Source organism: Methanosarcina sp. DH1, from assembly GCF_020804205.1.
In the GTDB taxonomy this organism is placed as follows: domain Archaea; phylum Halobacteriota; class Methanosarcinia; order Methanosarcinales; family Methanosarcinaceae; genus Methanosarcina; species Methanosarcina vacuolata.
Genome location: NZ_WJBJ01000019.1, coordinates 115,343 through 173,013, shown reverse-complemented (window position 1 = coordinate 173,013; position 57,671 = coordinate 115,343). Strand labels below are relative to the sequence as shown.

At 41.5% G+C, this 57,671-nt stretch carries 46 protein-coding genes (2 of these 46 running past the window's edge); 32 read left to right on the top strand and 14 right to left on the bottom strand.

The window, feature by feature from the left end; genetic code table 11:
* The 3 genes from FXW07_RS09685 to FXW07_RS09675 all read left to right on the top strand — a co-directional run.
* Positions 1–782: the 3' portion of an ABC transporter permease gene (locus tag FXW07_RS09685; protein ID WP_229395250.1), read on the top strand. The gene continues 76 nt to the left of window position 1, outside the view; only the last 782 of its 858 coding nucleotides appear in the window; its start codon lies off the left edge, out of view; it ends in the stop codon at positions 780–782.
* A 181-nt stretch (positions 783–963) separates the two neighbouring features.
* Positions 964–2,001, top strand: a complete 1,038-nt coding sequence (locus tag FXW07_RS09680) for an ABC transporter ATP-binding protein (protein ID WP_229395249.1) — start codon at positions 964–966, stop codon at positions 1,999–2,001.
* The gene (locus FXW07_RS09675; RefSeq protein WP_229395248.1) at positions 1,991–2,602 is read left to right on the top strand and encodes an ATP-binding cassette domain-containing protein; all 612 of its coding nucleotides are present in this window, start codon (positions 1,991–1,993) and stop codon (positions 2,600–2,602) included. The genes FXW07_RS09680 and FXW07_RS09675 overlap by 11 nt, the downstream gene beginning before the upstream one ends.
* Positions 2,603–2,914: 312 nt before the next feature.
* Here the strand turns inward: FXW07_RS09675 and FXW07_RS09670 are convergent, their stop codons facing one another.
* From FXW07_RS09670 to FXW07_RS09650, 5 genes are all read right to left on the bottom strand, one after another.
* A complete protein-coding gene (locus tag FXW07_RS09670) occupies positions 2,915–3,076 on the bottom strand; it encodes a hypothetical protein (protein WP_229395247.1) in 162 nt (53 codons plus the stop codon).
* A gap of 232 nt (positions 3,077–3,308) precedes the next feature.
* On the bottom strand, positions 3,309–4,373 hold the full coding sequence (locus FXW07_RS09665) for a GNAT family N-acetyltransferase (protein WP_229395246.1): 1,065 nt from the start codon (positions 4,371–4,373) through the stop codon (positions 3,309–3,311).
* Between the two features lie 363 nt (positions 4,374–4,736).
* A complete protein-coding gene (locus FXW07_RS09660; protein WP_229395245.1) occupies positions 4,737–5,864 on the bottom strand; it encodes an isocitrate/isopropylmalate dehydrogenase family protein in 1,128 nt (375 codons plus the stop codon).
* A gap of 95 nt (positions 5,865–5,959) precedes the next feature.
* Positions 5,960–6,448 carry a 3-isopropylmalate dehydratase small subunit gene (locus tag FXW07_RS09655; RefSeq protein ID WP_048117079.1) on the bottom strand — a complete coding sequence of 163 codons (489 nt, stop codon included), beginning with the start codon at positions 6,446–6,448 and terminating at the stop codon, positions 5,960–5,962.
* A gap of 209 nt (positions 6,449–6,657) precedes the next feature.
* The gene (locus FXW07_RS09650) at positions 6,658–7,971 is read right to left on the bottom strand and encodes an ATP-binding protein (protein ID WP_229395244.1); all 1,314 of its coding nucleotides are present in this window, start codon (positions 7,969–7,971) and stop codon (positions 6,658–6,660) included.
* Positions 7,972–8,187: 216 nt separating this feature from the next.
* Between FXW07_RS09650 and FXW07_RS09645 the strand changes: the two genes are divergently transcribed.
* Positions 8,188–8,799, top strand: coding sequence for an NAD(P)H-dependent oxidoreductase (locus tag FXW07_RS09645; RefSeq protein ID WP_229395243.1), 612 nt, complete (start codon positions 8,188–8,190; stop codon positions 8,797–8,799).
* A gap of 117 nt (positions 8,800–8,916) precedes the next feature.
* On the opposite strand, the gene FXW07_RS09640 is transcribed toward FXW07_RS09645, so the two are convergent.
* Complete coding sequence (locus FXW07_RS09640) at positions 8,917–9,987, bottom strand: formate--phosphoribosylaminoimidazolecarboxamide ligase (protein ID WP_229395242.1); 1,071 nt, start codon at positions 9,985–9,987, stop codon at positions 8,917–8,919.
* A 189-nt stretch (positions 9,988–10,176) separates the two neighbouring features.
* On the opposite strand from FXW07_RS09640, the gene FXW07_RS09635 reads away from it, so the two are divergent.
* Positions 10,177–11,094 carry a winged helix-turn-helix domain-containing protein gene (locus FXW07_RS09635; protein WP_229395241.1) on the top strand — a complete coding sequence of 306 codons (918 nt, stop codon included), beginning with the start codon at positions 10,177–10,179 and terminating at the stop codon, positions 11,092–11,094.
* 8 nt (positions 11,095–11,102) lie between these two features.
* A complete protein-coding gene (gene truA, locus FXW07_RS09630; RefSeq protein WP_229395240.1) occupies positions 11,103–11,912 on the top strand; it encodes a tRNA pseudouridine(38-40) synthase TruA in 810 nt (269 codons plus the stop codon).
* A gap of 299 nt (positions 11,913–12,211) precedes the next feature.
* Here truA and FXW07_RS09625 read toward each other — a convergent pair whose 3' ends face one another.
* Both FXW07_RS09625 and FXW07_RS09620 read right to left on the bottom strand, forming a co-directional pair.
* On the bottom strand, positions 12,212–13,471 hold the full coding sequence (locus FXW07_RS09625; protein WP_229395239.1) for a hypothetical protein: 1,260 nt from the start codon (positions 13,469–13,471) through the stop codon (positions 12,212–12,214).
* Between the two features lie 363 nt (positions 13,472–13,834).
* Positions 13,835–14,902 (bottom strand): TRM11 family methyltransferase, encoded by a 1,068-nt coding sequence (locus tag FXW07_RS09620; protein WP_229395238.1) that lies wholly within the window; start codon positions 14,900–14,902, stop codon positions 13,835–13,837.
* Between the two features lie 118 nt (positions 14,903–15,020).
* On the opposite strand from FXW07_RS09620, the gene FXW07_RS09615 reads away from it, so the two are divergent.
* From FXW07_RS09615 to FXW07_RS09605, 3 genes are all read left to right on the top strand, one after another.
* Positions 15,021–15,197 carry a hypothetical protein gene (locus tag FXW07_RS09615; protein WP_229395237.1) on the top strand — a complete coding sequence of 59 codons (177 nt, stop codon included), beginning with the start codon at positions 15,021–15,023 and terminating at the stop codon, positions 15,195–15,197.
* Between the two features lie 180 nt (positions 15,198–15,377).
* A complete protein-coding gene (locus FXW07_RS09610; protein ID WP_346655644.1) occupies positions 15,378–16,997 on the top strand; it encodes a PAS domain-containing protein in 1,620 nt (539 codons plus the stop codon).
* An 84-nt stretch (positions 16,998–17,081) separates the two neighbouring features.
* A complete protein-coding gene (locus FXW07_RS09605) occupies positions 17,082–17,336 on the top strand; it encodes a hypothetical protein (protein WP_229395236.1) in 255 nt (84 codons plus the stop codon).
* Between the two features lie 468 nt (positions 17,337–17,804).
* Here the strand turns inward: FXW07_RS09605 and FXW07_RS09600 are convergent, their stop codons facing one another.
* Positions 17,805–19,076, bottom strand: coding sequence for an ABC transporter permease (locus tag FXW07_RS09600; RefSeq protein WP_229395235.1), 1,272 nt, complete (start codon positions 19,074–19,076; stop codon positions 17,805–17,807).
* Positions 19,069–19,980 (bottom strand): ATP-binding cassette domain-containing protein, encoded by a 912-nt coding sequence (locus tag FXW07_RS09595; protein ID WP_229395234.1) that lies wholly within the window; start codon positions 19,978–19,980, stop codon positions 19,069–19,071. The genes FXW07_RS09600 and FXW07_RS09595 overlap by 8 nt, the downstream gene beginning before the upstream one ends.
* Positions 19,981–20,136: 156 nt before the next feature.
* Between FXW07_RS09595 and FXW07_RS09590 the strand changes: the two genes are divergently transcribed.
* The 10 genes from FXW07_RS09590 to FXW07_RS09545 all read left to right on the top strand — a co-directional run bounded on the left by FXW07_RS09590 (position 20,137) and on the right by FXW07_RS09545 (position 30,642).
* On the top strand, positions 20,137–20,808 hold the full coding sequence (locus FXW07_RS09590) for a RibD family protein (protein ID WP_229395233.1): 672 nt from the start codon (positions 20,137–20,139) through the stop codon (positions 20,806–20,808).
* Positions 20,809–21,473: 665 nt separating this feature from the next.
* Positions 21,474–23,408, top strand: coding sequence for a proton-conducting transporter membrane subunit (locus FXW07_RS09585; RefSeq protein WP_229395232.1), 1,935 nt, complete (start codon positions 21,474–21,476; stop codon positions 23,406–23,408).
* Positions 23,405–24,346, top strand: coding sequence for an NADH-quinone oxidoreductase subunit H (locus FXW07_RS09580; RefSeq protein ID WP_229395231.1), 942 nt, complete (start codon positions 23,405–23,407; stop codon positions 24,344–24,346). Before FXW07_RS09585 ends, FXW07_RS09580 begins: the two co-directional genes overlap by 4 nt.
* The gene (locus tag FXW07_RS09575; RefSeq protein ID WP_229395230.1) at positions 24,343–25,041 is read left to right on the top strand and encodes a hydrogenase subunit; all 699 of its coding nucleotides are present in this window, start codon (positions 24,343–24,345) and stop codon (positions 25,039–25,041) included. Before FXW07_RS09580 ends, FXW07_RS09575 begins: the two co-directional genes overlap by 4 nt.
* Positions 25,041–26,519 carry a proton-conducting transporter membrane subunit gene (locus FXW07_RS09570; RefSeq protein ID WP_229395229.1) on the top strand — a complete coding sequence of 493 codons (1,479 nt, stop codon included), beginning with the start codon at positions 25,041–25,043 and terminating at the stop codon, positions 26,517–26,519. Before FXW07_RS09575 ends, FXW07_RS09570 begins: the two co-directional genes overlap by 1 nt.
* An 18-nt stretch (positions 26,520–26,537) precedes the next feature.
* Positions 26,538–28,229 (top strand): NADH-quinone oxidoreductase subunit C, encoded by a 1,692-nt coding sequence (locus FXW07_RS09565; RefSeq protein ID WP_229395228.1) that lies wholly within the window; start codon positions 26,538–26,540, stop codon positions 28,227–28,229.
* A gap of 10 nt (positions 28,230–28,239) precedes the next feature.
* Positions 28,240–28,758: an NADH-quinone oxidoreductase subunit B family protein gene (locus tag FXW07_RS09560; protein ID WP_048153306.1), complete on the top strand. Its 519-nt coding sequence runs from the start codon at positions 28,240–28,242 to the stop codon at positions 28,756–28,758.
* A 43-nt stretch (positions 28,759–28,801) separates the two neighbouring features.
* Complete coding sequence (locus tag FXW07_RS09555; RefSeq protein ID WP_229395227.1) at positions 28,802–29,674, top strand: class I SAM-dependent methyltransferase; 873 nt, start codon at positions 28,802–28,804, stop codon at positions 29,672–29,674.
* Positions 29,675–29,680: 6 nt separating this feature from the next.
* Positions 29,681–29,860: a hypothetical protein gene (locus FXW07_RS09550; protein ID WP_156150927.1), complete on the top strand. Its 180-nt coding sequence runs from the start codon at positions 29,681–29,683 to the stop codon at positions 29,858–29,860.
* The gene (locus tag FXW07_RS09545; RefSeq protein WP_048153305.1) at positions 29,857–30,642 is read left to right on the top strand and encodes a winged helix-turn-helix domain-containing protein; all 786 of its coding nucleotides are present in this window, start codon (positions 29,857–29,859) and stop codon (positions 30,640–30,642) included. Before FXW07_RS09550 ends, FXW07_RS09545 begins: the two co-directional genes overlap by 4 nt.
* A 36-nt stretch (positions 30,643–30,678) precedes the next feature.
* Here FXW07_RS09545 and FXW07_RS09540 read toward each other — a convergent pair whose 3' ends face one another.
* From FXW07_RS09540 to FXW07_RS09530, 3 genes are all read right to left on the bottom strand, one after another.
* A complete protein-coding gene (locus FXW07_RS09540; RefSeq protein WP_048117011.1) occupies positions 30,679–31,047 on the bottom strand; it encodes a response regulator in 369 nt (122 codons plus the stop codon).
* On the bottom strand, positions 31,019–34,300 hold the full coding sequence (locus tag FXW07_RS09535) for a response regulator (RefSeq protein WP_229395226.1): 3,282 nt from the start codon (positions 34,298–34,300) through the stop codon (positions 31,019–31,021). The genes FXW07_RS09540 and FXW07_RS09535 overlap by 29 nt, the downstream gene beginning before the upstream one ends.
* Before the next feature lie 461 nt (positions 34,301–34,761).
* Positions 34,762–37,611, bottom strand: a complete 2,850-nt coding sequence (locus FXW07_RS09530; protein ID WP_229395225.1) for a cation-transporting P-type ATPase — start codon at positions 37,609–37,611, stop codon at positions 34,762–34,764.
* A 594-nt stretch (positions 37,612–38,205) separates the two neighbouring features.
* On the opposite strand from FXW07_RS09530, the gene mtaA reads away from it, so the two are divergent.
* The 3 genes from mtaA to FXW07_RS09515 all read left to right on the top strand — a co-directional run bounded on the left by mtaA (position 38,206) and on the right by FXW07_RS09515 (position 42,486).
* Positions 38,206–39,225 carry a methylcobamide:CoM methyltransferase MtaA gene (gene mtaA, locus FXW07_RS09525; protein ID WP_229395224.1) on the top strand — a complete coding sequence of 340 codons (1,020 nt, stop codon included), beginning with the start codon at positions 38,206–38,208 and terminating at the stop codon, positions 39,223–39,225.
* 294 nt (positions 39,226–39,519) lie between these two features.
* Entirely contained in the window at positions 39,520–41,139 is a 1,620-nt protein-coding gene (locus tag FXW07_RS09520; protein ID WP_229395223.1) for a methylamine methyltransferase corrinoid protein reductive activase, read from the top strand.
* Between the two features lie 108 nt (positions 41,140–41,247).
* Entirely contained in the window at positions 41,248–42,486 is a 1,239-nt protein-coding gene (locus FXW07_RS09515) for a GTP-binding protein (RefSeq protein WP_229395222.1), read from the top strand.
* Positions 42,487–42,656: 170 nt separating this feature from the next.
* Here FXW07_RS09515 and FXW07_RS09510 read toward each other — a convergent pair whose 3' ends face one another.
* Positions 42,657–43,430, bottom strand: a complete 774-nt coding sequence (locus FXW07_RS09510; RefSeq protein WP_229395221.1) for a winged helix-turn-helix domain-containing protein — start codon at positions 43,428–43,430, stop codon at positions 42,657–42,659.
* Between the two features lie 1,024 nt (positions 43,431–44,454).
* On the opposite strand from FXW07_RS09510, the gene FXW07_RS09505 reads away from it, so the two are divergent.
* The 10 genes from FXW07_RS09505 to FXW07_RS09465 all read left to right on the top strand — a co-directional run.
* Positions 44,455–45,126 carry a GTP-binding protein gene (locus FXW07_RS09505; protein ID WP_229395220.1) on the top strand — a complete coding sequence of 224 codons (672 nt, stop codon included), beginning with the start codon at positions 44,455–44,457 and terminating at the stop codon, positions 45,124–45,126.
* A gap of 971 nt (positions 45,127–46,097) precedes the next feature.
* Positions 46,098–46,652: a TATA-box-binding protein gene (locus FXW07_RS09500; protein WP_048116969.1), complete on the top strand. Its 555-nt coding sequence runs from the start codon at positions 46,098–46,100 to the stop codon at positions 46,650–46,652.
* A 114-nt stretch (positions 46,653–46,766) separates the two neighbouring features.
* Positions 46,767–46,898, top strand: a complete 132-nt coding sequence (locus FXW07_RS19305) for a hypothetical protein (RefSeq protein WP_255679019.1) — start codon at positions 46,767–46,769, stop codon at positions 46,896–46,898.
* 1,011 nt (positions 46,899–47,909) lie between these two features.
* Complete coding sequence (gene mtaC, locus FXW07_RS09495) at positions 47,910–48,686, top strand: methanol--corrinoid protein MtaC (protein WP_229395219.1); 777 nt, start codon at positions 47,910–47,912, stop codon at positions 48,684–48,686.
* A gap of 13 nt (positions 48,687–48,699) precedes the next feature.
* Complete coding sequence (mtaB, locus tag FXW07_RS09490; RefSeq protein WP_229395218.1) at positions 48,700–50,085, top strand: methanol--corrinoid protein co-methyltransferase MtaB; 1,386 nt, start codon at positions 48,700–48,702, stop codon at positions 50,083–50,085.
* A 51-nt stretch (positions 50,086–50,136) separates the two neighbouring features.
* Positions 50,137–50,721 (top strand): GPR1/FUN34/YaaH family transporter, encoded by a 585-nt coding sequence (locus FXW07_RS09485; protein WP_048116955.1) that lies wholly within the window; start codon positions 50,137–50,139, stop codon positions 50,719–50,721.
* Positions 50,722–51,225: 504 nt separating this feature from the next.
* Positions 51,226–52,245, top strand: coding sequence for a cation diffusion facilitator family transporter (locus tag FXW07_RS09480; RefSeq protein ID WP_229395217.1), 1,020 nt, complete (start codon positions 51,226–51,228; stop codon positions 52,243–52,245).
* A 405-nt stretch (positions 52,246–52,650) separates the two neighbouring features.
* Positions 52,651–54,657, top strand: coding sequence for a hydantoinase/oxoprolinase family protein (locus FXW07_RS09475; protein ID WP_229395216.1), 2,007 nt, complete (start codon positions 52,651–52,653; stop codon positions 54,655–54,657).
* Positions 54,658–54,810: 153 nt separating this feature from the next.
* Entirely contained in the window at positions 54,811–56,739 is a 1,929-nt protein-coding gene (locus FXW07_RS09470; RefSeq protein WP_229395215.1) for a hydantoinase/oxoprolinase family protein, read from the top strand.
* Positions 56,740–56,894: 155 nt separating this feature from the next.
* Positions 56,895–57,671, top strand: partial view of a winged helix-turn-helix domain-containing protein gene (locus FXW07_RS09465; RefSeq protein ID WP_229395214.1) — the 5' portion only. Its footprint extends 9 nt past the window's final position; only the first 777 of its 786 coding nucleotides appear in the window; it begins with the start codon at positions 56,895–56,897; the stop codon falls past the right edge of the window.

The following is a 57,671-nucleotide window of genomic DNA, read 5'->3' as shown; positions in this document are numbered from 1 at the left end:
TAGGCTTCACTTCACTTTTATTACTTGTAATTGTGGCTTCCAGCGTTTTTTTAGGCGAGGAACCTCTACAGACCAATTTCGGCTCTAAAAACCTCGCTCCTTCTCTGGAACACCCATTCGGGACAGATTGGATGGGAAGAGACATGTTTATAAGAACTCTGGAAGGACTGGGTTTAAGCATACTGGTTGGAGGGCTTGCTTCCATAATCAGCACTCTATTGACCGTAATTTTAGGATTACTTTCAAGTGCAGGAAAAACTGCAGACACCTTTGTGTCCTGGCTGGTAGACCTCTTTCTTTCAATTCCGCACCTGCTTTTAATAGTTCTCATTTCCATAGGAATTGGAGGAGGGGCAACAGGAGTTATCACCGGAGTTGCATTAACACACTGGCCGAGCTTAACAAGGGTCGTAAGAGCAGAAATCAAGCAGCTGAAAACCCAGGAGTACATTCATATCTCCAGGAATCTTGGCAGGTCTAAATGGTGGATAGCTACAAAACACATTCTACCTCATCTGGCTCCCCAGATACTGTTAGGCACGATTTTAATGTTTCCACATGCGATTTTACACGAAGCTTCAGTCACATTCCTGGGGTTCGGGCTTTCACCGCATGAACCGGCAATCGGTATAATTCTTTCCGAATCTATGAGGTATCTTTCAGCAGGATACTGGTGGCTTGCATTTTTCCCGGGATTATCGCTGTTAATTGTAGTTCTGGCATTTGATATGATTGGAGAAGGTTTAGGAAAGCTGATGAATCCGAAAAATGCTCATGAATAAATTTCATCTGTTACTGAATTAGAGGTATGCTGAATTAGAAGTGTGCTGGATTAGAAGTGTGCCAGAGTAAAAAAGCTGGATTAGAAGAGTGCTGGATTAGAAGTGTGCCAGAGTAAAAATGCTGGATTAGAAGAGTGCTGAATAAAAAATATGATAGATTTACATCTGGAGAGTGTGAATTATGGGAAATAAAGCTGAAATAAACCCTGAAAAAGAGTTAGCCACTGGACTTGAAACAGTCGTTGGAAAAAGAGATAAAACAGTTGCTGGAGGACGGAAAAAAACTGAAGCTCTGTTGAACGTAGAAGATCTTTCATTGTCGTTTACTCAATATTCGTCGGGCCTTAGGCAGACTGAACTGAAAGTAATTTCTAATTTGAGTATCCAGGCGTATAAAGGTGAAATTTTAGCTATCGTAGGGTCAAGCGGGTCAGGTAAAAGTCTTCTGGCTCATGCTATTTTAGGAATTTTACCTTTAAACGCAAAACTTGATGGTAAGATAGAATACGATGGCAACGAACTTACTCAGGAAAGAAAAGAAGAAATGAGAGGCAAAGAAATAGCCCTGATTCCGCAAGCAATAACCTACCTTGATCCTTTAATGAAAGTCTCAAATCAAGTAATAGGATGCATTGAAAAGGAAAACGAAGGCTTAATGAGGAAACTTCAGAGAGAAATTTTTCAGAGATATAATTTAAAACCCGAGGTCGAAAGAATGCTCCCTCATGAGCTATCAGGAGGAATGGCCCGAAGAGTTCTGGTTTCGACTGCTGTAATAAGCTCTTCAAAACTCGTAATTGCGGATGAACCAACCCCTGGGTTAGACGAAAAAACTTTGAACGAGACCCTGAGTTACTTCAAAGACATGGCAGATAAGGGGTGTGCAGTGATACTTATAACTCATGATATTGAAGCTGCATTAAAAATCTCCCATAAAATCGCAGTATTTTATGCAGGTACGGTTCTGGAAGTAGCTAACGTTGAAGACTTTAAAAATAATGGTGAGAACCTGAGACACCCATATACCCGTGCACTCTGGAGTGCCCTTCCCCAGAATAAATTCCAGGCAATCAAAGGCCATCAACCAATGCAGGATGAAGTCGTCGACGGGTGTATCTTTTATGAAAGATGTTCAAAAAAGAAAGCTATCTGTTCTCAGGGAACTCCACAATTGAAACAGATTAACGGTGGGGTGGTGAGGTGCAATAATGCGTCTTAAAAGTGAGAACATAAGTTTCGGGTATAAAAGAAATAATTTGATTTTAAAGGATGTTAATATTTCTTTAGGTAGCGGGGAGGTACTGGGCCTCATTGGGGATAGCGGAAGCGGAAAATCTACTCTATGTAAGATCTTAGCAGGCTACGAAAATAAGTATCAGGGGAAAGTAAGTATAGATGGAAAAGATATCCCGTCAAAAGGCTATAACCCGGTCCAGCTTGTCTTTCAACACCCGGAAAAAGCTGTAAACCCTAAATGGAGAATGAAAGATATTCTAAACGAAGGACACCTTGTTTCACAGGATATTAGTGAAGCATTTGGAATTAAAAGTAACTGGCTTAACCGATGGCCTAATGAGCTTTCAGGAGGAGAACTGCAGAGGTTTGCCCTTGCAAGAGCTTTAAGCCCTAAAACCAGGTTTTTAATTGCTGATGAAATTACTACAATGGTAGACGCTATTACTCAAGCTCAAATCTGGAATATTGTTTTAAATATCGTCGAAGAACTTAATATTGGAGTACTGGTCGTAAGCCATGACATAAATTTAATTAATAGATTATGTCAAGATACCATTTATCTGAAAGATATAAATAATATTTAACAAAAGTAAAGATAATATTTTTAAAAAACCGAACTGGTCTTTGACTGAATGCCCAGAGTTTAATCCTGAAGCCTTTTGATAACGAAGCGTAAAACCACCTGACTCTGACCTGGAGGTTGTAACGCAAACCTAATTTTTTTAGGTAGTTTAACGACCTGTTTCAGTACAGAGCTCTCTAGTCTGATTTTAATTTACTCCAAAGTCTATGCACAGGTTTTACTACAAAACTATATTAATAAAACAAGAAAACAGAAGTTTTTCAGCTTAACTGGGAACTCTCAGTACCCGAAATATGATTCTGTGTTTAAAATTTCAGGCTTCTTGCAAGAAAAGTTTATAAATTCCACAGTAGCTTTTATCCAGAGCTTCTGTACATGTGTAGGAATCATCTTTATATGCAGTGCATTTCGATGTGTATTCACATTTCATATCAAACAAATTTCTTTTCCCGAAAACTATGTTAAAAATTTTCATATGCTAATATATGAGATCGACATATTTAAATTTATTTCATAGTTAAGGTTATGGTGTTCCGCATACAACGATTTTGACTGTTTATTGAAAAATTTTATGAGACTATCCCAAAATCTATTTTATATGAAGAAGCGTAAAACCCCTGTGTCGGTAACTCAGGAGGCATAAGCAACTCATTTCATATTCTTGTCAGTATTTTTAAAACCCATATAGGCCATCGGAATTTAATTCCTCAGGGAATCATGTCTTTTATATCTGTATAAAATGGACTGAAAGTTGGTAAGTCTCCTTCGAACGATTTTGCAAATATGTTCCAGGTTTCGATCTGAGGTTTCAGTTTTTTCATAATTGCAAGAAAATCGTCATCCGGATCTGTTGCAGTCATAAGGTAATCCTGTTTCATATCGATTGAAAGGTTACTTAGCCATTTAAGTAGCGCCAGCATAGCTTCAGGTTGTCGTTTATCAAATGCATAATCAGCAATATAAAACAATTTTAAATGTTCTTTTTCGGCTGTAATCTTCGGTACTTTTGTAATAAGGCTCAGGACTCCAAAAGCAGATCTCATCATCTTCATCACTACCGGTTCTCTGGCATAATATAAATTTCCCAGTTTGGAATTGTCCCATAATCCGGCACAGGCTACGATTTTATTATTCTTGTCTCTGACCACCCAGAAATTCTCCAGCCCATACCAGGGAATGGCTTTCAAACGCGCTTCAAAAGTTTGAGCCGTAAAAGGCAGGAAATGTATAAATCCTGAATTATACTCATTAATAAGGCTGACTGCATCACCAATCTCTTTTCTATCAACGGGTTTTATTGAATACTCTGGTGATATATCCGATTTTTTATAAGTTGGAAGTGCTGGCGTTTTAATATCTCTCACGCTGGAATATCCCATCTTGCCGAATAAGGATTTGGAAGCATTATTCGACTCGTACACATAAGCATAGGTATAACGTGATCCCATTTCCAGGGCTTTTTCTTCTGCCTTCTTCACAAGCTGTGTGGCAACTCCTGACTTCCTGAAGGCCGGATGAACCATCACTTCAGTAATATATGCATATTTCACATTCCTTTCAAAAGCCGGTTTCACAGTCAAACCGATCCAGCCAGCAATTTTTCCTTCTTCTTCTGCCACAAGCATATTCCAGTTATCATACATTTTATAACGGGCAATTATATCCGTCTTATCTACACCCAGAGCACAGTTTTCATCGCCCTGCGGGCACAGTCTTTCTATTTTAAGTAAGTTTTGATTATCATTATCACTGAAAGGTCTAATTGAGATCACAAACATGCCCCCTATTATTGGGTTTTTTCCTTTCAACTATACCTTCCTACGTAATTATCACACACTAAATATATATTCTTTGTATGACTCGACCGCATACAAATATTAGAACTGAAACATTGAGAAAATTTAGAGAAAATTAATAAAAAGAGAACGGTGAAAAGAGAATGGTGAAAAGAAAATGGTGAAAAGAGAATGGTGAAAAGAGAATGGTAAAAAACGGTGAAAAGGGAATGGTGAAAAGAGAATGGTAAAAAACGGTGAAAAGAGAATGGTGAAAAGAAAATAGTGAAAAGAGAATGGTGAAAAGAGAACAGGAAAAAAGAATGGTGAAAAAAGAAATATAGTGAAGGGAGAGTTGAATTATTCTCCCTTTATTATCCTTGTAATGTCGTCTCCGACATCTGAGGTTGTGCTCTTGCCGCCCATGTCGTAGGTTTTTACTTTACTGTCCAGGATGTTTTTCTGGATTGCATTGACTATGGCGTCTGCGGCTTCCTTTTCTCCGAGCTGTTCTATGAGCATTGCACCTGCCCAGATTGTGGCAATTGGGTTGACTTTGTTCTGTCCCTTGTACTTCGGGGCTGAACCGTGAATCGGCTCGAACATGCTTGTGCCTTTCGGGTTGATATTTCCGCCGGGAGCAAGGCCGAGGCCGCCCTGGATCATAGCTCCGAGATCAGTAATAATGTCTCCGAACATGTTCGGGGTTACAACCACATCAAACCATTCTGGGTTTTTCACAAACCACATAGTAATGGCATCAACGAAGTTAAAGTCTGTAGTAACGCCGGGATGTTTTGCAGAAATTGCATTGAACTCTTCTCTCCAGAAGCCGTAGATATCGGAAAGCACATTTGCCTTGTCAACGGACGAAACATGTTTTTTCCGGTTTTCGGCAAGGTCAAAGGCGTACTCGATAACCCTGTCTGTGCCTTCTTTGGAGATCAAGCCTATCTGGTATCCTATTTCTTCGCTATCAGTCTCGATATCAAGACCGAATTTTGCGGAGTAGAGCGTTCTTTTTACTTCAAGAAGGTCTTTGCTCGCTCCTTTTTTTGCCCTGCCACCGACACCTACGTAGAAGTCCTCGGTGTTTTCCCTGACAACCACAAAGTCGATGTCTTTTGAGGTTTTGTCTTTGAGTGGAGTCCACACTCCGTCAAGAAGTTTTATCGGGCGAAGGTTAACATACTCGTCAAAATAAAAGCGCGCAGTTAATAAGATTCCCTTCTCAAGGACGCCAGGGGCAATCCTTGGGTCTCCGATGGAACCAAGGTAAACGACAGGGTATCCGGACAACTCCTTTAATGTCTCTTCCGAAATCAGTTCTCCCGTCTCAAGATAATGATCTGCTCCTTGCGGGTATTCAATCCACTCTACATCAAAACCGAATCTTTCGCCAGCGGCATCTATTACCTTTCTGCCTTCGGCGATAATTTCTGGGCCTATCCCGTCGCCCGGGAGGACCGGAATCTTATACTGCGTCATATTTATACTCCTTTGGAATTTACAGGCAAAACTGCCTTTTTTATTGAGAGATCTCAAACGCGGACAGGACTGTCTCAGGACAGATTTCCTGTTTTTTAGCGTTCAGAGACCAGTTTCCTGGCATATTCTATAAGTCCTCCCTCATCCACGATTTCACGCACGAAATCAGGGAGAGGGGTTGCCTGGTATGTCTCATCTTTTGTCTTGTTTTCAATAGTTCCTGTAGCAAGGTCTACTTCAAGCTCGTCTCCATCATCAATCCTGTCAGTGTCAGGGCATTCCAGGACAGGAACTCCGATATTTATTGCGTTCCTGAAAAAGATCCTTGCAAAAGATTTTGCAATTACACAGGCTACCTTTGCTCCTTTCAGGGCAAGGGGCGCATGCTCACGCGAGGAGCCGCAACCAAAATTGTTTCCCGCGACCACTATATCATTTTCGTGAACGTTTTTTGCAAATTCGGGGCGCACGCCTTCAAACGTGTACTTTGCAAGCTCTTCAGGGGTATTGTAAATCAGGTACCTTCCGGGAATCACTGCATCCGTATCTACGTCGTCTCCGAACTTCCAGGCTCTTCCTTTCATAACATCACCGGTCTTTGTTGCAATTAAATGCTATTACATTAAAATTTTTACAGCCTGAGTTTAGCTGCATTCACAGGGTTGAAGTATCACAGGTAATATTTATATTATTTTCTAACAGGGACCAAAAATTAGTTAACAATTCTTACTCTTACTCCTGAGTTTCTCCAGAATATCTACAAAATGAGTTCCTTTTATAGTTGAAAGGTATTTTAGTTGCTTTTTTCCTTTGTATGAGGTTCAAAAGCACTTGGTTCTCCCCCTCCGTGCCAGCTTAGCCTCGGACGGATGCGCACAAGATGGACTGACTCGGAATGGTCGTCCACTATCAGGGCAGCCCCTCTTTCACTTCCCATCTTCTTAATATATGCCTGGAGATTTTCCTGCATATAAAGAGGCCTCGAAGTTTCCAGAGCAAGAATATCATCACTTGCCGTAAGGCGGTGGCAGATAAGAAGGTCACTCTGGGAAACCACATCGGGATGCAGGCTTGCAGGCCTCTGGGTTGCCAGGACCAGGGAAAGACCAGGCTGCCGACCCTGTCTGAGACAGCGGTTAATAAGTACTTTCGAGGCAAGGCCTTCAGTCTTTGCAGGTATGAAAATATGAGCCTCATCTATAAAGAGCCAGACCATGGGAAATACGTCTTCATCGAACTTTTCCCCCATAAGTTTCTTTTCATAAGTTCGTCTTGCCTCAAGTCTTGCTTCATAAAGCCTGCCTGCAATAATTGATACTGCTGCAGCGCAGACGTTTTCGTTTTCAAGCGTACTCACATCAAGGATAGTTGTTCTACCTCCCGATACGAGATCTGACAGTTTTGTCCCTTCTTTTGAGAAAAGCCCCCAGGACTTTACTGCTCTAAAATAATTCTCTGCAGCTCCTTTCGAAACCTCGTCCGAGCGAGGGTCTCCGGCAATTTCACTGAGAATTTCCTCAAAAGAATACGCCTCTCCTTTTTCCCTGAGGGACTCGATTGCCCTTACCAGGAGAATTCCAGGAGGAGAAACCTCCTCAATATTAAAAATCCTGCACCACTGGCTTCCTGAAAGTTCGCTTATCGGGATGGAAAATGGCTTCACATCAATATTCCGTTTTATGTAAGCCTCTACCTTGCCCACAGGCACGAAAATCTTAATATCGAGCCCGGCTGGAGCAAGTTCCCAGTTTTTAAGCCGCCGCGCTTCAAAAGCGTTTGGATACTTCATCGTCCAGAAAATCCCCATAGTATCAATAACAACGGATGCAAGCTTTTTCCTGATAGCCGGCTCAAGAAAGGCAAGTTCTTCAAGCAAACAGCCCATAGTATAGGATTTTCCGTATCCTCTTTTCCCGCAAATCAAAATAGCATGAGGCTTCAGGGCATCAAGATAAACGGCTGCTCCCCGTGAATGGTCAAGTGCCATGTAATTTCCAATCGATAAAAGGCCCTTCCCGGGATTCTCTTCACTTCCAAGTACACGCAGCGCCCCAGTATTTTTTCCCCGAAAAACAGGCTTGGACTCTTTACTTTCGATTTTTTGCATCAGATAGTATCGGAGTGAAAACTATTTAAAATAATTTAGTTTTAAGGAATTAAAATAAAAATCCACACTTTGATCTTTTCGAATTCTCTTTTTCTTCGATATGAGGATGATATCTGGAAAGTATCAGGCTCACGTAGATATGAAAGTATCAGGCTCGCATAGATATGTGACGTCGTCATTAAAGCATATATTCACAGAATAGGAAGGCAAAGTTCGATGAATATACTGGTAATTCTTGGACACCCAAATAAAGGTAGTTTTAATCATGCAATCGCAAATACCGTTATAGAAACCCTTTCAAATAATGGGCATGAAGTTTTTTTTCACGATCTTTATGAGGAAAAATTTGATCCGATTCTCCCAGGTCAGGAAATTCCTAAAGGCACCTCGTTAGAAAGAATAATTAAAGAACACTGCAATGAAATCAGCAATGCTGACGGGATCGTTATAGTTCATCCTAACTGGTGGGGGCAGCCACCTGCGATTTTAAAAGGATGGGTAGATAGAGTAATACGTGCTGGAGTAGCATATGAATTTAAAGAAGGAGATAATGGCGAAGGAATACCAATAGGACTATTAAAAGCAGAAACTGCTTTGGTATTCAACACATCAAACACGCCAAGAGAACGGGAATTGCAAGTATTTGGGGACCCGCTTGAGATATTATGGAAAAACTGCGTTTTCGATTTCTGCGGAGTAAAAAACTTTCATAGAAGAATGTTTGGGGTTATAGTTACCAGTAAGCTTGAAGAACGACAGGATTGGTTAAAAGAAGTGAGAGAAACAGTAGATATGTATTTCCCGATCAGTCCTGAAAAACTTGTTTGAAATCTCAAAAAATTAAAGGTTAAAAAGGAAGTCAACTTTGAAAATCTAATTTTTAGAGCTTGAAAACTTAATTATCAATATACTCTAAAAGTTCATTTTCTTGAAGTTATTACCTGCTCAAGATATTATCTTATCTAGCTGGCCTGTCTGAGCTGCTATTTTGATTTCCCGGGCTATTCTTCTTCCGGTTGAGAGGTTTTCTTCCATCAGGTCGGCATAAGGAGAACCTGAAATGTAAAGGTTTGTCCCTGCAACAATTCTGGCCGAGATCTCAAAGACTTTAATCTCAAGCGTATCCGTAAAGACAGTCTCAAGGCAGAAAGAACCTATCATCCCACCAAAGAGGCCAAGAGATTCTTCAACTACCCTTTCTCCAAGAGAGAAGATAAGGGGTAAGAGTGATTCTCTTGCTACCAGAGGAACATTTCCTGTGACCACATATGTCGGGCGGATTCCTGCTTCTACGAGTTCTCTGGGTGAACCGAGCCTGAAGATCTCATCCGCATTGGATTCTACCCTGCGGTCCATGCTCAGAAGTTCAAGGCTGCCATGGCTTAAAGTGTATCCTTCGTTTCGGATAGGGGAGTAAAAGTAATGAAGGTAATAACGGGTTCCGGTAATAAATTCCTGAATCGTGTACTTCTGGGTATGGTCTATGAGTTCATTGAATTCTTCGTAAGTTTTTGCGACGAAGAAACCTTTTCCTCCTTTTGCCCCGTCATACTTGACCATTACAGGCCCATTGATATCGTGGGGATCATCGATTTTCCCGGGCATATGAATGCCTGCCCCGAGAAGCCACTCACGCTCTTTATCTCTATCCGATTCCCATTCGAGCACAGCCCGGTTTCCAAAAGTGGGTACGGCCATCTCTGCAAAATTTTCCGTGCCAAGGTAAGCAACTACTGAGCCGTGAGGGATAATGATGGTGTTTTTATTTCTAAGTTCCTCAGCCTTGTTCATTATATCGGCATAGCTATCGACGACAAGGTACTCATCGGGTTTTGCTTTGGGAAAAGCCTCATAAAATTTTGGGGGCTTGCCGACGCAGATTCCCAGAGTTCTGAAGCCTTCTTTTCGAGCTCCATCAAAAATTTGAAGGCTTGAGTGGGAGCAAATTGTTGCAATAGTAATGTTTTCTAAATCGTAATTTTTCAGAAATTCAAGAACCTGCTGTTTTGTGATCATGATTGGTACCAGCGGAAAATTTAGATTAGTATATACAATGTTCTATTTAAGGTTAAGGTCTGGATTCTATATCTAGATGTGGTAGTGAACGAATATTCTGTCATAAAAATAAAACTTTATATTGATTCGCGCAAACTAAGATTATACTCTGAGTTAAAAATAGACAGGTTTTTAATCCAGGAAGTTATTATGGACGGGCTTAAAGATCAAGATGAGTTATCGGAAGTCGGCGACCCCCTGCCGGGGCCTGGGCAACTGGAGCAGGGCGGCAAGGTGCTTGTTCTTCCGGTAAATGGAGAATCCAGAAAGATCACTCAGATTCTTTCCAATGAAACATCAATAAAGATTCTTGAGTTGCTCGGGAAAAAAAGCATGTCTGCAACCAGTATTGCAGAGGAGCTGGAACTTCCCCTTACTACTGTTAAGTATAATCTTGACTCCCTTATAGAATCCGATCTTATAAAGGTCAAACAAATAAAGTGGAGCAAGAAAGGACGGCAGGTAAAGATCTACGAGTCAGCTGAAAAACTTATTGTCCTCGTTCCTTCAAAAAGTTCTATAGACAAACTCTCTCTCGTAAGCCTGCTGCAAAAGTACCTCGGAGTAATAGTAGCTGTCTTTTTTGCATCTGCGGGTATAGAGTATTTTTCAGCTTACATGAAGGCAAAAAGGGTTATTGATGCAACTGCTCCTTTGAGAATGAAGACTATGGAAACATTTGACAATTCTTCTCCGGAGCAAATGGTTCTGGGAATAAACGAGAGCAATAACGTAAGCCCAAAAATAGCTCTCGACCAGCAGGTGCCTGAAGGAGTTTCGAATGCAAGCTATGGAGTTCCTGAATCCGGAGCAGGAAATCTGTCCTATGGAGTGGAAACTGACCCGACCCAGGGAGTTGCTGAAGTCACAATGTCCACACCGGATGGTTTAAACTCTGCCCAGGGGTGTTCTTCTATCCCGCCTGAAGGGTTAGCTCATGCAAGCGGGATTCACGGGCTTTATGACATGCTTTCTCTTCACCCCGGGTTCTGGTTCCTGTTAGGGTGTCTTTTTATAGTAGTCGTACTGATTGTAAGAGAAGTCTATTATAAGAATAAAGCCAAGTAGAGATTCTTATGAGAGTCGCTTTAAAACTTGCATACATAGGCACCGAGTTTCACGGCTCCCAGATCCAGCCCAATGTCGAGACTGTGGAGGGAGAACTCTTCAAGGCTCTTCGGAATCTCGGGATTATAGAAAGCCCCAAGTCTGCGAATTATATCTGCGCTGGCAGAACCGATGCCGGGGTTCATGCCTTTGGACAGGTTTTCGCTTTTGACACGGATAAAATGAACCTGGCAATTCCAAGAGTAATAAATTCCGAACTTCCCTCGGGAATCTGGGTCTGGGCTCACGCGGAAGTGCCCCTAAGCTTTGATGCCAGAAGAGATGCGATTTCCAGACACTACCGCTATGTAATGAGCGGAAGAGAGTATGACATCTCCAAAATCCGGGAAGCTTCAAAATTTCTGCTTGGGACGCACGATTTTGAAAACTTTTCGCGAACCAATGGAGAAAAAAGTACGGTTCGAACCATAGAAAGGATCGATGCCCGAATAGATGGAGAGCTTATAAAAATCGATGTTGTTGGAAATAGTTTCCTCTGGAATATGGTCCGGAAAATCGTAACCGCCCTTTCCATGATAGGCAACGGGGTGCGTGATACCGATTGGCTGCTCCAGATGCTGAATCCGGATATTTATGAAGAAGGTATCGAGCCTGCTCCTGCATATGGATTGACCCTTCTGAAAGTTAATTATGACGAGAAAATAGAATGGATTGAAGACAGTTATTCTATCAGGAGAGCAAGCGAGCAGAACCAGAAACGTATCCTCAGGCACAGGGTTATGGCAGAAGTGCTGGAAGAACTGATCTCCCATGAGTAAAAAGTGCCTTTACAGGGATTCTTAATGTTTCGAATTTCATTTTGATTTTACTTTTTTTGAGTATACTTGCTTAGTATTTATCGTAGGTAAAACGATATAAATATCCTTCTTTAATTAAATTCAATAAGCATATCCCTCTAAATCAATTTTCCACAATTATTAGCTGTTGGTTCCCTTTTTCTATTTTCGATTGTTGGTGTTTGAATCATTCCTAAGTTGAAATCATTAGTGGGAAATTGACTGTAATATAAGCTGAATAATTGTTAAAATCAATAAACATCGATAGAGTAAAATGAAAATTAATAATGAACAAGCCCTATCTTTTCACCGTTTGGGAAATATATGGATCCGTTTACCTTCAGCTTTCTTAAAGCATTATCAAAAGTAAAATCAAACAGCTTTGTATAACTCTTAACAGTACTCAATAAAAGAGGCACTCCTGCATCGTCCAGTTCTGTTATTTCTTTAAGCAGGACTTCTGCTTCAGGAGACAATCTATACAGATAGTCTGTTGATATTTTATGAAGTTCACTTATGTTATGTCTTGACCCGTCCATTACATATGACCAGAGTCCTGTACTTGATTTCAAATCATTAAGTGTTACCCAGGATTTAAAATTAAGTCTGGCAAAGGAAGTGGCTAATTTCGGAATAACCGATCCTATGTCCTGATAATATGGCATATCTCCCCTTGAAGATATTTCATCCAGAATGAAATACATTGCATTTTCCATTCTTTTTTCTATTTTTTCAGGAACATATGGCTGAAATAGAAGAGAATTAATCATGTATGCCCTTGCTACAGGCAGGTATTCTTCAAAACTCTGTTTATATTCCCCGTGTGTTTTAAACGCCATGTTCAAAGGAATTGGAAGGTGAATAGGCACATCGGTCACATTAAAATAGGATAAATTAACTTCACGGCTGTTAAGAGGATAAATTTCCTCGCTGTTTTCAAGAAACTTATAAAAGTTCTTGGAGGAAGGCTGCCGAAATTCTTGAGGAACAATTCCTAATATCCGCTTAAACGCAGCCCATTTCTGCCTGTCCCGGTGTGTGTCCAGGGCTACGGTATTTACTCCGCCTTTCTCAAGGTCTGTTATTTGAGGGGCTGAGATTGCACACATACCCAAACAATATCGAAAATCCTCAATGTTGTAAAAATTGGGGTTTTTCACAGGAGTTGATAAAAACTCCAAAAACTCTTCAGTACTTGCTAAGTCTTTACCCCGAATTTTATTTGGATTTATGTATTTCCAGCCAATTATATATTTAACTAAAACTGGATCAAGTTCCTGCCCTTTAAGTTCATAAAATGTTTCAGTTTCCGTCACAGCAACTTCTATTAATCTGTCCTTTGGTGGAAATTCCCCGCTTTTTACTGCATAAATCTGGCTTTTAGGGTCATTATAATAAGGTGAGGGATCAAGATAGAAGATTCCTTTTTCCTGATCTTTGTACCTGACATAACCCGTATTTTCTATTCTAAAAATAAGATTATATTCGCTTGCCGCAAATTCATAACCACAGCTTCGGTCTTTTAACGGGGGCAATGCCATAGGATCACTCTTTGCAGATTAATTACTTCCTCGTAATCTTTATACAACTTGCAGGTAGAAAAGATTACCAGTTTTTGTAATTCGTTCCAGTTTTGCAACATTATATAGTTTTTTGCAATTTTGCCCCATTAATAAACAAAGATGCCACTTGCAATAATATTTCGCGTAATGGATAATGTGTTTTCCAACAAAAACGAGATCAATAAAACTATCGCGAAAAACAGGTTACAGATTACCTACTGAATGCAGGTTTGATTCTTCATTCCCGTTTGACATTCTCATTCTTCATTCCCGTTTGACATTCTCATTCTTCATTCCAGTTTACTATTCTCATTCTTCATTCCAGTTTACTATTCTCATTCTTCATTCCCGTTTGCCAGTCTCATTCTTCAATTCTTTCTGAAAAACAGTTATTGTCCGGGTAAGGCTTCGATGTACTCTCTGGGAGTAAATCTTAAGAACCTTAAGCCCTGCCTTTTCTCCGTATTCCGCTGCAGCTTTATCCGAAACTACAACTGCGATGCCTCCAGGCTTAAGGACACGCTCAATCTCACTAAGAGCGCAGGAATAAAGTTCTTCCAGGGACCCGCCGAGAATTGCTGCCGATCTGCCGTAGGGTGGGTCAGTGACAACTGCATTTATTGTTTCTTCCTTTAACGGAACCCTGCAGGCATCTCCTTCCATCAGGGCATAATCCAGTTTAAAGGCTTCAAGGTTCATATGGGCACCTGTAACAAGTTTTTCCTGGGCATCAATTCCTATAACCCTTGCTCCCATAAGCCCGGCTTCAACAAGAATTCCTGCAGTGCCGCAAAAGAGGTCCAGAAAGAGTTCTCCTGGCTTTATTCCAGAGAGATTTGCAAGGGCACGTGCAACTCTCGGCATAAGGACACCGGGATGGAAAAAAGGTTTATTCTGAGGAGTTCTGGCTTCATATGCACTTCTGTCAATAGAGGACAGGAGAGTTCCTAACACAGCTTTTTCACTCAGGATCACTCTGAATTCCACGTCAGGGGTTTTCAGGTTTGCCCTAAAGCCTTTCCTGTAAATACATCCTCCGACTTTCTGTTCCAGAAACTCGCCCGGAAAATCCACATGATGTTTAATTCGCTTTGCTCTGACCACAAAACTTTGCCCTTCCTTTATGTAGCCTGATAAATCAAAGGCTTCTGCAAGTTTCAGGATTGCATCCGGAGTATTTTCGGTAATCCCAACGACCTTCAGGATATGGTGGGTCATTGCCAGCCTGTCAGTTATCGTGCCTCGAAGGATTTTTTCCACATCCTCCTCTTTGCCAGTGATTTCCACTACCAGGCACTGGTCAATAATAGTATGGGCCCGAAAATCAAGTCCTTCAATTTTGAGACAGGCAAATACTTCGGCAACGGGCAGTTCTTCATGTTCTCCAGAAAGTTCAAAAGCGTATAACATTGGTGATCGGGAATAGGTTGATGATTATAAATTGGAAATAACATCCGCACCATTACGGTGTGGAAGTAAATACAAAACTCCGTGCGTGAAACGTGAAAGTAGTTATTAAAAGTAACTGATGATTTGTATCCTCTTCACGCATATAAAAATTCCTGTAACTGTTACGTTTCCGCGCAGGCTGGAAAAATACCTGCCAAGAAATCGTGATCAAAAACCGGATGGAAACCAGAAAAGAACAGTCTCAAAGGAGCTTGGAATCTGGAAATTTGAGAAAAATCAAAATTATATAAATTAAGACTAATATATAACCACTAAAAATGTTTACCACTAAAAATGTATTACCACTAAAAATGGTTACTACTAAAAATGCATTACCACTAAAAATGTATTACCACTAAAAATGTCTTAAAATAAGGAAAAAAGACATATAAAGGGTTAAGATCTTAGTTCTTCTTGCTGAAAATTCTTAGATCTTATTACGTTTAAGAATTTCAGGATATCTGGGGGTGAAAGAATTACTTATTTAATATCTGAAGATGCGGGATCTGATGAACTTGAGCCTATAGCGGTCGCAGTACACTCTCTTGTTGGGCTTCCAACTACTATCCGGAGCCTCAATCGAAAGGGACTTCGCCTAGAGAAAGGTCAAATCCTTGACAGAGAATATACAGGCCCTGTACTCGAAGAGGTGCTCAGGACCGGCAAGACCATACGGGGAGTGCCAAAGGAAGGCACGTACCTTGGCAGAAACGTGGTTGTTTCTCCAATTTTCTCAGAGGACGGGAAGGTTATTGCAGCAATAGGAATTGTGGATTTACTTTCTGTCCTTGAGATGCAGGAAATAATCAGAACAGTTGTAAATAACAGTCCTGCAGTGGTATTTCTCTGGAAAAATGAAGAAAAATGGCCTTCTGAGTTTGTATCTGAAAATGTGGTCCAGTTTGGGTACACAGTGGAGGACTTTATTTCAGGCAGGGTCCTGTATGGAGATATTATCCACCCTGATGACCTGAAGAGAGTGGAGGATTCGCTTAAAGAGCGTATCCGGAGAGGGGAAGTTGACTTCAATATAGAGTACAGAATCTTTACAAAAGTTGGCGATCTCCACTGGGTAAATGAACGGGCATTTATTCAGCGAAGTCCTGACGGAAAAGTGACTCACTTTCAAGGGCTTGTGCTGGACGTAACTGAGAGAAAAGAGAGCGAAGAAGCTCTCCGAAAGTCTTTAGAGACTCAGAAACTCTTGAGAACTATAATAAATAACAGCCAGGCAGTGGCTTTTTTGTGGGAAAACAAAGAAAACCTGCCAACGGTGTACGTTTCAGAAAACATAACTAAGTTCGGGTATAGAGTAGAAGATTTTACTTCAGGAAAAATCCCTTACAATAGCATTATTCACAAAGATGATATAGGCCCAGTTATTGAAACCCTCAAACGCAACATTGCAGAGAAACAGGATTACTTCGACGTTGAATATAGAATTTTTACGGGGGATGGAAAAATGCTCTGGGTAGAAGAGAAAACCTTTATCCAGAGAGATGAGGAAGGAAAAGTAACTCATTTCCAGGGCCTTGTAGTTGATATTACAGAAAGGAAAGAAGCCCATAAAATGCTTGAGATCCAGCGAGAACTCGGGAAAGAACTGAGTACTACCTGGAACCTCCAGACAATACTCAACCTGGTTCTTGATTCCTGCCTTCAAATAAATGGACTCGATGTAGGGGTTATATACCTCAAGGACGAACTCCTGGACCAGCTAAACCTGGTTTCATATAGGGGAATTTCCCTCGAGTTTAGGGAAACAGTTTCCAGATATAAGGCAGATTCCCTGGAAGCAAGGCAAATCTTGATTGGAAAGCCCATATACTCACTGGAGTTCTACTCCGATACAATGGTTGACGCAGTAAAGAGGGAAGGAATAAAATCTGTTGCCATAATTCCTCTTAACTATAGAGGAGAGATTGTGGGCAGCCTGAACTTCGCCTCCCATACCCTTGATAAGATTCCCTGGAGTATCCGGAACTTCATTGAGAGCATTGCTCTCCAGGTGGTAAACTATATCGCTCCAGTCTGTATTCAAGCAGAACTTTCATAAGTCTCGAAATTTTCGGAGACCTCATAAATTGCGATTCATTGTGAGGGTGATAGAATAGATGAACATAGATACAAAATGTTTATTTTGATAAACATTATTCGATATACCATTGGTGCTTATTTTTTACTTGTCGGAATGGCATTGATCTTTCAAGGTGAGATTCTCCCTGGAATATTTTCTATCCTGATAAGTAGTATATCAATTCCTGCAATTGCGGATCCTATTGAAAGTAAATTGAAAGTATCACACCCTACTTATTTCAGATTCATAGTTATGCTTTTTCTGTTGATGGCAATCGGTGCTACAGTTTCTCATGCAAAACCATGTTTTCTCATATAAAGCCACTTTTTCCCATGTAAAGCTATATGCTCCCATGTAAAATACAGCACCTGCATTATTACGGAGAATATTCACGATTATCCAGGGCAAAGAACAAATCTAGGACAAAGAACAAAATTGCTGTAGAAATCGAGAAACGGCGGCACTCACCGCAGAAGTAAAAAATGGTGGATAAAACAGCAGAGGATAGAAAAAGAAGGCTGAAAAAAGATCTATTCGTAGATTCAGGATTCGCCAAATTTAGGCACTGAAAAAAAGTTGAATTAAAAGCAGTTAGGTGGTTCACAAGGTTTATTCTATGTCAATGAAGTTTATTACTGGATCAGTTTTGAAGCTGTCCGGTATTTCCCTCCATTTCACAGCTACTCCCCTATGAACCAATTTATACTATGCACTCAATATTATAAAATCGTATCGATAAAACTATAGTTTATTTGACCAGTTATTATTTGACCAGTTTGTGTGGGATTAGGTCCCTTTGTTCATCGATCTGGATTCCGTCAATATATTCTTCCATATTTCCTTTACTTTCGGTCTTTTCCCGTACATGAGCAGATAAGTCCTGAAAAGCCGGCTGGAAAGCAGGATCACAACATAAACCGAAATCAACATAATGAAGATGCTGGCAAGGATCTGGTAAAGAGGCACAGATGTAGTTCCCATCCTGGCAAGCATGGCTACAGGCGCACTAATGGGAAAGAGAGAAAGAAAGACTGAAAATAAGCTGTTCGGGCTTGTAACGATCATTTGCATGAATATGAGGGGAAATGCAGCTACAAACGTAAAAATTCCTGCAATTTGCTGGCTCTCCTGAAGGGAACTGGTGATAGCCCCAATTCCTGCCATCACACTGGCAAAAAATAGGAAACCAAATATGAAATAAATGACAGCAAGGAAGAGAGTAACAGGCTCGATTTTTACAGTAAGGGCATACCCGCTACTGAGCGATATTACCGCAAGCCAGATTACAACCTGCAGAAGGCCGACTGCGCCAAGGCCAAAGATCTTGCCTGTAAGGATTTCAAAAGGAGTTGCCGAGGACAACAAAATTTCTATAATCCTGTTTTCTTTTTCTTCGGCAACTCCGCGAAGCAGAAAGCCGGATGAGGAAAAAATGCTGAAGAAGAGGAAAAAAGCTGTAAGAAAAGGAAGACCAAAGCTAGCAAAGATATCATTAATACCCTGCTCAGAAGACTCTCCGGTCTCTCCCACATTATAAAACTTGATGTTAACCGGATCCTGGACCCTTTTGAGAGTTAGCTCGTCCACTTTGTCCTTAAGGAGGGAAGTAATAACGATATTAGAGAGTCCGGAGGACAGCCCCAAATTTTGCATAGATGATTCTTTTTCAAGGCTATACAGTTCTATTGTTCCGGTTTTAAGAAAGTCTTCAGGAATAACGAGGTAGGAAGAAATCTGTCCTGCCTGTAAGGCCTGCCCTGCATCGGAAATGTCCCTGTACATTACAAATTCTACAACTGAGGTTTTTGTCTCTGAGGGCTCTAGAGAAAAGCCTTCGCTCTGTATTGATTCTGGAAATTCGAAAGAGCCAGTCATATCAATATAACCTACTCTCTGGTCTTCAGTTTGGCTCATGCCTGAAATCATTGCAGGAACAACACTGATTCCTGCAAACAGGATGGGAAAGAAGAGGGTCATAAAAAGAAATTCTTTACGCTTTATTGTTTTCAGGAACTCGTGCCTTGCAACAATAAAGGTTTTTTTGGAAAAACTATTCATTGGAAGCACTCTCCAGAGTTTGAATAAAGATCTCATTAAGAGAAGGAAGCTTTTTTTCAAAACGTATGAGGTTTGCTTTCTGGACAAGCTCCTCAAGAAGGACCTGGACGCTTATTTCTTCTTCAGGGAAAATTTCAACCGATTTTCCATGTTCTATTACTTTCTTTATGCCAGAAATTTCCCGAATTGCGTTCAAATCTCCTTTTTCTGCAAATTCTACAATCAGAGAGTTTTTTCCATGCTCTCTCCGGATATCATCTACAGAGCCGTAAAGTACTCTCCTGCCTTTATTAAGCATAAGGATCCTGTCACAAAGTGCCTGAGCCTGTTCCATCATATGTGTGGAAAGGATTATTGTTTTTCCTGCTGTCCTGAGTCCCAGGATTCTGTCCATAACTGTCTTCGTATTTACAGGGTCAAGCCCGGAAAAGGGTTCATCAAGGATTAAGAGTTCAGGTTCATGGATAATTGCGGAAAGGAACTGGATTTTCTGCTGCATCCCCTTGGAAAGTTCTTCAACTTTTTTGTTTTTATGTTGATCTAATTCCAGGGATTTGAGAAGGGATTCGGCTTTTAAATGTGCCTGTTTTTCTGGTACGCCTTTAAGCTGTGCAAGATAAACCAGCATATCAAGAAGTCTCGTTTTCTTATACAATCCACGTTCTTCGGGAAGGTATCCGATTCTGTTTTTTGCATCCGGGCTCAGAAAATCCCCAAAGACGCGTATTTCCCCGGAGTCCGGCCTGAGAATATCAAGAAGAAGCCTTATAAGCGTGGTTTTTCCCGCTCCGTTTGGCCCGAGAAGCCCGAAGATCTCGCCCTGATTCACTGAAAACGATATATCCTCGAGAATAGTCTTTTCTGAAAAAGACTTTGATACGCTTTCAAATTCTATAGTATGCATTAAAATTAAATACATTCCAATACAGATAACTTCTTCGATATATTATAGAAACTTTAAAGGAATTAAAAGCTGATTTGACTTTTAAAAGTAATTTTTCAGTATTAAAAGGGTTAATGGGAGTTCAATCGGATAAGTAAGGAAAATTCAGGGGATAGTATGATACCAAAAGTAATAATTCACAACAGTATAAGTCTAGATGGCTCTACTACGGGCTTCGAAGCAAATATTGGAGTTCACTACAAAATCCTGAGCAGTTATCTGCCCGATGCCATGATAGTAGGCTCGAACACTGCGAAAACCGGAACCCAGTTCTTCTGCGAAAAAATTCCGCCTGAAGAGGAAGCGGATTTCAAGAAACCTGAAATTCATCCTGACGACCCCAGGGCATACTGGCTGATTGCGGACTCAAAGGGAATCCTTGAAGGGTTAATGCATGTGTTCAGGCGTTCCGAGTTCAGCAAAGACGCAATCGTTCTGGTCTCGCAAAAGACTCCTGAAGCTTACATCAATTACCTCAAAGAAAGAAATTATGATTTCATCCGGACAGGCTCAGACCGTGTAAACATAAGACAGGCACTGGAAATTGCAAACGAAAGATATGGTTTTGAACTTGTAGTTTCAGACAGTGGGGGAGTTCTGAACAGCATATTACTCGAACATGGACTTGTCGACGAAATAAGCCTCATTCTCACTCCCGAAATTGTAGGGAAGAATGGAACAAATCTTTTCAGGACACTGGAAAAAAGCGGTATTCGGCTTGAACTTTTAAGAAATGAAATCGTGGAAAAGCAATATGTACATCTGGTATATCGTGTTTTGAAAGAATAAAAAGGTTGAAAACATATTTTTTAACACAAAATTTTCTCTTTAATAGATTTTCTCTTTTAATACAAAATTTTTTCTTTTAATACGAACTATTTTCTTTTAATACAGAATATTTTCTTTTGATACAAAATTTTCTCTTATAACACGAACTTTTCTATTTTCATACAGAATTTTCTCGTATGATACAAAATTTTCTCGTTAAATAGCTTTTCTCGTTTAATGGCTTTTTCTCTCTGATCAATGCCATTCTAAGGCAATGGTCACTTAAAGAGCATATACATTTTTAATATATATAGAAAGATATGGTGTAAAAAATGAAGATTTTTCATCTTAAAGCAGAAAAAAAATCTTTTTTATTAAATGTTGAGAAGCTCTATACACCCTATTTTTAGAAAGCAAGTGTCAAAAATGAAAAAGTAGCATTATTTACAAAAAAGTTTATAATGTAAATCTGTGTAATGTTAGGAAGATTTAAGCGAAAAATATTCGAGATAAAATTTTTGAAATCGAAATTTTGGGTGGAGTGTAAATACGAACCACGATATTGTTTTCATAATTTATAATAGGGGAAACAGTTCCAAAAATCTTGCTTTAAGTAATCTTGCCTTAAGTAAACACAGGCTGAAAAGGCTGAACACTTGGTTAGCCAGCTTAAGGAGTGAAAGAGTTTGCTAGAAGCTTTTGTTTACAGCGCTATTATAGCCCTTATAGCTGGAGTTGTCTTGCCTCTCCTGTGCCGCAGTAAAAACGCAAGAAAAACTTCTTTTGGCCTATCATTTCTTTCTTCGATCTTGCTTCTGGCTTTTGCAGGCATCATCCTTTACACCGGAAAAGAGCCTGCTTTTCCAGCCATCGGATTTCTTCCCGGGCTTGACTTCACCCTGACCGCAGACAAGCTTTCAGCAGGTTTTATTCTGCTGATTGCAGCCGTTACGTCAGGGGTTTCAATCTATTCCGTTGAATATGTGGAGCACGCTAAAAGTGAAGCAAGAAAAGATCTTCAGGCAGCCCTCACAAACCTCTTTATCCTTGCCATGTTGATGGTCGTACTTGCAGGAAATATGATAGGTTTCCTGGTTTTCTGGGAAATAATGTCTCTATCTTCCTTAATGCTGGTACTCCACGATTATACCTCGGAAGAAAACAAAAAAGCAGGGCTTTTCTACTTTATAATGACAAGTCTGAGTACAGCTTTTCTTTTTATGGGTTTTATAAGTCTGTTCAGGTTGACTGGCTCTGCCGAGTTCGGACCACTGGATTACCCGGCAAGCGACCTTACTTTGCCTTTCCTCTGCCTCTTTACAGGTTTCGGAATCAAAGCAGGGCTTGTTCCTTTCCACAAATGGCTGCCCTATGCTCATCCTGCAGCCCCGTCCAGCATTTCGGCTCTGATGTCAGGCGTTATGCTGAAGGTTGCAATCTACGGTTTCCTGCGGTTTTTGCTCTCGGTCTCCACCCCAGAACTCTGGTGGGGTACATTGATCCTTATAGCAGGGACTCTCTCAGCCGTACTGGGAGTTATTTACGCCGTTAAAGAAAGCGATATAAAAAGGCTGCTTGCTTACAGCAGCATAGAAAATATCGGGATCATTTTCACAGGAATTGGCCTGTATCTGATATTTAAACTGGAAGGAGTTGAAAGCCTTGCGCTCTTAAGCCTTGCAGGAGCCTGCTTCCACGCTTTCAACCACGCCCTTTTCAAAAGTTTGCTCTTTCTCGGTGCAGGCTCAGTGGTCCATGCTACTGGCACAAGGAACATCGAAGCCTTCGGAGGCCTTGTAAAACGAATGCCCCAAACCGCCGCTCTTTTTCTGATAGGTTCGGTCTCAATTGCTGGCCTTCCTCCAACAAGCGGCTTTGTAAGTGAGATGATGCTTTTTCAGGCTTACTTTTATTCATCTGAGCTTCCAGACCCTCTACTAAAGGTGCTTTTAATTATTACCCTCTCGGTATTTGCCCTCACCAGTGCGCTTGCAGCAGCTCTTTTTGTAAAGCTTTTCGGAATTACCTTCCTTGCTCTTCCGAGGACAAAATGTGCACAGGAAGCCATCGAAGTCCCGAAACCCATGCTTTTTGGAGAAGCTGTGCCTGCAGCTTTCTGTATCCTTTCAGGGCTGTTTTCATCCAGGATTCTGGCTCTGCTCGGCTTTGATCTCGGGGTCCCGGACATGCTGCTTATCGGGTTGATCCTTGTCGGAGCATGCGGGCTTGTATGGATTATGGTCCGCAATTCCGGCCCTTCAAAAACAAGGATAAGCAAAGAAACCTGGGGATGCGGAATCCTGGCCCAGCACCCGACAATGGAATACACCTCTACAGGCTTTTCGGAGCCTCTTGTAGTCATTTTCAAAAAGATTTACAGGACTGAAATATCCAGTACAAGAACATATTCAGATACTAAAGGAAGTATTTTTAAGAATGGAACTGCGAGAATTCACCTGATTAAATTCTTTGAAGAACGCCTGTATATTCCTGTAGCCTATGCAGTCAGCCTTGTCTCTTCCCAGGTTTCCAGAATGCAGAATGGGAAACTGGATACCTATGTACTCTACGTTTTCATTGCGGTACTAACACTGATGACATTTACGAGGTATTTCGCATGAATGCTTCATTCCTTTTATTCGCCCTGCTAAATACGGGCTTTATCCTTCTGGTTTCCCCACTTTTTATGAGCCTGATTAAAAAAGTCAAGGCATCCGCCCAGGGAAGAAAAGGTCCAGGTCTCCTGCAGAACTATTTAGATTTACGCAAGCTTATGCAAAAAGAAGTTGTGTACTCACCTAACTCTTCAGGAATCATGAGAATTACCCCCTACCTCAACCTGGCAGTTCTCCTTCTGGCCTCACTCTTTGTCCCCATAGTCTTTATCCCTGATACCCCTGCAGGAATCGGAAACATAATAGTTTTCCTCTACCTGCTCGCAATAGAACGTTTTTTTACGGCACTCTGCGGGCTTGATGCTGGAAGCACTTTTGGAGGCATGGGAAGCTCCCGCTTAATGAGCCTCTCGGCAGTCATTGAACCTACGATGGTCATAGCCTTTGCTGCACTTGCATATGTCTTAAGAACCGTAAATCTTCATGAGATGTTTGCAATAACTGCCGGGTCAACGATTCCGGAAAGCCCGACCCTTACCCTTATTTCGATTTCCCTTTTTATTATTATCATAGTGGAGACAGGAAGGATCCCTGTGGACAACCCTGCAACGCATCTTGAACTTACCATGATGAACGAAGCCATGATTCTGGAACAGTCAGGGAAAAACCTGGCTTTAATAGAGCTTGCCCATGCCGTTAAACAGACAATCCTGATGGCAGTCCTGATAAATATCCTGGCTCCCTGGGGGCTTGCAACCGAGATCACCTTTGCAAGCCTTTCAGTCTCATGCCTCTATTTCCTTGTAAAAGCCAGCTTGCTTGCAGGATTAATAGGACTTTTTGAGTCTTCCATTGCAAAAATGAGGCTTTTCAGGTTGCCCAGCTTCTATATGATGGCGTTTTTCTTTTCCGCACTTACCATCCTGCTGGAGGTATTTGCATGATCTCTCCTTTACTGGCAGATCCAGCATTTCTAGAAGACATAATCAGGATTTTCTTTGTCTTTGTATTGATCACTGCAGCTTTTACCCTTTCCACAAGGAACATTGCCTCTCTGTTGAACGTATACGCTTCCCAGTCCTTACTACTGGTCCTGATCGCTTTATTCCTCTACCTGATCGAGGGCAGCCAAACACTGCTTTCGATAGCAGTTCTTACACTTGTAACCAAGGTACTGCTAATTCCTCTTTTTATAAACCATATCGGGGAAAAAATCAAGATTAGCAGAGACCTGAAGTTTAATTACCTGGAACCAACAGCGTCCCTCATTGTTAGCATGGGCCTGATCCTGCTCGTCTATGTATTTCTCTCGGGCTTTTTCAGTGAATTTATTCTGGGAAAGTTGTTTTTCATGGGGGCTGTTATAGGCTTATCGCTGACTCTCATGGGTATGCTTGTGATATTCAGCCGGAGGAAAGTGATTACAAAAGCCATCGGTTATCTGACAATGGAAAACGGAGTTCTTCTTTTCGGGATTTTTGTTGCGGATCTCCCTTTCATTATAGAAATCCTGATCGTAATAGACCTGATGATCCTTGTACTGTTAACAACTATCCTGGCAATTGGTATAGATTCTACAATTGAAGAATATCACCAGCGCCTCCAGACACTTAGAATCTGGTCAGTGAGGGAAGATTAATGATAATACTCAGTTATCTGGCTGTGGGAGCCATAGCTTTTGCCCTTATCACGCTTTCAAAATTTCACAGGGCAATGAATGCCTTTTTCATTCTACACACCCTTGCGTCTCTTGCAATTGGGATTTATGTGTTGCTCAATACCCCATTCCCGATTTTTGAAACCGGAAGTGAATACTTTTATGTGGACCATCTCAGCCTCTATGAAGTTCTGATTGCGGCTTTGCTGTTTTTCCTGGCTTCGGTCTATGCAAATGGTTACGTGGAGAGCCTGATGCAGGCCCAGGAACTGCACAGGAATAACCTGAAAATCTTCTATATGGTTTTCAGCCTCCTGCTTACGACAGTGACCCTGGCTTTCTTTTCGGACAACCTTGCTCTGTTCTGGATCTTTGCCGAGCTGACAACAGTTTTTTCAGCCGCACTTGTAGCAATCCTGTCTGCCAAAGAAAACATCGACGCAGCCATCAAATACATCTTCATAGCCTCGGGAGCCATGCTCTTTTCGTTCATAGGACTGATCTTTTTATACACACTTTCCGGGGAAGTACTGGGCAGCGGGACTCTGAACTGGACAATACTGGCTAAAAATGCAGCCCTCCTGTCCCCTAAAATGTTGACTGCAAGTTTTGTGTTTCTTTTTATCGGGTTTGCAGCAAAATCTGGAATTTTTCCCTTCCATACGTGGCTTCCAGATGCCCACTCAAAAGCCCCTTCAGCAGTAAGCGCCATCTTATCCGGAGTCCTGTTAAATATAGGCATGTACGGAATTCTGCGGATGTACGCAATTGTCAGGCAGACTCAGGCAGAGACTATGATATCTCAGTTCCTTCTGGGTTTTGGTCTGCTTACCATCGCAGTTGCGGTCCTGAATATGCTTTTGCAGAAAAACCTGAAGATGCTGATTGCATTTTCAAGTGTGGAACACATGGGCATTCTCCTCCTTGGAATAGGGATTGGAACGCCTCTTGCTCTCTTCTGGACACTTTTTTACATCCTTGCCCACTCACTGACCAAAGCCTCACTCTTTTTTTCGGCAGGCATTCTACACAGGCAATACGAAAGTAACCTGATTAAGGACATAAAAGATGTTTTTTCACTTCAGCCCATTGCAGGCTGGGGCTTTGTTATTGGTAGCTTTGCAATCATAGGCATGCCCCCTTTCCCGATTTTTTCGGCCAAATTTTTTATCCTGCTGGAAGCTTTCGGATTTTCGAAACCGCTTGTTTTTGCAGTTCTCCTCCTCCTAGTCATAGCATCGGCTGCATTTGCAAGATTTTTAATCGAAGCCTTTACCCAGAGCTCGAAAGATGCTGGAACCGAAGGCACGGAAACTCCGCTTATCCCCTATACAGTCCGAGGAGGCATGAAATTTCCAATACTGTCCATTCTTTTTATGATTCTGGCCCTTGGAGTTGTCTTTCCGGAACCTCTGGAAAACCTGTTGAACATAATCGTGTACGAACTTGGATACCTGTGAATGGGAGGCAAAAAGAAGATGAGTTCAAACAAAGACACAGTAAGTTCCCTGATGCCGGCAGGCCCGAAATTAAGAGGTAATTACCAGATTTCAGGTAATTCTGCAGTTTTGGAGACTCCTTCGGTTCTGGCGACCCGGCAAGCTACGGATTTAATGATTGACATTGCAGGTAAAGAGCCGCAGATCGAAAGGGGAAAAAATAATGAATTCTATATTCCCCTGACAGAAGAGGAGTTTTTAAAAACCGTACCTGCGCTTTCCGAGAAGGGTTTTATCCTGATAAGTCTGTTCTGCGTTCAGGATTTTGAAGGAAAACCTGGTTTTACTCTCTTTTATATTTTCAGAATGAACAGTTCTACTGACGTATTTGCGTTTATGCGGCATGTCAGAAAGGAAACTACATCTATTGCCACGGTTTTTCCTTCGGCATGCTGGTATGAACGGGAAATCCGGGACGGATTTGGGATAGAATTTACAGATGCTTTTGACAAAAGAAGACTCTTTTTACATGAGGCCTATCCTGAAGGCTTTCATCCTCTCCTTAAATCTTTTAAAAACGGGAAAATTCAGACTGTTGAAAGCCCGGAGGAAGCATATCCTTTTAAACAGCTAGAGGGGGAAGGCGTTTACCAGATCCCTGTCGGGCCTGTACATGCAGGAATTATTGAGCCTGGGCATTTCAGGTTCAGTGTCATCGGAGAACCAATCTTCAATCTCGAAATCCGGCTCTTTTATAAACACCGGGGAATCGAAAAGCTTGCCGAGGGAAAAAGCCCCTCTGCCTGTATTCCTATTGCGGAGGCAATAAGTGGGGATGAAACCGTTGCCAATGCTGTTGCCTTCTGTACGGCCGTAGAAAAAATTGCGGGAATTGAAATTCCGGAAAGAGCGAACTACTTAAGGGCTATTTTCCTGGAACTCGAGCGCATTTACTCGCATATGGGAGATCTCTCGGGCATGATTACCGATATAGGATTTCCTAGAATGACAACACCTTTCCTGATCCTCCGTGAGAATATTTTCAGGCAAAACGAGTTTCTCACAGGCTCCCGATTTATGAGAGGCACTATAGATATAGGAGGAGTAAAAAAGGAGATTTCAGGCGAATCTCTTTCAAAACTAGACCTTTATTTGAAAACATTTGTACCACAATTTGAATCCGCGATTACCGCTGTTTATACGTCCTCATCACTTATTGACAGATTTTCAACAACCGGGGTTTTAAAGAAGAAATTGATCGCTCCGCTTAATCTTACAGGCCCTATTGCTCGGGCTGCCGGAGCTACATATGATGTCAGACTTGACCATCCCTACGGAATATACAAAGATATGCCTCCGGGAAGAGCAATTAAAATGGCAGGCGATGTCCTTTCTCGGTTTGAGGTTAAAGCTGCCGAAGTTCTTAATTCAGCTTTCCTGATAACGAAACTTATAGCGTCAATCCCGGAAGGCGCAATCATTGCCGAGACAACCGAATTTTCAATTTCAAATATTCCAGATGGATATGCCCTTTCAATGGTTGAAGCTGCACGGGGACAGAACCTTCACTGGGTTTATGTCAGAAGCGGGCTAATCGACCGCTATAAGGTTAGAACAGCCTCCTTCTGCAACTGGCAGGCCATAGAACATGCAGTGCTAGGGAATATCGTTCCTGATTTTCCTCTGATAAATAAGAGCTTTAATCTTTCCTATGCTGGAACTGATCTCTGAGGTGAAATGGATGGTAAACCCGCTTACATACGTCTTCCGTCCGAAAGTAACGGAAAAATTTGAATTTTCCGATAGTGAACTTGAAACTCTAGGCTCCAAACTGAGAACTAAAGTTAACAGGGTTTTCGGGCACAGCCTTGCAATCCGCGAACTGGATTCAGGAAGCGACAATTCAACGGAAATTGAGGTTTCAAACCTCGGAACCCCGCATTATGATGTTGAGAGATTTGGGATCTCTTTTGTGGCATCCCCAAGGCATGCTGATGTCCTGCTGGTTACAGGCGCAGTCACTCTGAATATGGCCGAAGCCGTTCTAAAAACCTATGAAGCCATGCCCTTTCCCAAATTCGTGGTCGCAGTCGGAGATGACGCTTGTGATGGAGGGATTTATAAGGGCTCTTATGCCGTACTTGGCGGAGTCGACAAAATCCTGCCTGTGGATATAAAAATTCCTGGAAACCCTCCCTCTCCGAAAGAAATCCTGCGCGGGATCTTTGCCCTGGTAAAAAATAAGGAAAATGAGAACTGATCATTTGGAATGTTAAATTATTTCAGAAACTGGCAGATTTGAAATGAAGGCAGAGAGAGACATCCCACACAGAGAACAAAAACTTTCAGTTAAACAAGCCGAAGCTCTGGGCTATTATGACTTTATGAGTTATCTGGGAGTACCTTATTATCATGTCGGCGGCCTTACCTCTACCAGAAAACTTGCCGAATTATGCAGGATTGACTCTACGAAAAAAGTCCTGATGGTTGGATGTGGAAGCGGTTTTTCTGCCTGCTACCTTGCCAGAGAAATCGGCTGTGAGGTAGTAGGAATTGATATTGCAAAACTTTCGATTGAGGAAGCAAAAGAAAGGGCAAAAAAACAGGGAGTTTCGGACAAAGCAAAATTCATATTAGGGGATGCTCACGCCCTGCCCTTTGAAGCAGGAGCTTTCGATGCCGTGATAACAGAGTTTGTGTCCCAGTTTTTAGATAGGGAAACAGCTTTCACAGAATTCGCAAGGGTTCTGAGGTTTGGGGCTTATGTGGGGATTAACGAAATGTATAGAGAAAAGGAAATTCCTGCTAAAGCCGCCAAAGAAATCGCTCAAGCCGAAAAAATAATTGGAGAAATAACAGGACTTCCATTTTCCCTGCTGTCGCCTGAAGAATGGAAAGAAGAACTTGAAAGAGCAGATCTGAAAGATGTTAATGTAAGAATGTGCAAACCTATTCGGTACCTTCAGGAAACAAAATACATGGCAGAAGCGATGGGAGGGACCTGGAGCTTTATAAAGTACCTTATAGACACGATCTCGAAAATGGCTAAGTACTACTTATTAAGCAAAAAGGTCCGATACAGGTTCAAAAGACTGGAAAAAAGTAAAAAAATTTTATTCCGAAAGAAATTAACCTCAAAATATGTGGGTTATGTATTGGCTACGGGAAAAAAATAAGGTTTTTTGGAAAAAAATATAAAGGATCAATTGAAAAGTAGCGCAATAATGTTGCAAGAAGTTCCTTCAAAGTTCTTCTGGAGGAAGAAAGAATTTTTTACTAACTCAGACTGCTTTCTGAAAAGAAATAAAGGGGAAATATCTCTTCTAAATATAAAACTTTCCCGGGGAGATGGAACAAAATGAAAACATCACTTATTGATCTGGCGTTTCTTTCAGAAAAAAGGAAAGATGTATTACTCCTGCTAGAAGAAGGGCCAAAGACCGGAGACGAAATAAAAACAGCCCTCAACGTCAACTCGACATCGATAATGCCCCAGATCAAAAAACTAAAAGAAGGACGCCTGATAATACAGGACGATAGAAACACCTACAAACTCTCGGAGATAGGAGAGATAGTAGTTGAAAAGATGGAACCTTTGCTAAATACCGTAAGGGTTTTTGAAGAAAATTACGATTACTGGACAAACCATGACTTTACCGCAATTCCCGAGGCTCTCCTTAACAGGATTGATGAATTAGGGAACTATTTCATGCTTGAACCAGACCTTAACCGGCTTTTTGAAATTCCTGAAGATTTCAGAAGCAACCTTCTGGAATCAAAACACGTCAAGATGTTTCTCTCATATTTCAACCCTCTTCACGTTGAAATGTACCTGGAACTTGTAAGAAAAGAGGCTGAAATAGATCTTATTCTGACAGAACCCGTTTTTGACAGGATGAAAAAAGATTATTATACGGATCTGAAATTTCTTCTGGAATCAAAAAATGTTGAAATTTACATCTGTGAAAAAAGCGTAACCCTGAAAGACGTAGTAACAGAGCGTTTCTGCTCGCTTGTGCTTTTCGACAAGAAGGGAAAGTTTGACCATCAACGCCTGATGAGTTTTGACGAGAGTGCACTGAAATGGTGCGAAGAACTCTTTTTATACTATAAGGACAGGTCCACACAACTGGAGAAACTATAACTGCTCTTCTGAAGTACTGCCCTTCTGAAGTTAAGATTAGTTCTCTCCCAGATACTTATCTATCAGAGCTCTGAATTTGTGAATGTCTATAGGTTTGGAGACATAGTCCACGCAGCCCATTTCTATGAAATGTTCTTCACTGCCTTTCATAGCATGGGCAGTAACCGCTATCACAGGGATATCTGCAGTAGCAGGATTTTTCTTAATTCTGTCGAGAACCTCAAGTCCGTCCATCTTCGGAAGTTGCATATCCAGCAGGATAATATCGAATTTTGTTTCAGCAAGGCGTTCAAGGGCCTTTACTCCATCCTCGGCTTTAGTTATGTTATGTCCGTAGAATTCCAGAAGGTCCAGGATCAGTTCCATGTTCATGGGATTATCTTCGACAATCAGGATTTTTTTCATCATTACGCCTCTTCAGCATAGCTAATTGTTTTATGATATTAATTAACTCTTTTCTTCCAAAAGTGCCTTTCTTCAGAATAGAAATAAGATGTCCTTTTAGCTCACTGTTCAGTTCTTCGAGATTCTTCTCAGTAAGCTCGCCAGAAGTGCATACAATAAGAGGTATATCTTTCGTGCGTACATCGGCCCTCATGCTGGATATAACATCAAATCCGCTAATTTCCGGCATCATGAGGTCAAGAATCAGAATATCGGGACGCTGCTCTGAGAAAAGCTTCTGTAGACCTTCTCTCCCGCTGTAAGCTTTTATAGCCTCAAAGCCCTCGGGCTCAATCATTGAACTCAACAGTTCTACAGTATTTTCATCGTCATCTACTATAAGAACTTTAGGATATTCAAACCGGAACTTTCCGGTAATTTCCTGGAGAGAATTTACCAGTTCAACTCTTTTTACCGGCTTTGCAAAAGAGTAGGTTGCTCCAAGGGTAATTCCAAGCTCATTATTATTGGTCATGGAGATAATAAGTACAGGTATAGAAGCCGTACAGGGGTCATTCTTTAGCTGCCTCAGGACAAGCCAGCCATTAGTATCTGGCAGGAAAACATCCAGAGTGATAATATCGGGTTTCAGGATCTTTGCAACCTTTAAAACTCTTTTTCCATTATAAAGGAGAGCCACACTATATCCTGCGTCCTTAAGGATAATGGAGAGAAGTTCACTGGAACTTTTGTCATCATCAACTACCAGAATAAGTTCCTGCTTAACATCTCCCTTTTCAGAGAAACAGATTTCGGGCAGTTCTACTTCTTCCTGCAAATCCTCAACGTTTTCTTTTACTGAAAGGGCTTCTGCTTTATTCATTTCGAATTCTATGATTACATCTTCAATCCCAGCTTTTCTGAGCTCCAGCGGTTTCCTGAGAGGAAGTGAAAAGGTAAAGTTACTGCCTTTCCCAGGATCGCTCTCAACCCAGATATCTCCCTGGTGCAAGTTCACGATTTTCTTCACAAGAGCAAGCCCAAGTCCTGTGCCGCAATACTGCCTTGTTGTTGATGCATCGAGCTGGGTAAAGGGCTTGAAAAGCTTTACCTGGTCTTCAGCAGAAATGCCTATACCGGTATCTATGACTGAAATAAGCGCCCGGTTTCCACTCTCTTTGCAATATACTGAGACTTTTCCACCATTCGGGGTAAATTTTATTGCATTACTTACGAGGTTGTAAAGAATCTGAATTATGCGGCCTCTGTCGGCTTCAAGCGTTGTACAGTCGGATTCTACATTAAAAGTTGCTTCAAGAGATTTTACCTGTATAAGAGGGGAGAGAACGGCTTTAACTTCTTCAAAAACGGAATCAATCGAAAATTCACTATAGTGAAGTTCCATTTTCCCGGCTTCTACTTTTGAGAGATCGAGGATATCATTTATAAGTACCAGCAAATGTTTCCCACTGGTTGAGATATTGTTCACGTATCGGAACTGCTTTTCGTTAAGTTCTCCAAAAACTTTGTCAATAAGAATATCTGAAAAACCTATAATGGAATTCAAAGGTGTCCGCAACTCATGGCTAACATTTGCAAGAAATTCGCTCTTGAAATTGTTTGCTTCTTCAGCTTCCAGTTTTGCCTGAATTAGTTTTTCTTCCGAACGCCTGTGTGCAGTAATATCAAGCCCTGTTTTCAGGACCCCGGTAATCCTGCCATCTTCGTTTTTTATGGGAATCGCAGTGACTGTCCAGACTTTTCCATCCTGCGTAACTACTTCCCCAAACTCTTCGTTCCCGGATTCCAGTACTTTCAGTACCGGCGACTTACTCGGGTTTTCTTTATATAAAATATACATATCTTGATAACGACGCCCGATAACGTCACCCATTTTCATGCCCATGTGATCAAGAGCTGCTTTATTTAGCCAGATTATCCTCAAGTCGGAGTCCATAAAGACTACCAGTTCACTGAGAGAATCAAGAATTAGCTTTTTTTCGTGTTCCTGGGCTTTAAATTCATCAGAAGTAGTTCTCAGGCGGTCAAGGGTCTGGTTTATTCCCTCGGACAGCCTTGAGAGCTCATCATTCCCATACGTAGAAAATCGCTCGGAGAAATTTTCATTCAGTCTTACTTTCTCCACAAAATTATCAATTGCAACTATTCGGGATACCACCTCCCTATCGAGAAGAATCTTGCAACTTGCCCCAATCATGAGGCCTGCGAACAGAAGGAAAAACACTATGTATCTGAGAGCCTTCTGACCCCTGGCATAGATACTGCTGTCTGCGCCAGCCTGGATTACAATAGCTGGGCTTCCAGAAAAATCCTCAAGCACAGAATAACAGGTAACGTTTTCTCCAGTTACCGCATATGTGAAGTTCGGACCAGGGTTTGCAAAAAAAGCCTGCATAAGATCCGAAGACGCATTGTTGAAACTGGAAATTGTAAATTTACTTCCTGTACTTTCCTGAACGGATTCGATAAAGCTCGAATCAAGATATTTTCCAAGAATGATTGTCCCTGAGACTTCGTTATTTTCTGGCGAAGTGAGCACAGGCTGGCCGGAGATTACTGCAAGACCATTTTCAAACAGTAGTATACCTTTTAAAGAAGTTTCAGCACCCTTACAGAGTAAACTGCCATCATTAATTCTTTGACGGACTTTGAGAAGAGCGGAAGCATCAAGAGTAGAAGCATTAAGAGTAGAAGTACTAAGAGAAGAAGCATCAAGAGTAGAAGCATTAAGAGAAGAAGCATTAAGAGAAGAAGCATTAAGAGAAGAAGCACTAAGAGAAGAAGCACTAAGAGAAGAAGCATCAAGAGTAGAAGAATTAAGAGAGGAAGCATTAAGAGTAGAAGAATTAAGAGAGGAAGCACTAAGAGTAGAAGCATTAAGAGTAGAGAGTTCAGGACCCGAAATTTCAGAATACACAATATACCCTGAGTTATTTACCAGAAAAATAAAATCACATCCACTGACGGAAAAGATGTCACCGAGTGAAGTCCCACTGCTGAGATTTTGAGGGTCCTGATTAAGTATTAAATTCCTGACATCGTCTCTTGAAGAGAGAGCAGAATTAATCTTCTCAAGCTGTAGGACCTGAAGATTAATCATATTCTCTATCTTTTCTACGTTGTCAGCTGCCTCTTTTTCCTGCAAGTCGGAAAAAGTGGAACCGAGAATGCTCTGAGACGCAAAAATAACAACTGAAATGAGAAGAGCAAAGATGATATAGATAATAGCAAGGATCTTTCTACTAACGTTCATATTTTAAGCTCGGTGCTGGGGCTTCGGGTTAACTAAACCGGAGGTGAGACACGGGGTGGGTCTGCAGAGAACTTTATAATGTAATAAAATAATTGACAGATGAAATTAAATTGGAATCTATATAAAAGTTTTCTATATTCATTCATAACAAAATATCTTTCTAAAATCAAAAATAAAAGGTCAACAAAATTCACGATATCAATTATAAGTAGATATTAGAGTTTTTTACGGAAAAAAAGGCTTAAACAGTAATCATTAACAAAATAATACTAATTTTGGCGCTTTAATACTAGCAAAATGATACTGATTACGGAGCTCATGCATTGTATACTCGATAATATATATTAAGAATGATATATTAAGTAATCTGAAAAATGAAGAAAAACCGGGACTCACTTATGTTTGCTACCTTGACCAGCATTGCAATTTTCATTGTAAATCCCGCTTTTTGTAACTTTGATTTACCACTTAAGGTATCTGGTCACCCAGATTACATTCTTTCTCAACAGATATTTTCTTAACTCATCGATTCCGAGCAATAATATCGCAAAAGGAACAGCAATTAGCAAATATCTGAGGTCAAGAGGAGAAGTATTGAAAATAAGATTTGCCGACGGATTCCAGATAATAAATGCCAGAATCAAGAGTTCACTTGCAATTCCTACCAGGACAGTACGGTTGCTGAATAAACCCATTGAGAAGACTGATTGATAACGTGTTCGGGAAGCAAAAACATTAGCAATCTGGCATATAATCACTGCTGAAAAGAAAGCGGTTATTGACTGCATATAAAGGGGGTTGTTATTTGCAAGCTGCTCTCCAAAACTCCAGCCCCCCTCAAAAAGTACGGAAAAATAACAGAAAAAGCCTGCAATAGCTTCTACAGGACCCTTTATTGCGTAAGCTGTAAAAAGCAGAGGAGGAGTCAAAAGCTTTTCTTCTTTCGCTCTGGGAGGTCTTTTCATAATGTCTCCTTCCCCTTTTTCTTTTCCCAGGGCAATCGCAGGCAGCATATCCGTGCCCAAGTCGATTGCCAGGATAAGCTGTACAGGCATGGGAAGGGGCAGGGCAAAGAGGACGAAGGCTATGAAAGGCAGGATCTCAGGAATATTGCTGGCAAGGATGTATACGATGAATTTTTTAATATTATCAAAAACCGTCCTGCCTTCTTCTACAGCATTCACAATCGTAGCGAAATTATCATCAAGGAGTACCATATCCGCAGCTTCGCGCGCCACATCCGTACCGCTGCCCATAGCAACACCCATATCCGCATTCTTGATTGCAGGAGCATCATTGACCCCGTCTCCTGTCATGGTCACTATCTCCCCTTCGGCCTGAAAGAGCTGTACAATTTTCAGTTTTTGTACAGGAGAAGTGCGGGCAAAGACAATGCTCGGATTTTTTAATCTTGAAGCAAGATCTGCGCGTGATAGCGTTGCCAGTTCATTTCCGGTAATAATCTCCAGGTTTCCTGAGTTTGCAAGTCCTACGTCCTTTGCTATTGATTCTGCAGTGACAGGGTGATCGCCCGTGATCATGACAACCTTGATCCCGGCTGTATGGCACTTTGCTATAGCTTCTCTGGCTTCAGGGCGTGGAGGATCTACAATTCCTACAAATCCCAGGAAGATGAAGTCCCCTGTATATTCCCTTAGTTCTTCTATCGGCCTGTATGCAAGAGCTATAATTCTTTCTCCTTTTTTTGCAAGGTTCAGGTGCCGGTTAAGAAGCTTTTGTTGCTCAGTTTCATCCAGCTTCCGGGTCCCTCCTGAATCCAGGGATGAACTGCACATTTTCACAACTACTTCCGGGGCGCCCTTGAGATAAACTTCAAGTTTTCCTTCCGGAGTGCGACAGATAACTTCCATTCTTTTGGTCAGCGAATCAAAAGGAAATTCTTCCAGCCTCGGATAATCATTCTTGAGCTTTCCGATATCCTCCAGGCCATTTGCAAAAACGAGAAGTGCGCCTTCGGTTGGGTCACCGGTATATCCCGGGGCAGACTCGCGAAGTTTTGCGTTATTACATAGCCCTGCAACTCTTATGAAAACAGAGGGCAATTTTTCAGGGTCCCATACAGGTTTTTTTAGGGCACAGAATTCTTCTGCCCCTGAATCCGCAAATTTTTCCACATCCGCTTTGTTTGTGCTTTCGCTGATGTCCTGTTCTGTGGTTGTTTTTTTAGTGCTGGCAGGGTTTTCGAGAACGAGACATTCAAAACCGATCATGATAGAGTTTACTGCCATCTTATTCTGAGTCAGGGTACCGGTCTTATCCGTACAGATAACCGTTGTCGAGCCCAGAGTTTCTACGGACTCAAGCTGTTTTATAAGGGCATTCCGCGAAGCCATTCGCTTGGACGCAAGGCTGAGGGCAAGAGTGACTGTGGGCAAAAGTCCTTCGGGCACATTGGCGACAATAATTCCAATCGCAAAGATCAGGCTTGCAAGAAAAACATCCTGAAGAAGAAAAGCAAGTATAAAAAAGACTATTCCAAGGGAAATCGCAATTGTGGATATGACTTTTATGAAGTAATTTATTTCTCTTCGAATGGGAGTATCCACGCCCGAAGTCTGTTGTGTGAGTGTTGCAAGGCTTCCGATCTGAGTATTTTTTCCAGTGGCAAAGATAACAGCTTTTCCATTCCCGCTCTGTATCAGAGTCCCTGAAAAAACCATGTTCCTGCACTCCAGCATATTTGGATGAGTGCATTCAAGGGACCGAAGCTGAGGCTCGGATTCGCCAGTAATAGCCGAGTTATCCACTTTCAGAGTATTAATTTCAATCAAACGCCCATCGGCAGGAACCTTATCTCCTTCCTCAAGAAGGATGACGTCTCCTACCACAAGCTCCGATGCCAGAATATCCTTTACCTTTCCTTCCCTCAGGGTCCTGGCATGAGGCGGAAGAAGCTGACGAAAGCTTTCCATTGTTTTTTCAGCCTGGTACTCCTGTATGAATGTAAAGGTCCCATTGATGACTACAACGCCTGCAAGAGCAATTCCTATATACAGGTTTCCCTTCCCTGGATCAAGGTATTCTCCAATGAAAGACAGAATAGATCCCACAGTTAACAGGATCGAGAATAAATTCCGAAACTGCCTGAGATACTTTTTAATTCTGCTCTCTTTTCCTGTTTCCTCAAGAATATTCGCTCCGCATTCTTTGAGCCGCCTGGCAGCTTCCTGATCGCGGAGTCCGTTTTCGTCAACCCCTAGTTTTTGAAGAAAAACCGAAAGTGGAATACTGTGCTCGTTCCCCTGGGGCGAACAAATCTTGCTGTTATCGCCAGTCAGATTCTTCCCCATCGAATCCCCATTGTGATTTAATGTGATACAAGAATAAGAAGCTTGACATAGATTCCGAAAACATCTCGAAATCCAAAGTAAGAGAGGCAGCAAAGTAAAAGAGAAAATAAGGCAGGGAAAAATTACATCTGATTCGTTATCAGATCAGGCTTGATCCATTAACAAAGTAAAGTGAAAAATAGAGAACCCAGATACCGTAAAATGGAGAACCTAGATACCGTAGAAAGCTGAACAACGGGGTCGAAATTTATGACCCTATTTATTAGAAATATGGTAAAAAAATATTCTTGACAAATAGCTTTTATAAGTTGTTAACTAAAAAAAATGCCCGTACTCTAATGTAATCAAAGGAGCCTGAGAATTATTTTTAGTACCCTTGTTTTCATCTCCACTCGGGTGAGGTGGAAAGGGAGATTCGAATTTATTTTTGAGTTCCCAGGCAAAACCTGAGATTTTAACTGTGTTTCAAAACTCTGGATTTTTCATTCCGGGGCGTGAAACCTTTTGGATTTAAAAGGTCTAAACAATAATATTGTCAAGTAGGCAATAAAATCCTAATAAAAATAAATTGAGATAACTTAAAAAGGTATGACTATGAGCGAATTTACACTTAAAACGAGACTCTTAGCTGCCCTTGAAGGCAAGCCCGTTGACAAAGTACCTGTCTGCTCCGTAACCCAGACAGGGATTGTAGAACTTATGGATGAAGTTGGAGCTGCCTGGCCTGAAGCTCACACCAATCCCGAGCTTATGGCAAAGCTGGCAATCGCCAACTATGAACTTAGCGGACTTGAAGCTGTAAGGCTTCCTTACTGTCTTACCGTGCTTGTTGAAGCAATGGGCTGCCAAATCAATATGGGTACCAAGAACAGACAGCCTTCTGTCATAGAACACCCCTACCCCAAAAGCCTCGATGGCGCAGCCGTCCCCGCAGACCTTCTGCAGAAGGGTAGAATCCCAGCCGTACTCGAAGCTTTTAAGATTGTCAGGGAAAAAGTAGGTCCTGATGTGCCAATTATCGGAGGTATGGAAGGACCTATTACAGTCGCTTCTGACCTGGTAAGTGTAAAATCCTTCATGAAATGGTCCATTAAAAAGACTGACCTCTTTGAACAGGCTCTCGATATCGCCACAGAAGCTGCAATCGCTTATGCAAACGCAATGGTTGAAGCCGGTGCAGATGTCATCGCTATTGCAGACCCTGTCGCTTCCCCTGACCTTATGAGCCCTGACACATTCAGACAGTTCCTCCAGTCAAGGTTACAGAAGTTTTCAGCTAGCGTTAACTCCGTGACTGTACTCCACATCTGCGGAAAGGTTAACGCTATCCTCAGTGACATGGCAGACTGCGGTTTTGAAGGCCTCAGCGTAGAAGAAAAGATCGGTAATGCAGCAGAAGGAAAGAAAGTCATTGGAGACAGAGCAAGATTAGTAGGAAACGTTTCCAGTCCTTTTACCCTGCTGCCCGGGCCTATTGACAAGATAAAAGCTGAAGCAAAAGTAGCTCTTGAAGGCGGCATCGATGTGCTTGCACCTGGCTGTGGGATTGCACCCATGACCCCTCTCGAAAACATCAAAGCAATGGTTGCAGCAAGAGACGAGTACTACGCCTGAAAAGGCACAAAAATTTATTTATTTTTTTAAGGACACATTCATAGATCTAAGAATTTTAGAATACCTGGAATTGTGTCCTACTTCATATTTTTTTAGTTTTAGCAGGTGGAGTGAAAACTCTAGAGCCAGACTCTGACAGGCTGTGAACTGAGGAGAGTCGTTTAGAATAAACAATTCAGTTAAATAGCTTTAGATCTAATTCAACATAATACATATCTAAATATATTAAACTCAGAATATGTCTAAAACGTACTGGCTAACAAATCTTAAACTTTTTTTGGAGGAGGTTAAGATATGAGAATAGGAGTTGCAATTGACCTCGGAACCAGCGGTTTTAGGGCCCAGAAAATTGACCTGGAGACCGGGGAAATTAAGAAAACCGTTATAACACTGAGAAATCCCCTGCCCGGAGCAAACGTAATGGACCATCTTGATTTTGCAATCCATTACGGGCTTGACAAGGCCCACGGGCTCTCGGCAACCGCGGTAAAAAATATTCTTGCTGAACTTGGAGTGGACCTGGCAGAAATGGAAAAATTTTCGATTTGCGGAAATCCAATTCAGCTTTCCATCTTTCAGGGTATTCCAATCGAAGACCTGGCATACGCCGGAGAGCGTAAAAAGCAAAAATACCACATAGAAGAGCAAAACAGGGATGCTCGAATAATACCCCTGGCCGAAATAGAGGGATTTGAAGAAGCTGCAAATTGCAAACTATTTGTGCCCCCGGCAATTAAACACGAAGTTGGAGCCGATGCTCTTGCTCTTATTGTAAAGGCTGGCATGATTGAGAGTAATGAGATCGCTATTGCAACGGACTATGGCACAAATGCCGAAATGGCTCTTAAAGCAAACGGTGTTATATATACCGGTTCAGCCGCTGCAGGCCCAGCTCTTGAGGGACAGGAGATAGAATACGGATCTATTGCGTCCCCCCATACAATTTCTGATGTGGAATTTGAAGGAGAAAATCTGCGGTGTTACGTACTTGACAGGGATATGACAGCCACCAGGGGTGACCTTGTAAATCCAAAAACAGGAGAAATCATAGAAAAGGGAGAACTTACTGCAAAAGGCATCACTGGTACCGGAGTTATTGCCCTTATAGAAGCAGGCATGAGAAACAAATTAATTGTGCTGCCAAAGATTCAAACTCCAGATGGCATTCTCCACCTTCAAGACGGGATAAAATTCACGAATAAGGACCTTATTGAAGCAGGAAGAGCAATAGGTGCAATCAGGGCAGGACATATTACACTCTGTGCATCTGCAGGCATAGACATGGAAGAACTTCAGACCGCTCACATGTCAGGCGCTGCGGGTACTTATATGGACGCTGCAAAAGCCCATAAGGTGGGAATGATCCCTTACAACGCGAATTATGTTTCCCAGATAGGAAATACCTCCCTAACCGTTGCCAGGGAAATCCTGCTTTCTGAAGACAGGCTCTGGGAACTGCAGACAATTGCAAAGGAAATAGTGGGCACCCATGTAATGTTTGCAACCTCCGATGCGTTTAAGGAGGCTTATATGCTGGAGCTTGCTTACTGGAACGAGGGTATGGCCTTTAAGATGCTTCAGAAATTCCTGAAAAAGAAAAAACTGCCCATAATTGGTGAACCTTCTTCTATTCTCAAAATTGACCGCCAGGTTGAAAGGGATATTCCCGAACTTGGAGAAGAAGGGCTTGAAGTACTGGAAAAAGTCGGGACTTACCTTACTATGGTAATCGAGGGATGTGAAGGCTGCCATAAGTGCGTAAAGGTCTGCCCTAACGGAGCCCTGAGAATGGAAGAAAACGGAACCGTAAAAATAAGGACTGACCTCTGTGATGGTGCAAATTGCCAGCGCTGTCTGCACGCCTGCCCTGATGACAGATTTAAATGGGAAAATCTAACAGTCGCAGGAAAGTAAAACGAGTAAGCTTATTGAGATTAAAAACAAATAAAGGAAAAATAAGCAATAGGCAATAAGCAATAGGCAATAAGCAATAGGCAAGAAGGTACGAAGGGAGGAAAAAACGTGCAGGTCATTGTGGTGGGGGGATTTCTGGGAAGCGGGAAAACCACCACTATTATCAATATGGGCAAATACCTGGCAGAGAAAGGAAAAAAAGTTGCCATTATAGTGAACGAGATCGGGGAAGTCGGAATTGACGGGGATGTGATAAAAAAGTTCGGGTTCGATACGAAGGAAATCACGAGTGGGTGCATCTGCTGTTCTCTGAAAGTAGGGTTAAGGGTAACAGTTACTTATCTTGCAAATGAATACAAGCCTGACATCCTCATGATCGAACCCACAGGCATAGCTTTCCCGAATATAATAAAGAAAGAAATCGAACTCATGAACCTTGGCGAGCAGGTAAAAATCGCTCCTCTTGTGACCCTGATTGACGGCAGCCGTTTCAAGCACCTGATGAAAGAAGTAAAAGAATTTGCCATGAGGCAGATTATTGATGCGGAAATTCTCGGGATAAATAAGATAGACCTGATAGAACCTATTCGGATTCCAATCCTTGAAGCCTCGGTCCAGCAACTGAACCCGAAATCCAAAATAGTCCTGCTTTCAGGAAAAGACACGGGCGAGAGCTTTGAGAATTTTATGCGGTTAGTACTTCCGGATCTTGAAGAACTATCGAGAGAAGCGCCTGGAGCTGAGATAACAGAAGAAGGAAAACCTTCTAAAGCTGAACCTTCCGCACCGGAGGAGACCGAAAGTTCAATTGAAGCCTCAAAAGTAGGCAGTTATTCTGCAGAATTTGCAGTTGAAAACGGAAGTCTAAGTACTGAGGCTGCCAGGGAATTAACAACCGAACTGATGAACACGATAAAATCAAAGGTGCTGCAACTAAATCCCGAATTTATAGGGCACATCAAGCTTTTCCTGGACAATGGGTCAGAAACCGTGAAACAGAGCGTTACAGTATATTATGAAGAGCCCCAGGAAGATGTGATCAAATCAAAGGAAGGAGCCACCCCTACCCTCAAGATACTTTCCGCGGTCTCAAACGTTGACAAGGAAGCTGTTAAAGCTGCTGTAAAAAATTCGGTATATGAGGTCTTTGAGAGAAAACAAATAAAAGTAAACAAAATCGAGCATGAACATAACCACGAACATGAGCACCATGAACATGAGCACCATGAACATGAAAACCATGAACATGAAAACCATGAACATGAAAACCATGAACATGAACATCATGAACATGAACATCATGAAAAACATAAGCATGGTGATAAGGAAAAAGAAATTCGTGAGTAAAGAAATTTTTCCTCACATTTTTTAATTGATCTCCGGTTTTAATTGATCTCCGGTTTTAATTGATCTCCGGTTTTAATTGATCTCCGGTTTTAATTGATCTCCGGTTTTAATTGATCTCCGGTTTTAATTGATCTCCGGTTTTAACTGATCTTTGAATTAGCCTTAATTTTTTAATTGATTTTCGTGGAACGGTCTATATAATACTGGGCCAGTTCATTACCCCACTCCAGGGCACCTGGAGTAAAACTCGTGATCTTCCGGTGATCGAATTCCCCTTCTTTTCCGAAGAGTTTCAGCATAAAGAAATTATCAGTAACCATGAAGGAAGAGGGCCTTATTTTGCCGGAGTATATATAAAGCGATACTTTATTTTCAAGCAATACATTAAATTCTTCGGTGAAGTCGTTTTTAAATCTTTTATACACTTTTTCATCGAGCATAAGGTGTACTTCAGCCCCGTTTTCCGCACAGGCAGCATGGATCGACGGGCAATCAGGACAGAAATAAGAGTAAAAGGATTTTATAGTTTTTGAATCATTTAGCTTGTCACGCAAATACCCTGGAAACTCGAAAAGGTGGTCAAGATCAGGTTCGTCCAGGTTACATTTTTCCAGCATATCAATTTTCTTAATCAGGTGTTCGGGAATAGGAGACCTGTCATGCTTTGACCAGTAGTCCTTGTTTCCGTCAAAAACGTCAAGAACAGCTTTAAGAGGGAGCATTCTCTCAACAATTACTGTTCCTATATCCGAAAGTTGGTAGATACTTCCCTTCTGCACTATCATATCCATATCTTTCAGTTTTTTAATCTGAGGCATTAGAGCACAGGAGTTTACATTAAGAACTTCTTTTATCTCGTTAATATCCATCGGCCCATTAGCTAACTGAACAAGAAGATTTTTTCTTTTTTCAGAGAAAAAAATCAGGTCTATAAGTGAACTCATGTTTATCAGCTTCCAATTACTCATATATTGTCTAAACCGGAACAAATTCGCCAGAATTTGCCCTAAAACCCACCACGATCATGGAGGCAGCATAGTTTCAGCCTTTAGTCAAGAGATGATGAAATAAAAAGCGTTTCATATCAACGATACATATCACGTTAATCAATATTAAAAGCAATTAAGATTTTATTCTTGCTTATTCGGGTCCTGCTCAGAGACATATATCCGTGTATCAATTGATAAAACTCTCTCGTCTTAAAAACGTGGAATAATTTTCAACCAGAACTAAATAAATATTGTGAGGATTATATTTAATTTCTGATAATATATAATGTATATTGTGGAGATCATATTTAAAGTATATTGAAAAGAGCGCTCTTTTATTGATTTGAGCGCTTTGTCATTCCCTGTGGATAAAATAGCTTTCAATTCGAGACCGCATTGGTTTTTATAAAGATATTATGAGGATATCTACACAAAACAACGAAAAGCCTTGATCATAGAATATTATAAATGCCATTGACCTGTAAGCAGGGTCAAGTTCTTCAAAACTCTGGATATTCAGGAATCTGGATACTCAGGAATCTGGATACTCAGGAATCTAGATACTCAAGACTCTGGATTGTATATATTAAATATGCAAGTCAAGCCTTCAAATTTTCAATACCCTTCAATATTTGATGACTTCTTTTTTTCTAGCCTGCGGAATTTTGTTATCCCCCTGGAATATTGAAAATACAATGTGTTGGAAAATTCAGGCAAGTATGAAATTTCAGGAAAAGCTTATTTTTAAAAGGAGAAAATATTGCACCTCAATAAAAAAACAGTGTCGGTTAAGCTATATACAATTGAGAGAATCTTTAATTATAGAGTCAAAAGGAATAACACCCTCTGGAGATAACCCCGAAAAAACGTTCTTAAACACTTGTGGCAATGTCTCCCCATTTTAGCCACCCTATAGAGACATTATCACTACCCAGAGAGTTATTCGGACTCTTGCTTAACTTATGGAAGGTGTAAAGGCATGAAATGTATGTTAATCGGAGGATTCTCGGGAAGCGGGAAAACCACACTGATAAGAAAACTTGTTGAACATTTGGGAAAACAGGGACAGAAAGTGGCAGTTATCGTTAACGAGATCGGAGAAATAGGGATCGATGGAGATACGATCTCGGAAGGGGAAGTTGAAACCAGGGAAATTACAAGTGACTGTGTCTACTGTCCCCTGAAAACCAGCATGGAATACACCTTGAGAAATATCATTGCATCTTACAATCCGGACACTATTATAATAGAACCCGCAGGAATAACTCCCCCTGGACAAATAAAAAGAAATATTGAAAATATGGGAATCCCGGGAATAACTTTTGCCCCGATAGTGAATCTTGTGGATGCTGCCCGCCTGAGTAAGGAGACCGAAGAGCTGCATAATTTCATGAAAAATCAGATAGGCGAGGCCGATATCCTGGGCATCAATAAAGTTGAACTTATAAACAACCGTGAAGAACTCCTGGAAATCTGCCTGTTCCTGCGCAAATTAAACCCCAGAGCAAGAATGATTCATTTTTCGGCCCTACAGGGAGGAGAAAATTTAGACAAATTGCTCGGACTGCTGGAAGTAACCAGTGGGAACAAAATAGCCCTGGGCAGAGAAAACTCGATTCAAATGTCGGGAGTTTCGGCCTATTCGTCCTAATTTGAAATCGCTTCACAGGAGATCTCCATCAAAACAGGGATTTCTGTTTCCGAATAGATTATGGAAAGCATAAAAAATAAGGCAGAAGAGCTAAACCCTGACTACATAGATCACCAAACCACATAAACGACCCAACCACATAAACAACCCTATCAGATAAACTACCCAACCACATAAACCACTCAATCACACAAACGACACAACCACATAAAAAACCCTATCAAATAAACCACTCAATAACACAAACCACCCTATCAAATAAACCACCCAACCACATAAGCCACTCAATAACACAACCCACCCTATCACACAAACGACACAACCACATAAAAAACCCTATCAAATAAACCATTCAATAACACAAACCACCCTATCAAATAAACCACCCAACCACATAAGCCACTCAATCACATAAACTACCCAACCAATAAACCACCAAACCACATAAACCACATTAAGCTTTCTTTCAGGCATCAGGAAAATCTTGTAAAGGGAAGTGTAACCTCTGCGCACAATCCCTAAAATAGAAGTCCTTAAAAAATGAAGAAAATCTCAATCAAGAGTAGCGGTATTTTCTGCGGTAACGCCATGCCCAAAAACGAACTTATTAAAGCTGTGGATGGCAATAAGCAGATGCCTGAAAGAAAGACAGCTTTCCTCCAAAATTTAAAATTTTTCCTTAATAGTCCACAAAAGCCGTCATCTTTTTTGGAATACTTTTTATGCTGTTTCTAAGCCTTTAGCTCTGCAACTCGATTGTTACAGCAGACCCGTTTTAACACATGAAAATGAATAATTCTTACATTGGAAACTTGATTATGAAAAATCAACCGTGTATTACTGGTAGATAACCAATTTTGCTATTTTCATAATATTTACATTAACTGATTCTCCCGTACAGACCCCAGTTTTTAACCATTTGTGACTTAAACCGACAATGGCTTCTATAGAACACTTAAGATATATGTTGTATGGAATACGCAATAACTATAGAGAATGTGGTGGCATCCACCACTCTGGCGGAAGATTTCGACCTGCTGAAGATAGAGGCCGGACTGGAGGGAGCAGAATATAACAAAGCTAAGTTCCCTGGCCTGGTCTACAGAACTGAGAACCCAAAGGCTGCTTTTCTGATTTTCACCTCCGGAAAAGTAGTATGTACCGGGGCTAAGACGGTCGAGAACGCTAAAATGGCCATAATCAATCTGGCTAAAATACTCAAGTCCATTGGCTGCGAGAAAATAAATTCAGAACCTGAGGTTTATATTCAAAACATTGTAGCAACTGCTGATTTGGAAACGAACCTGAACCTGAATACAATTGTCATAGCCTTTGGTATGGAGAACGTAGAATACGAGCCAGAGGTATTTCCAGGACTTGTTTACAGGCTTGAGTCTCCCAAGGTAGTAGTGCTCATATTCAGCTCTGGCAAACTGGTGATCACAGGCGGCAAATCTCCGGAGGATTGCGAGAAGGGCCTGCAGGTCATAAAGACAGAGTTTGATAACTTAGGGCTTATTTATTGAATCTTCTTAGAACTTAGAGCAGGAATAATCCATAATTCAACCTGGCAGGGAGAAGAAAATTCTAGGAGGAAGAATGTTTCCGGCGTGAAAGTTTCCGATTCAGGACGTTGCGGCATGGATGAAAGTAAAGAAGAAGGAAAAATGTTTCCGTTTCAGGACAGCCTTGACCTGACACACAAAAAGTATATATATTATAAAATGGTCATCGCCCCTGTCCGGAAGATAACCTCTTGGATAGAGAGGTAAGGTACTCTTTCAGCCATCTGGAGAAAACTGACCCCGGAGAAACAGCAGAATTTAAAACAGTCATAAAGACGCCTGCTTATTAAAAAATTAAAGACAGAGATGGAATAACCTTCCCGGAAAATAGTTTGCCTCTGTTTAAAAAAGAGTTGAAAAACGGCAAAAAATAAATCTGAATAAACTCCAGAGAATTAAAAGATCGGAGTTATGGAAACTCTTGCGCAAGTTCCCATCGAAAGTAAGAAATCAGGTAATTACTGAGGAGAACTAAACAGGAGATTCATTTCACTTGTGTACTTTCAAAAATATACTTTGATCACCATATTTTGCCTGTTTCAAATCTACAATAAAAAACAAATCTACTTGATAACCTCCTCGCTCAAAATAAAAACTTCCGTATCTTCACCCTCTGCAATAAAATCGCTTTGGAATTGAAAATAATCGACCAATAAATTTTGATCTCGTTGTTTAGATCAAAGAGAGCAAAAAAATACTTCTGTTTTACAAAATCATTTGCAGAGAAAATTGAGATGAGAATTATAAAATTATAGCGATTCAAAAATTAACATAGGTGAAGGTATATGCAATAAAATCTAACTGTGATCTGCAAGTGCATCCCGGAATACTAGGGAGTACACTTATCAGAATTAACTGGAAAAAATCCATAAGGGCCAGGAAATAGAAAATAAAAGATATCTGAACCTGGCAGCTTAAAAGCTTTCTGAAAAAAGCTTAAAAACGGGATAAAAAACGGGAAGTAACTCAAAAGTTATTTTCAGAAAGCTTGAAAAACAAGAGAACGGACTGAAATCCAGCTTCTGAATGAACAGTACACCACTCAAAGTTATTCAATCCCTCTCAATGGAAGGAATTCGATCTGGAGGTTTTCGAATTCCCTGCCATTATATTCAAGAAGCGTTTGGTAAAAAACGCTTAAACATTTCAGGGAGATGTGACTTGCAGAGTCAACGATCTGAGCAATCCGAGACTCTTTTGCTAAATGGAGGTTAAAATATGTTGGATTTGAAACTGGAAGATATCGACGGCATATTAGTACGCTACAACGTCGCCCTCGAAAAGGAAATGACCCCTGATGAAGCTGCAGAAGAGCTTTATCCAAAAGACGAACTCATCTATCCTGTTGCAAAAGCAATCTATGAGGGAGAAGAGGATGACGTAGTTGACGCACTCCAGGCTGCTATCGATGCAGGCAAGAAGCCAATCGCCCTTATCGATGATGCCCTGATGGTAGGAATGGGAGTTGTAACCCAGCTCTACGACGATGGTATCATTTTCCTCCCGAACGTTATGATGTCCGCTGATGCCATGCTGGCAGGTATCGACTTCTGTAAGAGCCAGACCACCGAAGTTCCCGAGCCAAAGGGCAAGGTTGTCTGCCATGTTGCAGAAGGAGACGTCCATGACATCGGAAAGAACATTGTTGCTGCCCTTCTGAGAGCAAATGGCTACGAGGTAATTGACCTTGGAAGAGATGTTCCTGTAGACGAAGTAATCGCTGCAGTCGAAAAAGAGAAGCCAATAATGCTCACAGGTACTGCTCTTATGACAACCACCATGTATGCATTCAAGGAAGTTAATGACAAGCTCCTTGAGAAGGGAATAAAGCTCCCATTCGCATGTGGTGGCGGTGCTGTGAACCAGGACTTCGTGTCTCAGTATGAACTTGGAGTTTATGGTGAAGAAGCTGCTGATGCCCCCAAGATTGCTGACGCAATCGTTGCAGGTACTACAGATATCACAGCATTAAGAGAGGAATTCCACAAACACTGAGGAGGGAGCAAAAATGGTAAAAAAATACACTTCAATGGCTTATGCTAACGCAGATGAACTGATTTTCGGGCAATCAAAATTCCCTGTAAAAGCAGGGCTTGGCCTTGAAATTGGTGCCGGTTACACGACTCCCGAAGTAAACTATGCCCCAAGGCCTGGAGCCGGCGCATCCAAAGAAAAACTCATAAAAGAGTATGAAAGGATCACCACTGACATTATGGCAAGGATGGTCCAGATAGGAGCTCCCTCTGTTGTACTTGAAACTGAACACGTTCAGCAGATGTCCAACAATCCCTCCTGGGGAGGAGCTGTTGCACATGCCCAGAAGACCATCATGGAAGAATACCATGACGAATACGGCATAAAGTGTGCACTTCGCCACACAATTGGTGACATTCGTGAAGACCGTGACTACCTCCAGCTCAGAGGAGACAAGTACAGCACCTTTATGGAAGCTTTTGAAGAAGCTGCCAACAATGGTGCAGACCTGCTCGCAGTTGAGTCAATGGGTGGTAAGGAAGTCTTCGACTATTCTATTCTGAGAAACGACACTGCAGGTATCCTCTTCGGAATTGGTGTACTTGGCAGCATGGACATGGAAATGGTCTGGTCCGACATTGCAGACGTTGCAAAGAAGACAGGAACTGTAGCCTCAGGTGACACAGACTGTGCCCAGGCAAACACTGCAATGTTCATTGCAGGCGGTCTGCTTGACAAGAACCTTGCCCACACAACTGCAATTGTTGCAAGGGCAATCTCTGCAGCAAGATCCCTCTGTGCATATGAAGCCGGTGCAGTAGGCCCTGGAAAGGACTGTGGTTATGAGAACAGCATCATAAAGGCCATTGCAGGTGTACCAATTACTCAGGAAGGTAAGACCTCAACCTGTGCCCACTCTGACCTGATGGGTAACATTGTCATGCAGTGCTGTGACCTCTGGTCCAACGAGTCCGTTGAGTACCACGGTGAATTCGGCGGTACAACTGTTCAGTGCTGGTCCGAGACCCTTGCATACGACTGTTCCATGATGAACGTCGCCCTTAAGACCGGAAAAGCAAAGGACCTCAGAGACATTCTCGTGCTCTCTGACAAATACAGAGACCCGCAGGGCTATGTGATTGCTTACGACAACGCCTACAAGGTAGGACAGGCAATCGCAAAGGATGGAGAGAACAACTACCTCCGTTCAAAGAACGCAGCAATCGAATGTTGCAACATCGTCGAAGAAGGCGTCAGCTCTGGCAAGCTCAGACTCACAAGGTTCGAAACCAATGCTCTTGCAAAGGTTAAGGCCGACCTCGAAGCCCTCACTGACGATGCTGACAAGTTCATGAGCGACAACCTGACCAAGTTCAAGCAAGAAGTTGCAGTTTTCAAACCAGAAAACTACGGGCTCTAAGCCCTAAACTTCTTTTTTAACTTTTTTAAAAGTATGGCTTCAGGTGAAACCATGAGCGAAAACGTAGGAACTGCTACTGTAATAGTTGACAAGACTGCAAATGCTGCCCCTCTGGGCTTTACCGGCCTTGGCCTTGCCGCAGTTCTGTTAAGTCTAAGCTACATAGGGATATATCCTGTGGAATCGATGATTGTCTCCATGGCAATATTTCTGGGTGGGTTTGCCCAGGTTTTTGCAGGAATTATGTCCTGGAAAAAAGGAGATATTTTTGCAGGGACTGCATTCTCTGCTTTCGGCCTGTTCTGGTTCTCACTGGCCGGATTGCTTGTAATGCCTGCAATCGGCTGGGCTGAGGCTTCGTCCGGAACTGCTATGGCCGCGTATCTCTTTATCTGGGGTGTATATACCTTTGTTATGCTGGTCGCTACTATGAGAATAGGAGTCCGTGCACTTCAGTTTGTCTTTGTTACATTATTTTTGCTATTTATGTTGCTTGCTGTTGTAAACGCAACCGGTAGTACAGGGTTGCTTATAGTAGCTGGCTATGTAGGACTTGTTATGGGTCTTGGAGCTCTTTATACAGCTCTTGGCATGGTAATGAACGAGGTCCACGGAAAAACCGTAATCCCACTCTAATAGTAAAATAATCAGCATTCATTGAGTAAAACTCTCGAGTACCTGGGAAAAGACCTGCACCAACCTCAATAAACATAAAAAAAGTCTAAAATTGCAGGAAAAAACAGAAAAACAGCTAAAAACGACTCTTCAGGTAAGCACAGGTATTAAACCTGTGTTTACCAATCCTCCCAAAAGTATTGAATGAGTGGCTAAACTCTGTATTGTGACCGCGTTATAAAAACACAGGCACTCGAGGGCTTATTCAATTTAAAAAATCGTTTTCGTTTTTGTTTTTACCGTAAGCCTTTTAAAAAAAGGCTTGGGCAAAAACCTCAGCACTAATTGAAGTTGAGTATCTTATCTCCGAACCCTATCAGCGTGATTAAACGGTGCAACAGTTGTGGCACAAACCTTTTCAAAAAACGTTTGATTGAAAACCTTTTCAAAAAATGGTTGATCGAAAACGAGGCAACGTTTGAGCTAGAAAGAAGATTGGAAAAACTAATTAACGGTGAACTTCGAATGCAAGCGGATAAAAAGCTTGACAAAACCCACAACAAAATCCGCAATAGATCTTATACAGGGCTTGCTTTGAGTTTGATACTGACACTTTTCAAGCTGCTAGCCGGGATTTTGGGAAATAGTACTTTGCTTCTTGCCGATGCAGTTCGCTCCTTCTCCGAATTCACCGATGAATGTATAAAACTCCTGGATTTTTCAATTGGAAGTAAACCTGGAGATGAAAGCCATAACTACGGACATGGAAAAATCACAACCCTCTGCATGGGAGCAGAAGCTTTTATTCTTCTTTTTGCAAGTTTTCATATGATTTCCCTGAGTTCTGGGGAAATGCTCATGTTTTTGCAGGGCAAAGAGCCCGAAACTCCTGAAATTATTGCACTTTATGCAGCAATCTCAGCCTTTATATTAAGAAATATTATGGCGGTTCTGACAGAAAATCCTGAATTACAGGCTAAAGAGGATTTTTCAAAAGCTCATATCCCTGTAAAAGGCTTATCAATTATTCCAGTAAAACGCTTGTTAACAATTCCAATAAAAGACGTATTAATATCCTGCATTGTTATTTTAGGGATAGGATGCACATTTCTGCCTGGAAAAAGCTTTGATATAGCTGATTCTTTCGCTGCTCTTCTTTTAAGCCTCTATCTCCTTGGAACTTCAGGAAGCCTTCTCTACAGGATTGCAAATGAGCTGATAGAAGCTTCCCTTGATGAGGAAAATAACCTCAGAATCAGAGAGATTATAAACAAAACCGAAAACGTCACGGGTTCAGGAGAACTTAAAACTCGCAGAATAGGAAAGGGTATAGCAATCAACGCCATCGTGAATGTGAATAACTCCCTAAGTGTCCTGGAAGCTGCAGAGATAGCAAATCTCGTAGAAGAGAGGCTGAAAGCAGCTTTTACAGAAGACACATACATACTAATAAAGATCGAGCCCGTACCAGGAAAGAACCAGAATTTCAAAAGCAAAAGTAGAGCCTCTAATGAGAAGAAAGGTGAAAAGGCAAGTTTATTTTAACAAAAGATATATGATATTCTTCAAATAACATGTCCAAAAAATGAAAGTGTTTGAGAGGACTTTCATGCCAAATAAACATAGAAAAAATAAAATAATATGGTAATAATGGTGTGAAAAACCCAATATGAAAACCGAAAGTTAGGAAAACAGCAAACCCATCGCTTTAATTCTAGCGGGTATCTATTTAGCTACTACAAGATTTAACAGATATCCAGGTTTTGCGTATATGGGTATAAATTGACACCTAATTTAGAGAGCTCTGAATCTTATCGCTTGCTAAAGAAAGCTTAATTACCTGAATTAAAAATGGCCTGAATTAAAAATGGCCTGAATTTAAAGTGGTCTGGATTAAAAAATTGTCTGAAAATCCTGGAAGTTAGATCTAACTCTCAAAAGAGGTTAAAAATGCACTTCAGTCTTGGAATCGACGCAGGGGGCACTTATACTGATGCCGTTATCATTAGAGATTCAGACGGATCTGTGATAGAATCCAGTAAAGCGCTAACTACATACCCCGATCCCCTACCTGGAATGAAAAACGCTATTGATGCGCTGACCCCGGAGTATCTTAAAGACATTAAACTGGTATCTGTATCTACAACCCTGTCTACAAATACCATATTGGAAAGCACTGGGTTTCCGGTAGGGCTAATCATGATAGGGGATTATGTGATTCCTGAGAAACTTCCTACGGACTACTGGGTAGCGGTCTCTGGTGGGCATAACAGTGACGGAGAAGAACTGAAGGCTCTTGACCTTGACTCAGTAGAAGAATTTGCCCTCAAGGTAAAAGATAAGGTTTCGGCTTTTGCAGTTTCTTCATATTTCAGTAACCGCAATCCGGAACATGAGCTTGCTGTCAAAAAAGCCGTAAAGGGACTTACAGGGCACCCTGTGGTTTGCGGGCACGAACTTTCACAGGACCTTGGAGCCTATGAAAGGGCTATAACTGCGTTTCTTAACGCCCAGTTAATTCCTATTACTCACAAGTTTATCCAGGCAATAGTTAAGGAGTTCGAAATCCGGGGTATAAATGCTAACCTGCTGATGCTGAAATGTGACGGATCAGTGGTGGGAATAGAAGAAGCCCTGGAAAAGCCCATTGAGACAATATTTTCAGGGCCTGCCGCAAGCCTTGTTGGAGCATCTCATCTGAGCAAGCTCGAGACCTGTGCTATGATCGACGTTGGCGGCACGAGCACGGATGTAGCCATGATGGAGAACGGGCTTCCCCAACTCAGCAATATGGGTGCCGTTGTCGGAGGCTGGCAAACCCGCGTAAAAGCAATTCGTATGGAAACCTCTGCAACAGGAGGAGACAGCCATATCTGGGTAAAAGGCGACAGAACTTATATCGGCCCGCGTCGGGTAATTCCACTCTGCCGGGCTTCGGTTATATATCCCGGTTTCAGGGAAAAACTGAAATCGAACAGAGTTGCAAAAGGGTATCTCTGCGAGAGTATTCAGGTAACAAAATTTTATGTCAGGACCGGCTTCAATCCTATCGAATTGAAGGCAGGAGAGAGGGAAATATACAGGCACATCGGAAAAGAGCCTGTTTCCTTCGGTGACCTGCTCATAGCCCTGAAAAAACGTCCATCACCGGCCATTCTGGACTCATTAGTCCAGAAAAGGTTAATCCAGGCAATAGGTTTTACGCCTACCGATGCCCTTCATGTGCTCGGAGAATATACCGAATGGGATGTAGAGGCTGCAACAATCGGAGCTTCCATGCTTGGAAGGATAGTTAAGCAGAGCCCAGAAAATTTCAGCGCGGAAGCAAAACGCAGGGTCGCGCGAAATATTGCCGAAGATCTTATTGCTTATCTTATAGAAGGAATGCCTAGAAACGAGATCGACAGGGTTCTTCTCGGAAGAAACTTTACCCGTTTCAGAGTTGAAATTCCTGTGGTGCTTCTAGGAGGACCTGTAAAGGCATATGTTGAGGACCTCAAAAACCTGATTAATGCTGACTTTCTAGTTCCAGAGCACGCTGAGGTTGGAAATGCTGTCGGTGCTCTTGTCGGGAAAGGAATTAAAAGGGTAGAGATTCTTATAAAAACAAAAGTTATCAAGTCTCTTGAAGGAGAGGCTAAGAATATAGATAACGAAGCTCATGAGAAGTGTACTGCAGAAGATACCTTGCCGTATCAGACTAAAAACGAGTTCATTGTCTTTTCCCCATCTGAAAGAAAGAAATTTGAAAGCTATAGTGAAGCCGTTGAATTCGCAGAAAAGCTTGGAAGACAGCTTGTTATGGACTACATGGTGAGTGCAGGACTTCAAAAGGAGAATATAAAAATAGACGTAAGCCGGAAGCATCTAGCTCCGAGCGGCTGGACTGATGTGCCCCTGGAAACAAAACTTGTTTTCGTAGGAATAGGAATCCCAAAAACTACGATTATAGCTTGAGAGGATAAGGATAAATTAGGATATCAGCAGCCGGATATTATAAACAGAGATATATATCTTGAGAATAATTTTATAAATCCGGATAAAAAAGATGTATACAGCTAAAAAAAGACCTTAATTTGTAATATAAAGTAAAAATGGGGCTGTTTTGACATGCAATATAGTCTGGGTATTGACGCAGGCGGAACCTACACCGATGCTGTAATATTAAGAGATTCGGATAGCCGGATCCTTGATACCAGCAAGGCAATTACTACCTATCCGGACCTTATGGCCGGAATTCGAAATGCAATTGATAAACTGAATCCGGAGTATCTCAGCAAAGTAAAGCTGGTATCGGTTTCCACAACCCTGTCAACAAATACCATTCTCGAAAAAACAGGGTATCCTGTTGGTCTGATCCTGGTAGGGAACTATACCGTCCCAAAAAAACTTCCAGCAGACTACTGTATTATTGTAAAAGGAGGACATGACAGCAATGGAGATGAACTGCAGCCTCTGGACCTTGCTGCCGTAGAACAATTTGCAGTAAGCCTGAAAAAGAAAGTCTCCGCGTTTGCAGTATCTTCGTACTTCAGCACAAGAAACCCGGAACATGAGCTTAAAGTAAAGGAGATAGTCCTTAAATTGACAGGGCATCCTGTGGTCTGCGGATATGAATTATCTCAGGAGCTGGGAGCTTACGAACGGGCAGCCACAGCCGTATTAAACGCCCAGCTAATTCCAATAACCTACCAGTTTATCCATTCCATCACTGCCGAAATAAAGAAAAGAAACCTTGATGCGAAAATCCTTATGCTGAAATGTGACGGCTCGGTTATAGATATAAAAGGCACAAAACTGCGTCCCATTGAAACCATATTCTCAGGCCCTGCTGCAAGTATTAAGGGAGCTTCTTACCTCTCAGGACTGGACACATGTGCCGTAATTGATGTGGGAGGGACAAGTACGGATGTCTCCATAATAAAAAATGGAGTCCCTGAGCTTTGTGAAAAAGGAGCAGTTGTAGGAGGCTGGCAAACCCGCGTAAAAGCAATAAGAATGGAGAGCTCAGCAAACGGGGGAGATAGCCATGTGTGGTTTAAGAAATGCATCAGGATAGGTCCGAAAAGGGTTATGCCTCTTTGCGTTGCTGCTGTACGGTATCCAAACTTTAAAGAGAAACTTGAAAAGAACCCTGTGCCCCTGAGAACCATGCTCAGTGAACATACTCAGCCCACAAAATTTTTCGTTAGTACTGGAGTAGCCCCTATTAGTCCTACAGAAAGCGAAAAAAAGTTACTTGAGATTGTAAAAGACGAGCCTCTTTCTATCTACGGAATTTTAAATAAAATGAAGCGGTTCCCCTCTCCAGAAGTCCTTGATTCATTGATTCAACAGCGTGCAATCCAGGCCATAGGCTTCACACCGACTGATGCCCTGCACGTACTTGGGGAATATACCGAATGGGATGTGGAAGCTGCCCAGATTGGAGCCAAAAAACTTTCGCGTTTTACTCAAATGGGAGTTCATGCTTTTTGCAAAAAGATAAAGCAGCAGATTGCAAAAAATATGGTTTACAGCCTTATGTCTTTTATCATGGAAGGCAGGGGAAAAGAAGGGATAAAGAAAATGCTGGAGGAAGACGTTCCTGTCCAGTACAAATTTAATATTCCCATAGTCCTGCTCGGAGGCCCTGTAAAGGCTTATTATGAAGAGATTAAGGGCCTCATAGATGCAGAGGTTATAGTTCCTGACAAGGCCAGCGTAGGAAATGCAGTTGGAGCTCTAGTAGGAAAAGGAATTAAAAGAATTGAGATAATTATAAGACCATCTTCAATGGAAAATCCGGACCAAAATTTCCTGGTATTTACCCCTGAAGGAAGGAAGAAATTCGAGCAATATGGTATGGCGATAGAATATTCCCATAAAACCGGTGAAGAACTTATTCTGGATTCAATGAAAGATTTTGGACTTCCAGAAGGGTCAATAAAAATAAGCACAAGTCTGGAATACCTTTCTCCACCTGGCTGGAAACATACCCCAATGGAGACAAAAATGACTTTTGTAGGAGTCTGTAACCCTGAGATTTTGACAAATTAGAGATAAAATTATATATATTGTATTTTTTATATATAAAAGTCAATTTAAAAGCCGGAGAAATGCTCAATTTGAAAACGAAAAGCCAGAGAACCAGCCTGCTGGAAAGAAAGATCGGCTACAACTGCAAGTTACTGAATAACAGGAAGTAAGAGAACATGGATTCTTCACTTATTGATCTTGTTTTCCGCTCCGATAAGAGAAAAAACCTTCTTATATTGCTGGATAGCGGCTCAAAAAATATTGACGAAATCAAGACCACACTGGATGTTACAGCCACCTCGATCCTTCCCCAGATAAAGAAACTGATAGATCATGATCTTATTGTCCAGGAAGACAAAATGTATAAACTCACAGTCCTGGGAGAGTTCATAATCAAGAAGATAAAACCCCTGATAAGTGCTCTTGATGTAATTGAGAAAAACAATTCATATTGGACAGGTCACGATCTGAACGGAATTCCCCGTCACCTGCTGGAACGTATATCCGAACTGGGAGACTGTACATTTATAGAGCCAGACCTTAACCATATATATGAACCATCTCAAGAAATAATAGACAGCATGGCCAATGCAAGGCATGCTTCGACTTTTGCTTCCTATTTCAACCCCGCTTATCTCCCCCTGTACGTTGAGCTTGGTAGAAAAGATGCCGAACTTTCCTTGAATTTTAATCAATCTGTCTGGGACCACCTATCAAACGAACACTCAAATATGATAAATGAATTAATGGGCATGGATAATGTAAGCCTGTATGTTTCCAAAGAAGGAATAAAGCTTACTGAGATTACCGTGACTGATAGGACAATGATGCTGGGTCTTTTTGATAAAAAAGGGAAATTCGACCAGCAGTTCATTATAAGCTCCGAACCCAGCGCCCTTTTATGGGGTCAGGAACTGTTCGATTATTTCAAAAGGCTTTCCAGACAGGTAAAC

Bases quoted from the DNA above. Each gene is read 5' to 3' on its own strand.
- FXW07_RS09570 (WP_229395229.1), top strand. From the start codon at position 25,041: ATGATAATACTCAGTTATCTGGCTGTGGGAGCCATAGCTTTTGCCCTT.
- FXW07_RS09625 (WP_229395239.1), bottom strand. From the start codon at position 13,471: ATGGCATTGCCCCCGTTAAAAGACCGAAGCTGTGGTTATGAATTTGCG.
- mtaC (WP_229395219.1), top strand. From the start codon at position 47,910: ATGTTGGATTTGAAACTGGAAGATATCGACGGCATATTAGTACGCTAC.
- FXW07_RS09540 (WP_048117011.1), bottom strand. From the start codon at position 31,047: ATGAAAAAAATCCTGATTGTCGAAGATAATCCCATGAACATGGAACTG.
- FXW07_RS09660 (WP_229395245.1), bottom strand. From the start codon at position 5,864: ATGACGCAGTATAAGATTCCGGTCCTCCCGGGCGACGGGATAGGCCCA.
- FXW07_RS09545 (WP_048153305.1), top strand. From the start codon at position 29,857: ATGAAAACATCACTTATTGATCTGGCGTTTCTTTCAGAAAAAAGGAAA.
- FXW07_RS09565 (WP_229395228.1), top strand. From the start codon at position 26,538: ATGAGTTCAAACAAAGACACAGTAAGTTCCCTGATGCCGGCAGGCCCG.
- FXW07_RS09580 (WP_229395231.1), top strand. From the start codon at position 23,405: ATGAATGCTTCATTCCTTTTATTCGCCCTGCTAAATACGGGCTTTATC.
- FXW07_RS09485 (WP_048116955.1), top strand. From the start codon at position 50,137: ATGAGCGAAAACGTAGGAACTGCTACTGTAATAGTTGACAAGACTGCA.
- FXW07_RS09620 (WP_229395238.1), bottom strand. From the start codon at position 14,902: ATGTTATACGCTTTTGAACTTTCTGGAGAACATGAAGAACTGCCCGTT.
- FXW07_RS09505 (WP_229395220.1), top strand. From the start codon at position 44,455: ATGAAATGTATGTTAATCGGAGGATTCTCGGGAAGCGGGAAAACCACA.
- FXW07_RS09670 (WP_229395247.1), bottom strand. From the start codon at position 3,076: ATGAAAATTTTTAACATAGTTTTCGGGAAAAGAAATTTGTTTGATATG.
- FXW07_RS09655 (WP_048117079.1), bottom strand. From the start codon at position 6,448: ATGAAAGGAAGAGCCTGGAAGTTCGGAGACGACGTAGATACGGATGCA.
- FXW07_RS09645 (WP_229395243.1), top strand. From the start codon at position 8,188: ATGAATATACTGGTAATTCTTGGACACCCAAATAAAGGTAGTTTTAAT.
- FXW07_RS09530 (WP_229395225.1), bottom strand. From the start codon at position 37,611: ATGGGGAAGAATCTGACTGGCGATAACAGCAAGATTTGTTCGCCCCAG.
- FXW07_RS09575 (WP_229395230.1), top strand. From the start codon at position 24,343: ATGATCTCTCCTTTACTGGCAGATCCAGCATTTCTAGAAGACATAATC.
- FXW07_RS09475 (WP_229395216.1), top strand. From the start codon at position 52,651: ATGCACTTCAGTCTTGGAATCGACGCAGGGGGCACTTATACTGATGCC.
- FXW07_RS09500 (WP_048116969.1), top strand. From the start codon at position 46,098: ATGGAATACGCAATAACTATAGAGAATGTGGTGGCATCCACCACTCTG.
- FXW07_RS09595 (WP_229395234.1), bottom strand. From the start codon at position 19,980: ATGCATACTATAGAATTTGAAAGCGTATCAAAGTCTTTTTCAGAAAAG.
- FXW07_RS09680 (WP_229395249.1), top strand. From the start codon at position 964: ATGGGAAATAAAGCTGAAATAAACCCTGAAAAAGAGTTAGCCACTGGA.
- FXW07_RS09615 (WP_229395237.1), top strand. From the start codon at position 15,021: ATGATTTGTATCCTCTTCACGCATATAAAAATTCCTGTAACTGTTACG.
- mtaB (WP_229395218.1), top strand. From the start codon at position 48,700: ATGGTAAAAAAATACACTTCAATGGCTTATGCTAACGCAGATGAACTG.
- FXW07_RS09470 (WP_229395215.1), top strand. From the start codon at position 54,811: ATGCAATATAGTCTGGGTATTGACGCAGGCGGAACCTACACCGATGCT.
- FXW07_RS09635 (WP_229395241.1), top strand. From the start codon at position 10,177: ATGGACGGGCTTAAAGATCAAGATGAGTTATCGGAAGTCGGCGACCCC.
- FXW07_RS09675 (WP_229395248.1), top strand. From the start codon at position 1,991: ATGCGTCTTAAAAGTGAGAACATAAGTTTCGGGTATAAAAGAAATAAT.
- FXW07_RS09520 (WP_229395223.1), top strand. From the start codon at position 39,520: ATGAGAATAGGAGTTGCAATTGACCTCGGAACCAGCGGTTTTAGGGCC.
- FXW07_RS19305 (WP_255679019.1), top strand. From the start codon at position 46,767: ATGGATGAAAGTAAAGAAGAAGGAAAAATGTTTCCGTTTCAGGACAGC.
- FXW07_RS09535 (WP_229395226.1), bottom strand. From the start codon at position 34,300: ATGAACGTTAGTAGAAAGATCCTTGCTATTATCTATATCATCTTTGCT.
- FXW07_RS09600 (WP_229395235.1), bottom strand. From the start codon at position 19,076: ATGAATAGTTTTTCCAAAAAAACCTTTATTGTTGCAAGGCACGAGTTC.
- FXW07_RS09640 (WP_229395242.1), bottom strand. From the start codon at position 9,987: ATGATCACAAAACAGCAGGTTCTTGAATTTCTGAAAAATTACGATTTA.
- FXW07_RS09560 (WP_048153306.1), top strand. From the start codon at position 28,240: ATGGTAAACCCGCTTACATACGTCTTCCGTCCGAAAGTAACGGAAAAA.
- mtaA (WP_229395224.1), top strand. From the start codon at position 38,206: ATGAGCGAATTTACACTTAAAACGAGACTCTTAGCTGCCCTTGAAGGC.
- FXW07_RS09480 (WP_229395217.1), top strand. From the start codon at position 51,226: ATGCAAGCGGATAAAAAGCTTGACAAAACCCACAACAAAATCCGCAAT.
- FXW07_RS09590 (WP_229395233.1), top strand. From the start codon at position 20,137: ATGATACCAAAAGTAATAATTCACAACAGTATAAGTCTAGATGGCTCT.
- FXW07_RS09650 (WP_229395244.1), bottom strand. From the start codon at position 7,971: ATGCAAAAAATCGAAAGTAAAGAGTCCAAGCCTGTTTTTCGGGGAAAA.
- FXW07_RS09510 (WP_229395221.1), bottom strand. From the start codon at position 43,430: ATGAGTTCACTTATAGACCTGATTTTTTTCTCTGAAAAAAGAAAAAAT.
- FXW07_RS09555 (WP_229395227.1), top strand. From the start codon at position 28,802: ATGAAGGCAGAGAGAGACATCCCACACAGAGAACAAAAACTTTCAGTT.
- truA (WP_229395240.1), top strand. From the start codon at position 11,103: ATGAGAGTCGCTTTAAAACTTGCATACATAGGCACCGAGTTTCACGGC.